The following is a 54,219-nucleotide window of genomic DNA, read 5'->3' on the forward strand; positions in this document are numbered from 1 at the left end:
GGGGGGGGGGGGGGGGGGGCCGGCGCCGGGGGCGGCCCCCCCGCCCCCTCCCCCCCCGCCCCCCCCCCCCCCCCCCCCCCCCCCCCCCCCCCCCGCCATCCCACGGAATGCCAGCTTTTGCCGTTGCCGTTGCTTAGGCCTGTGCAGGTGCAGGGCGCAGCCCTGCCGAGCCAACCCTATCGCCCCGGCAGCTGCGCGAACGCGCGCTGCATGCAGTCCTCGCGCGGGCACACCCGGCAACCCGGGCCGATCGACACCGAATTGCCGGGGCTCTGCACATCCAGCCCCAGCGAATACACCAGCCGCTCGGCATGCTGCAGGTCGCAGCCCAGCGCTACTGCGAAGGTCTTGCGTGGTTGGCCGTGACCAACCGGGCCGCTGCTGACCTGCCGGGCCAGCCAGAAGTGGCGCCGCCCATCGGGCATGCGCGCGGTCTGGGTCAGGATGCGGCCGGGCTGGTTGAACGCCTCGTAGACGATCCACAGCGGGCATGAGCCACCCACCTGCGAGAAGTGGAAGTCGGTGGCCGAGTGACGCTTGGAGACGTTGCCGGCGCGGTCCACACGGATGAAGAAGAACGGCAGGCCGGGCGCGCTGCGGCGGGCCAGCGTGCTCAGCCGGTGGCAGACCGCTTCGAAGCCGACACCGAACTGGTGCGCCAGCAGCTCGATGTCGTAGCTGCTGGCTTCGGCCGCACGCAGGAAGCGCAGGTAGGGCATTACCAGGGCCCCGGCGAAATAGTTCGACAGGCCGATGCGCGCCTGCGCGATGCGCGCCTCGTCGCTGAATCCGGCGCGGGCAATCACCGCATCGATCTGCGGCAGGTAGCCATGCAGTGCCAGTTCGGCGGCCATCTGGAAGGCCTGCTGGCCCGGCTCCAGGTAGTCCGGCAGCCACAGCCGGCGGGCACCGGCATCGTAGTGGCGCTTCTCGCGCCCGGCCTGCAAGGCAGTCACTTCCACCAGCACGCCGTGGCGATCGGCCAGCAACTGGCGCAGGCGCGGGGCGACGTGCCCCGGCGACAGTCCCCATTCGGCAAACAACCGCTCGGCCAGCTCATCCAGCTCTGGGATGTGGTTGTGCATGCGGTTGAAGAACTCGCGCACCTGGTCGCCCGCCGGCAGGGTGCTGCCGGCACCGGGTTCGCCCAGCTGGAACTCCAGTGCGGCGGCATGTTCCCGCAACGCCAGGTGGCGGCGATGCAGGTCCAGCAGCGCCCGGCTCACCTGCGGCAGGTTGCCGGCCAGTGCCCGCAGCTCGGTGGCACTGACGTCGGCCAGCCCCAGGTCCCGCAGGGTTTCGGCCAATGATTCCTGCAATGCCGCGGGTTCATCCTCGTCGAACAGGGCGGAAACGTCGCCCAACACCTCCCCCAGCTTCTTCTGCACGGCGGGCGTCAACGGGCGCTTGTTGCGCTCGATCTGGTTCAGGTAGCTGGCAGACAGGCCCAGGGCGCGGGCCAGGTCGATCTGGCTGTAGCCGCGCTGCTCGCGCAGGCGCAGCAGGCGCAGGCCCAGCTGGCGCTGTGAAGACGGCAGATTCACAAAATTAACAGGAATCGTGAGGGGTGTTGGCCAGATTAAGCGGATTCAGGCCGGAAATCGAGGTGGCGGCTGTGAATAATGCCAAGCATCTTTCGCACCCCTGGATGTCGTCATGACTGTTGCAGCGCCCCGTATCCGCATGCTGATCGATGGCCAGTTCGTCGAATCGGCGACCTCCCACTGGCAGGACGTGATCAACCCGGCCACCCAGGACGTGCTGGCCCAGGTCCCGTTCGCCACCACCGCTGAAGTGGACGCTGCCGTGGCCGCCGCCAAGGAAGCGTTCAAGACCTGGCGCAAGACCCCGATCGGCACCCGTGCGCGCATCTTCCTGAAGTACCAGCAGCTGATCCGCGAGAACATGAGCGAGCTGGCGCACATCCTCACCGCCGAACAGGGCAAGACCCTGCCGGATGCCGAAGGCGATGTGTTCCGCGGCCTGGAAGTGGTCGAGCACGCCGCCGCCATCGGCAACCTGCAGCTGGGCGAGCTGGCCAACAACGTGGCCAATGGCGTGGATACCTACACGATCATGCAGCCGCTGGGCGTGTGCGCCGGCATCACCCCGTTCAACTTCCCGGCGATGATTCCGCTGTGGATGTTCCCGATGGCCATCGCCACCGGCAACACCTTCATTCTCAAGCCGTCCGAGCAGGACCCGATGGTCACCATGCGCCTGGTTGAACTGGCGCTGGAAGCCGGCATTCCGAAGGGCGTGCTGAATGTGGTCCACGGTGGCGAGGAAGTGGTCAACGCGATCTGCGACCACCCGGACATCAAGGCGGTCTCCTTCGTGGGTTCCACCCGCGTGGGTACCCACGTGTACAACCGTGCGTCGCTGGCCGGCAAGCGCGTGCAGTGCATGATGGGCGCCAAGAACCACGCCGTGGTGCTGCCGGATGCCAACAAGGAGCAGACCCTCAATGCGATGGTCGGTGCCGCCTTCGGTGCCGCCGGCCAGCGCTGCATGGCGGCCTCTACGCTGGTGCTGGTGGGTGAAGCGCGCGGCTGGGTGCAGGATCTGGTGGCCAAGGCCAAGACCCTGAAGGTCAGCGGTGGCACCGTGTCCGGTACCGATGTCGGCCCGGTGATTTCCTGCAGCGCGCGCGAGCGCGTGGAAGGCCTGATCGCCTCGGGCGTGGAGCAGGGCGCGCAGCTGGTGCTCGATGGCCGCAATCCGCAGGTCGATGGCTTCGAGAAGGGCAACTTCGTCGGCCCGACCATCTTTGCCGGTGTCACCACCGACATGCGCATCTACCAGGAAGAAATCTTCGGGCCGGTGCTGGTGATCCTGGAAGCGGAAACGCTGGAAGACGCCATCGCGATGGTCAACAGCAACCCGAACGGCAACGGCACCGCACTCTTCACCCAGTCCGGCGCCGCCGCGCGCAGGTTCCAGGAAGACATCGACGTCGGCCAGGTCGGCATCAACGTGCCGATCCCGGTGCCGGTGCCGCTGTTCTCCTTCACCGGTTCGCGCGCCTCCAAGCTGGGTGACCTGGGCCCGTACGGCAAGCAGGTGGTGCTGTTCTACACCCAGACCAAGACCGTCACCGCGCGCTGGTTCGATGACGAGACGCTGAGCCACGGCGTCAACACCACGATCAGCCTGAAGTAACGGCAGGAGCAGCCATGAGCCACTCGATGACGACGGAACTGGAAGAAGCGCAGCAGGCCTACCGCGAGGCCGCCCGCGACTTCGCACTGGCCGAACTGGCGCCGCACGCCGCGCGATGGGATGCGGAGGGCATCTTTCCGCGCGAGGCGATCGCCAAGGCCGGTGAACTGGGCTTCTGCGGTCTGTACATGGACCCGGAAGTGGGCGGCAGCGGCCTGAGCCGGCTGGACGCCGCCGTCGTCATCGAGGAGCTCGCCAGTGTCGACCCCTCGACGGCGGCCTACATCAGTATCCACAACATGGCCTCGTGGATGGTGTCCAAGTGGGGTCAGCCGGCACTGCGCGACGCGTGGGGCAACGATCTGGCGGCGGGCATCAAGCTGGCCTCGTACTGCCTGACCGAACCGGGCGCCGGTTCCGATGCCGCCTCGCTGAAAACCACCGCCGTGCGCGATGGCGACCACTTCGTGCTGAACGGCGCCAAGGCCTTCATCTCCGGCGCCGGCGCCACCGAACTGCTGGTGGTGATGGCGCGCACCGGCGGTGCCGGTGCCGGCGGCGTCAGCGCCATCGCGGTGCCGTCGGATCTGCCGGGCATCAGCTTCGGCCGCAAGGAAGAGAAGATGGGCTGGAACAGCCAGCCCACCCGGGGCATCACCTTCGAGAACGTCCGCGTGCCGGTCAGCCACCTTCTGGGAGAGGAAGGCGGTGGCTTCAAGCTGGCGATGAAGGGACTCGATGGCGGCCGCATCAACATCGCCGCCTGTTCGCTGGGTGCCGCGCAGGGCGCGCTGGATGCCGCACGCCGCTACATGGGCGAGCGTCGCCAGTTCGGCAAGGCGCTGGCCGAGTTCCAGGCACTGCAGTTCAAGTTGGCCGACATGGTCACCCAGCTGGTGGCCGCCCGGCAGATGGTGCATACCGCCGCGCGCAAGCTCGATGCCGGCGCCAGCGACGCCAACGTGTGGTGCGCAATGGCCAAGCGCTTCGCCACCGATGCCGGTTTCACTGTCTGCAACGAAGCGCTGCAGATCCACGGCGGCTACGGCTACATCCGCGAATACCCGATCGAACGCCTGCTGCGTGACTGCCGCGTGCACCAGATCTTGGAAGGCACCAACGAGATCATGCGGGTGATCGTTGCCCGTCACCTGCTCAACACCGAAGAGGAACTGCGATGAAGGATTGGCGTACCCAGGAGCACGTGGGCCTGAAGGTCGAGGCCGATGGCCACACCGCCGTGGTCACCCTGCACAACCCGCCGGCGCATACCTGGACCGTGCACAGCCTGTCCGCGCTGCGCGACCTGGTGGCTGCGCTCAATGCGGACCGCGACATCTACGCGCTGGTGATTACCGGTGACGGCGAAAAGTTCTTCTCCGCCGGCGCAGATCTGAACCAGTTCGCCTCCGGCGACAAGGCCGCCGCGCGCGAGGCCGCACGCCGCTTCGGCGAAGCCTTCGAGGCGCTGTCCGGCTTCCGCGGCGTGTCGATCGCCGCAATCAACGGCTATGCGATGGGCGGCGGGCTGGAATGCGCGCTGGCCTGCGACCTGCGCATCATCGAAGACCACGCCCAGGTCGCGCTGCCGGAGGCCACCGTCGGCCTGCTGCCGTGCGCCGGTGGTACCCAGAACCTGCCACGGCTGGTGGGCGAGGGCTGGGCCAAGCGCATGATCCTGCTGGGCGAGCGCATCAATGCCGAGACCGCGCTGCGCATCGGCCTGGCCGAGGAGAAGGTCGGCAAGGGCGAGTCCAAGGCGCTGGCGCTGGAATGGGCGAAGAAGGCCGGCAAGCAGAGCCCGACCAGCATCGCGGCCTGCAAGACGCTGGTGCAGTCCACCCGCACCGGCACCCACGCCTCGGCGCTGGTGGCCGAACGCGAGGCCTTCGTCGATCTGTTCGATACCGCCGACCAGGTCGAGGGCGTGAACGCCTTCCTGGAAAAGCGCGCCGCGCGGTGGAAGAACGCATGACCACGGTCGCCGACGAAGCGCCGGTCCTGTTCGAAGAGCGCGTGGCCGGCAATGGCGCGCGCATCGGCATCGCCACGCTGAACGCGCCGCGCACGCTCAATGGCTTCTCGCTGCCGATGGCGCACCTGCTGCTGAAGCAGCTCAATGCCTGGGCCGACGACGACGGCATCGCGATGGTGGTGCTGCAGGGCGCCGGTGAAAAGGCGTTCTGCGCCGGCGGTGACCTGCACAGCCTGTACCAGAGCATGCGTGCATTCCGCGAGGCCGGCCGCAGCGATATCCGCGACAACGACTACGCGGCCGAGTTCTTCGACGTCGAGTACCGCGTGGATTACCTCATCCACACCTATGCCAAGCCGATCCTGTGCTGGGGCCATGGCATCGTCATGGGAGGGGGCATCGGCCTGATGTCCGGTGCCAGCCACCGCGTGGTCAGCGAGCGCTCCAAGCTCGCGTTCCCGGAGATCACCGTCGGTCTGTTCCCGGACGTGGGTGGCAGCTGGCTGCTGCCGCGCGTGCCGGGCAAGGGTGGCCTGTTCCTGGCCTTGACCGGTGCACTGCTCAACCCGGGCGATGCGATCTATGCCGGCCTGGCCGACGTGCACGTGGCCGAAGCGCGCCGCAGCGATGTGTTCGATGCACTGCTGCAGGTGGCCTGGTCGCGCGACGCCGCGAGCAACCACGAGCGCCTGGGCCACCTGCTGCAATCGTATGCCAGCGATGCCGCGACCGGTCCGCTGCTGGCCAACGCGGCGAAGGTCGACGCACTGTGCGACGGCGATGACCTCGATGCCATCGTCGAAGGCATCGCCCACCTGCAGACCGAGGATGCCTGGCTGCAGGCCGCCCAGAAGACCCTCGCGGCCGGCGCGCCCGGTTCGGCGCGGCTGGCGTTCGAGCTGCAGCGCCGCAGTGCGGGCCAGGATCTGGCTGCGGTCTACCGCCTGGAATACATCGTCGCCCTGCACTGCGCTGCCCACGGCGATTTCGCCGAAGGCATCCGTGCGCTGCTGATCGACAAGGACCGCACGCCGTCGTGGAACCCGGCCACGCTGGCCGAAGCCAGCGCCCTGTGGGCCGATACGTTCTTCGCTTCGCCCTGGGCCGATGCCGCGCATCCGCTGGCCGACCTGGGTACCCCTGCCGCTGAAAGGAGCCTGGCATGAGCCGCATTGCATTCATTGGGTTGGGCAACATGGGTGGCCCGATGGCCGCCAATCTGGTCAAGAACGGCCACACCGTGCGCGTGTTCGATCTGGTGCCGGCCGCCGTGCAGGCCGCCGTCGACGCCGGTGCCGGTGCCGCGTCGTCAGCACGTGACACCCTGGCCGACGCCGAGGTGGTGATCTCGATGCTGCCGGCCAGTCGCCACGTCGAAGGCCTGTACCTGGGCGATGACGGCATTCTCGCCGCGATTCCGGCCGGCGCGCTGGTCATCGATTGCAGCACGATCGCTCCGGCCAGCGCCCGCAAGGTGTCCGAAGCGGCGGCCGCACGCGGCCTGCAGATGATCGATGCGCCGGTTTCCGGCGGCACGGCCGGTGCCCAGGCCGGCACCCTCACCTTCATCGTCGGTGGTGAGGAGGATGCACTGGAGCGTGCGCGCCCGGTGCTGCAGGCGATGGGCAGGAACATCTTCCACGTTGGCGCCAGTGGTGCCGGCCAGGTGGCCAAGCTGTGCAACAACATGGCGCTGGGCGTGATCATGGCCGTCACCGGCGAGGCCATCGCACTGGGCGTGGCGCACGGTCTGGACCCGAAGGTGCTGTCGCAGATGATGGCGGTGAGCACCGGCCGCAGCTGGGCCACCGAAGTGTGCAATCCGTGGCCGGGCGTGCTGGAGAATGCGCCGGCCTCGCGTGGCTACAGCGGCGGCTTCGGCAGTGACCTCATGCTCAAGGACATGGGCCTGGCAGTGGAAGCGGCGATGAGTGTCGGTGCCTCGATCCCGCTGGGTGAAGTGGCCCGCAACCTGTATTCGATGAATCACCAGGCCGGGCGCGGCAAGCTGGATTTCTCCAGCGTCGTACAGCTCATCACCAGCGAGAAGTAAGCGAATGCGTCCCCGGCCGCGTGCCGGGGCCCACCCGGGGTGGGATGGGCGGATGCCTGGTTTCGACCGGCATCCGCCCATTTTTTTGCGCTCAGGCGACGATCAGCGTCACGTCGATGTTGCCGCGGGTGGCATTCGAGTACGGGCACACGATGTGCGCCTTCTGCACAAGCGCTTCAACCTGCTCGCGCGGCACGCCCGGCACGTTGATGGTCAGCTCGGCCTCGATGCCGAAGCCGGTCGGGATCTGGCCGATGCCCACCTTGCCGGTCACGGTGGTGTCGGCCGGCAGCGCGACCTTGGCCTGGCCGGCCACGAACTTCAGCGCGCCCAGGAAGCAGGCCGAGTAGCCGGCGGCGAACAGCTGCTCCGGGTTGGTGCCCGGGCCGCCCGCGCCGCCCAGCTCGCGCGGGGTCGACAGCTGGATGTCGAGCACGTTGTCGGAGGAGACGGAACGGCCTTCGCGGCCGCCGGTGGAGGTGGCCTGGGCGGTGTACAGAACCTTTTCGATGGACATCGGGATGCTCCTGGTCAGTGGGTGGTAGTGCGTTGGAGCCTACTTTGCCCGCTTTCCAAGGACGATGGGTGACAGACCGTCTGAGAAATTTGACCGATCGTCCTGCCTGTCTAGATCGTCCATTCCCGATCGGTGGTGAACATGATCGTCAGCCACCGGTCCGGCGAGGCTTCGCCCAGTGCATCGCCGATCTCGTCACGCAGCTGGTCCCACTCCCGCAGGGGCCGCGGCGGATCATCGGCCTGGACCACGAAGAACAGCTCGATCTGCTCGCCACGTCCCACCTGCGCCACATAGCTGCGGTGTTCGACGAAGCCATGCCTGGCGACGATCGTGCGCGCCACGGCGTCCACGTGGGCCTGCAGCTCCGGTGGGGTCACCAGCAGGATGCCGGCCAATGCCCGCCGCACCGTGCCCAGCGGCGCGATCATCACCAGTACGCAGACGAAGGCGAGGATGGCCGGGTCGATGTACGGCCCGATCCAGTCCCACGCGGTGCCACGCACCAGCGCGCCGCCCAGGAAGGCGACCAGATAACAGGCCGACATGCTGGCCGCGATCATCCAGTTCTTCGCGTCCAGCGCGATGAACTCCGAACCGATGCGGCGGTTGGCGCGCAGCACGAACACGCCCAGCGCTGCCTCGGCCAGCAGGGACAGCGCGGCGAAGATCATCGCCGGCCCCAGCGCGATGTGGCGGCCGCCGGACATCAGCGCGTCCACGGCATTGACCAGTGCATACAGCGCCGCACCGATCATCAGCGTGCCGCTCACGCCCAGCACGATCGGTTCCAGGTGCCAGAAGCCCATGGTAAAGCGCTGGTTGAGGCGCGACTGCAGCGCATCGGTGTTGGTCGACAGCGCGATCAGGCGCGCGACCAGCAGCGACAGCCAGGTCATCACCACATCGATCAGCCCGTAGATGCCATCGAAGATGATGAGCGAGGAATTGGCCAGCAGGCCGAACACCACCGCAGTCAGCGCCAGCAGCAACGCACCGGCAATCGACAGGCGCAGCACCCCCTGTTCGGTGGTGGGGTCGAAGAAGTGGGGGCGATCGGTAGCCATGACCCGATTGTAGAGCGGAGCCATGCGCTGTCCGGTGCGCGGATTCGCCGCGGCGAGGGTCTGGTACGTACCGTCGGGTCCTGACCCGCGGGTGGATAGGGCGGGCGCTGCGGGCGAATCCGCCGATCGGCTGATCTCCGGTGCCATTCAGCCACCCGGTGTAAACTATTGATCTCACTGGCAATGCCAGTCTCCACGATCAACGCCACGATGACGTCCGCCACCGCCCGTTACGCCGATTCCCTGCGCCTGTCCGTCGCCCCGATGATGGACTGGACGGACCGCCATTGCCGCGTGTTCCATCGCGTGCTGGCTCCCGGGGCGCGGCTGTACACGGAGATGGTGCACGCCAACGCGGTCATCCATGGTGACCGCGAGCGCCTGCTCGGCTTCGACCGCAGCGAACAGCCGCTGGCCCTGCAGCTGGGTGGCAGCGATCCGGCCCTGCTGGCGCAGGCCGCGCGCATCGCCGCGGACTGGGGCTACGACGAGGTCAACCTCAACTGCGGCTGCCCGTCCGATCGCGTGCAGGCCGGCCGCTTCGGCGCCTGCCTGATGCGCGAGCCGGTGCTGGTGGCCGAATGCGTGGCCGCGATGGTCCATGCGGTCGACATCCCGGTGACCGTGAAGTGCCGTCTGGGCGTGGATGAGGACAACGAGTACGAGGCGTTCGCCCGCTTCGTCGACCGCCAGGTCGCTGCCGGTGCAGCGATGGTGGTGGTGCACGCGCGCAATGCCTGGCTGAAGGGCCTGTCGCCCAAGGAGAACCGTGAGGTTCCGCCGCTGAAGTACGACTGGGCCTACCGCCTGAAGCAGGAGCGGCCCGCACTGCCGGTGGTGCTCAACGGTGGCCTGGCCAGCATCGAAGCCGTGCAGGCCCAGGCCGGCCATGTCGATGGCGTGATGCTGGGCCGGGCCGCGTACCACGATCCCTATCTGCTGCATCAGCTGGAAGCGCTGCACACCGGTACGCCGCTGCGGTCGCGCGCGGACCTGCTGCGCGCGCTGCGCCCGTATGTCGAGGCCCGTCTGGGCGAGGGCATGGCTCTGAAGCACATCACCCGTCACCTGCTCGGCCTGTTCCATGGGCAGCCCGGTGGGCGCGCGTTCCGCCAGGTATTGAGCGAGGGTGCGCACCGTCCAGGCGCCGACTGGACATTGGTCGAACAGGCCCTTGCCGTCACCGAGCGCGACGCTGACCGTGCCGCTGCGTGACGTCCGTCACATTCCTGACTTGACAACGCCGGCCGATTCGTCCCGAATGTTCACTTATATGAACAAACCTGCGGTTCGCCCGGAAAAGTTCAGATCGGATTCACTGCCCCAAACCAAGAATTTGCAAAGGAATTGTAAAGACCGGGTCCCGCACCCGGTTCCCGGATTTACGACTTTTGAACGAATCGCCGTGCTCGGCTAGGATCGCATCGATGTCTTCCGCTCCCCTCCATTGCCGCATTGCCCTGGCCACCTGCGTGGTGCTGGCGGCTGCGCCGCTGTCGTCGGCAATGGCACAGCAGCCCCCGCGTGCGGAACACGGCCGGGCGGAGATGATGGAGCGGAGCGAGCGGGGTGGCCGTGGCGACGAGCGCTCGCTGTCCGATGCCGTGCGCCGCGTGCAGCGCACCACCGGTGGCCACATCCTGGGTGCCGAACGGGTGCCGTTCGATGGTCGTGACATCAACCGGGTCAAGTACATGGACGACCGGGGCCGGGTCCGCTACATGGACGACCCCGCCCCGTCGCGTTCACAGCCGCGCACGCCGCGGTCGGATATGTCTTCACTACGCGGCGATAACCCCTGAACAGGGATAGTTGTCGCTATCAACCCGTACCCCACTGGCCTCCGGGCCACACCCAGGACACTAGGGAGAGTTCATGCGTATCCTTCTGGTCGAAGACGAAGCCCCGCTGCGTGAGACCCTGGCAGCCCGGCTCAAGCGCGAAGGCTTTGCCGTCGATGCTGCGCAGGACGGCGAGGAAGGCCTCTACATGGGGCGCGAAGTCCCGTTCGACGTCGGCATCATCGACCTCGGCCTGCCCAAGATGTCGGGCATGGAGCTGATCAAGGCGCTGCGTGACGAGGGCAAGAAGTTCCCGGTGCTGATCCTGACCGCGCGGTCGAGCTGGCAGGACAAGGTCGAGGGCCTGAAGCAGGGCGCCGACGATTACCTGGTCAAGCCGTTCCACGTCGAAGAGCTGCTGGCCCGCGTCAACGCGCTCCTGCGCCGCGCCGCCGGCTGGAGCAAGCCGACGCTGGAATGCGGCCCGGTCGCACTGGATCTTGCCGCGCAGACGGTCAGCGTTTCCGGCAGCAATGTCGACCTGACCAGCTACGAGTACAAGGTGCTGGAGTACCTGATGATGCATGCCGGTGAACTGGTCTCCAAGGCCGACCTCACCGAGCACATCTACCAGCAGGACTTCGACCGCGACTCGAACGTGCTGGAAGTGTTCATCGGCCGCCTGCGCAAGAAGCTGGACCCGGACGGCGAGCTGAAGCCGATCGAGACGGTGCGCGGCCGCGGCTACCGTTTCGCGATCCCGCGCAACGAGGGCTGAGCCGGCTCACCCTGGCGATTGCACGATGTCCGGCCGTCTGTGGTTCTTCCGACGCTGGCGGCCGCGCTCCCTGCAGGCGCGCCAGCTGTTCGCCGCGTCCGTGGGCCTGGTCGCGTTCCTGGCCCTGGCCGGTTACGCGCTCGACGCCGCCTTCGCCGATACGGCGAAGGCCAACCTGCGTGAGCGCCTGAAGAACTACGCCACCGCCTATGCGGCCGGCATCGACTTCACCCGCGATCGTTCGCTGTACATCCGCGAGCAGCCACCGGACCCGCGCTTCGACGTGCCCGGCAGCGGTCTCTACCTGCAGGTGGTGATGCCGGACGGCAAGGGCAATTCAATGTCGGCCGAAGGCCCGATGCTGCCCACCGTCGGCGGCGGCCTGCTTGCGCCACGCCAGGAGGTATTCGAAGGCCCGCTGCCGATGATCCAGATCGACGGCAGCCAGGGTTCGGTGTACCGCTACGGCCTGGGCCTGGTGTGGGACGCCGATGCCGATCCCGCCACCGAGTTCCCGTACACCATCTACGTGATGGAAGACTCGCGCGCGCTCGGTGCGCAGCTGCGGGTGTTCCGCAGCCGTGTCTGGTTCTACTTGGGTGGCATCGGCCTGATCCTGCTGCTGCTGCAGACGGTCATCCTGCAGTGGAGCCTGCGTCCGCTGCGTCGCGTGATCACCGAGCTGACCAAGGTGCAGCGCGGCGAGACCGAGCGCATGAGCGAGCGCCACCCGCGCGAGCTGGAACCGCTGACCGACAGCATCAATGCCTTCATCGAGAGTGAGCGCGAGAACCTCGAACGCCAGCGCAACACGCTGGCGGATCTTGCGCACAGCCTGAAAACGCCGATCGCGGTGCTGCGCACGCAGATGGACAGCGGTGCCGGTGATGGCGCGCTGCGCGAAGAGCTGGACGTGCAGCTGCAACGCATGAACAACCTGGTGTCATATCAGCTGGCGCGCGCTGCGTCGTCGGGCCACAAGCTGTTCTCCGCACCGTTGCCGATCGAGTCCAACGCCGAAGAGATCGTGCGGGGCCTGGAAAAGGTCTATGCGGCCAAGGGCGTGCTGTGCGAGTTCGACATCGATCCGGCCGCGCGCTTCCATGGCGAGCCGGGTGACCTGCAGGAACTGCTGGGCAATCTGCTGGAAAACGCCTTCAAGTGGGCCAAGCGCCGTGTCCTGCTGACCGCGCAGCCCCTGCCGGCACCGAATGCACGCCGCGCCGGCCTGCTGCTGGCCGTGGACGACGACGGCCCGGGCATCGCGCCGGACGATATCGGCAAGGTGCTGCAGCGTGGCGTACGTGGCGACGAACGCGTGCAGGGCCACGGCATCGGCCTGTCGATCGTGCAGGACCTGATCAAGGATTACCGCGGCGAACTGGCGGTCGGCCGTTCCAGCGAACTGGAAGGCGCCCGCTTCGAAGTGCGTCTGCCGCCGGGCCCGTAGGGCGGGCCTGCTTCGATCCACCGGTCAACGCGAATGCAGGCAGCGCCGGGCCACGCCCGGCGAACCGATGACATGGCTCAGCCACCCAGCGCCGGCGGTTCACCATAGAAGCGCCGCAGATGCGCGGCGACATCGGGCAGCGCTTCGGCCAGCACGTCCGGGGCGGAGAAGTGGTACTCGCTGGCGACCGCGAAGAACTCCTCCGGTGCTTCGGCGGCATACGGGTCGATCAGCGTCTCCTGGCCGGCATCCACCTGCGCGCAGAACGCATCGTAGGACTGCTGGAAGACAGCAGCCCACTCACGTTGCCACGCACGCGGCAGCGGCGGCGTGCCGTCCATCGCGCCATCGAGCGCATCGAGCTTGTGCACCATCTCGTGCACGGCCACGCAGTAGCCCTCGTGCGGTGCGGCCAGATCGGCCTGCACGTCGGCCCAGGACAGGATCAACGGCCCGCTGTCCCACGATTCGCCGATCAGCTCGTCGTCCCATTCGTGCAGCACGCCCGCCGCATCCATGTGGCTGCGATGCACGCGGAATGCGTCGGGGTACACGATCAGCTGCGACCAGCCCTGCAGCCCCACCTCGCCGAACTCGAGCAGTGGCAGGCAGCACAGGGCCGCCAGCAGCACGCCGTCGGCGGCTTGCAACTGCAGGTTGCCGATCGGGGTGATGGTCTTCTCATGCAGGAAGCGCGCCGCCAGCGTGCGCAGCCGGGCGCGTCGTTCGTCGGAAAGCCCCTGCAGCCATGCCGCACGGCGGCAGGCCTCATCCCAGTATGCGTCTTCGATCGGCCGCGGTGCGGGCCGCAGCCACTGCAGCAACGACTTGATCAGCGGAACATTCCCGGCAGGTAGCTGTGCCACTTCGGCGCACGCAGCCGCTGCAGCATGTCCTCATCGCTGCCGCCACCGCCGGTGCTGGTGGCGCTGCTGGCCGCCGGGCGTGCCGGAGCAGGCTTGGCCGTGGTGGTCGATGCCGTCGGTGCGCGCTGCGAGGCGGCATCGCCGTTGGAGGACACACAGGCGCCGCGGCTGTCATCCAGTGCTGCTGTGGCCGACGCCGCGAAGGGCATCGTCAGCAGGATCAGGCAATGGGCATAACGGCGCATTGACGACATCCACGTTAAGGGAAGGTGAGTTCCCGATTCTAGCCCGAACCCGGCACCGGATTGGAAGCCCGCCGCCGGCCCCGTGGCGGGCGTCGCTGGCGGCTTTCCCGCATAATTCCGTCCTGACTTCGTGGAAGCTGCCGTGGACGATCGCCAATTGCTGGCCAAACTCGCTGCCGGTCGCCTGTCCGGCGACGCCCTGGCCCGTGAGCTGGGCCAGACCCGGGCGGCAATTTGGAAGCGCATTCAAGGGCTTAGGGCCGCAGGTGTCGATATCGAGGGCCGTGCCGGCGAAGGCTATGGCCTGACCCGCCCGGTCGAGCTGCTGGACCCGGCGACCATCCGTGCCGCCCTGCCGGCCGATGCCCTGTCCCTGCTGCATGACTTGCAGGTGGCCTGGACGGTGGATTCCACCAATGCCGAATTGCTGCGGTGCAGCGCGCTCCAGCGCGGGGTCAGCGTCCTGCTGGCCGAACGCCAGACCGGAGGGCGGGGGCGGCGCGGCCGCACCTGGGCCTCGCCGCTGGCGGCCCACGTCTATCTGTCGGTGCTGCGCCTGTTCTCCGGGGGCCTTGGCCGGCTGGCGGGGCTGAGCCTGGTTGCCGGTATCGCCGTGGCCGAAGCGCTGCACGATCTGGGTTTCACCCAGGCGCAGCTGAAGTGGCCGAATGATCTGATCGTCGATGGCCGTCGCAAGCTGGTCGGCCTGCTCGCCGAGGGCGGCGGCGAATACGCCGGTCCGGCCCGCGCGGTGATCGGCATCGGCATCAACACGCACATGCCGCCCTCGTTCGCCGAGCAGATCACCCAGCCCTGGGTGGATCTGGACACACTGGCCGGCGCGCCGGTCGACCGCAACATCGTCGTCGCCGCCGTGCTCGCACGGCTGCTGCCGGCGCTGGAGGAATTCGATCGCGAAGGGCTGGCCCCGTTCCTGCCGCGCTACGCCGCCTTCGACATGCTGGCCGGCCGCGAGGTGCGCGTCGAGCTGGAGGGGCAGTGGCAGCACGGCACCGCACTGGGCCTGGCCGATGACGGCGCGCTGCGCGTGAGCATCGACGGCTGCGAGCGCCGCCTGCATGCCGGCGAAGTCACGGTGAGGGCGGCATGAGCGACTGGTTGTTCGACCTGGGCAATTCGCGCTTCAAGTTCGCGCCGTTGCAGGGGGATCGCGCGGGTGACGTACAGGCCTGGGCGCATGGCGCCGAAGGCATGGCCGGGCAGCCGCCGCACAGCCTGCCCAGCGGCGCGACGGCGTTCGTCGCCAGCGTGGCCGCACCTTCGCTGACCAGCGCCATGCTGGAACAGCTGCAGCGGCGCTTCGACCACGTGCATGTGGTGCGCACCAGCGCCGAATGCGCAGGCGTGCGCATCGCCTACGCGCGCCCGGAGAAGTTCGGCGTGGATCGCTTCCTTGCCCTGCTGGCCGCCGCCAAGGCGCAGCGCCCGGTGCTGGTGGTGGGCGTGGGCACGGCGCTCACCATCGACCTGCTCGATGCCCGTGGCCAGCATCACGGCGGCCGCATCGCCGCATCACCCACCACCATGCGCGAAGCACTGCATGCGCGCGCCGTGCAGCTGCCCGCCAGTGGCGGCGATTACAGCGAGTTTGCCAATGACACCGCCGACGCACTCGCCTCCGGTTGCGATGGTGCTGCGGTGGCGCTGGTCGAGCGCAGTGCGCAGCAGGCGCAGGCACTGCTGGGTGTGATGCCGTCGCTGCTGGTGCACGGCGGCGGCGCGCCCGCGCTGATGCCATTGCTGGACGGCGCCGATTACCACCCCTCGCTGGTGCTGGACGGCCTCGCCCGCTGGGCGGTGCACCAGCCCGCAGGCTAGTATCCGCGCATGCTCACCCGTGCCCTGATCGTCGTTCTGGCCATCCTCAATCTTGGCGTTGCCTGCTGGTGGCTGCTGCGCGATGCGCCGCAGAAGCCTGCGCCGCCACCGCGGCCCGCCGGCGTGGCCGAACTGCGCTGGGTGCCCGGCGGCACCGATGCGGCGGTGGCCGCGCAGGCATCGTCGGAGGCACCGGCGCCAGCACTGGTGGAGCGCGACCCCGCAGCGGCGACCGCCGTGGCGTCCACTCCTGCCCCTGCCGCGCCGGCCACGCCGCAAGCCGAGCCGGCCAAGACGCCGACTGCGGAAGCAACCTCCAGCCCGACGCCAGCGCCGGCGCCGGTCGCACCGCCGGTCGCGCAGGCGCCTGCCGTCAGCGAGCCGCCGCGCTGCATCGCGTTGGGTCCGTTCGCCGATCGTGCCGCCGCCAGCGCGGCGCAGAGCCGGGCCGGCGCGCTGCTCAGCCAGGCACGCCTGCGCGAGCAGCCGGCCGCCAGCGGCAGCGCCCGCTACCGCGTGCTGCTGCCGGCCGCCGCCAGCCGCGAAGAGGCGCAGGCCACGGTCAAGCGCATCGTCGCTGCGGGCCTGGGCGACTACTACATCATCAGCCAGGGTGAGGACGCCAACGCCGTGGCGCTGGGCCAGTACCGCAACCGCGAAGGCGCCGAGCGGCGTATCGCTGCGGTGCAGGCCGCCGGCTTCCAGCCGCGCCTGGTGGCCAGCGGTGATGCCGGCCAGTGGTGGCTGGACGGGCAGCTGGCCGGCACCGCACAGCCTGCGCAGGTGCAGCAGCGCAGCGGCGCCGCCCGGCAACAGTCGCTGGAATGCGCGCGACTGCGCTAGAATCCCCCCACCGCGGCGCTGCCGCCGGTGCGTCACCCATGCCGCTTTAGCTCAGTTGGTAGAGCAACTGTCTTGTAACTCGGACGCGGTTGTTGTGGTGACGATCCAGAAGGCTAAGCGCGGCAAGGCTTTAGACTGGCCCGAGCGTAAACTGTGGGACAAGCCGGACACGGTTTGAGCAAGAGAAGTACGACATCGCCGCTTTAGCTCAGTCGGTAGAGCAACTGATTTGTAATCAGTAGGTCGTCCGTTCGATTCGGACAAGCGGCACCAATTTGGGAGGGGCAGCCCCACAGGCTGTCCCTTTTTTAACGTGTGTTGCTTACTAACTCGTGGCGTCGCGATATGGTTCCACTGTCTCTGAGCTTGAGACGACAGCAACATCTACTCTGCACAATGTATTAAGGCCGGAACAGAATGAATGAGAATTTGACATTGGACCTTCAAGCTGACGAGCGAGAGGCAGCGGCTGTTGCCGACCTTGTAAGTTACGACGACATTCACGTCTCCAAGTCAACTTTCCTAAACGGTCTCGCGAACCAGGTGCATCGCTGGTTCAGGCTAACGCCCAGCTTCGGACCGGAACTCGTTCAGGCGATGATGGAGCGTCTAGGAGTCCGTGACAATGAGACCGTCTTAGATCCTTTCGCTGGTGCCGGTACGACTCTCATTGAGGCCAAGCTTGAGGGTCGAGACGCTGTTGGCTTCGAAATCAATCCGCTGCTCCACTTCGTTAATGAAGCAAGTCTCGAATGGGGGGTGGCTCCTGAGCGTCTGCGCAATGAACTACCACGTCTCAGCGCTGCCGTAGCAGAAGCTGAAGGAGTGTCACTCGACGACCTCGAGGTAAACGGGCTCTCGATTCCGCCAATACATAATGCGACCCGTTGGTGGCGACCCGATGTGCTCGTTCAGCTCCTCTTCTTACGGCGCGCCATCTTCGCGACCGAAGACTCTCATTTAAGGCGCCTCCTCCTGCTTGCTCTTGCAGGAGTTCTCGTACCAGACCTCACCAATGTCACGCTCGGGCGGTTGCAGTTGCACTTTATTGACCGAAGCAACCATGACATTGATGTTTGGGCAATTTTCAGCAGCCATGTTGGCCGGATCGCTGACGATCTTGAGGAACTGCGCGCATCTGGAGCCCATTTGCGCGGAAGCGCCCGCTGTTATCACCAGAACAGCACTGACCTGTCCAACCTACAGTTGGATCGCCGCGTATCAGCGGTTATTACGTCACCGCCATACCCGAATCGGTATAGCTACGTATGGAATACGAGGCCTCACCTTTTTATGCTGGGGTTGATGAAAACCGCGAAGGAAGCGTCGGAGCTTGATAAGAGAACCATCGGCGGCACTTGGGGCACTGCGACCTCAGAGCTGTCCAAGGGGATCTTCACGCCGAGGAATTCTGCGGTTGCAGCCGTTGTGGGCCCCGTGGCTGAGGCAATAAGGGCGCAAGACAATCTAATGGCCAACTACGTGATGCACTACTTCAATCGCCTTTCTGCGCAAATTGAAGAGATGGAGCCAATCCTTACGAAGGACGCTCGCCTCGCGTATGTGGTTGGGAACTCATGGATAAAAGGCATCTACGTCGAAACTGACGTGATGCTAGGTGAAATTGTCGATCGCATGGGCCTTGGCTACCGCACGTTTGACGTACACAGATTCCGCCGACGCCACAGCGGCAAAAATCTCTTCGAGTCGATCGTCTACGCTAAGAAGTAATCTCGACCGCAGGTTGTTCACGAGCAACCTGCGCGAATGCGTGCGAAGTGAAGATGCTAGCCATGAGTTCGCGTACCTCTACGTGCACTCTGTCTCGCACCTCTGGTCGTTCGAGGATGCCCAGGAAATCCGCACCGAAGAGCTGAGTGGTGAAGTCAGAAGCTCCCTCGCCCTGAAGAAAGTGCCACCCAGCTCTAGTTAGCCGTGCGATCGCTTCGTCGCGCGGGCTGATTGCGGAGTAGATGAGGTAGAGAGGAAATAGGCCCTCGGCTTGCACGTACCCAGCCATATCCACATCTTTGCGCAGTCGGGCGCTGTCATTGGGATTGAAGTTGTACCGTATCTCAATCCCTACACCAGTCTCAGATCCGTCGGCGCCATATTTGGCCAGCACGGCGGACAAATGGGCCTTATCTTCGTCGGAAAGAAGCTCATATCGAAGGCCGATGTCAAGTTCAAGTCCGTTGAACTTTTCAGCGACATTTTCAGGCGCGACGTCAAAACGCGCAGACGCCACGAACCGGGGGATCTTGTCGTAAATCTCGCCTAGTCGCCGACCCACACTGATGCTCATGCGACCCATCAAGCGGACGAGTACATATTCAGGGCAGTCGAACGCAAACTTTGAATAGACCGGGTCGCCAGCAAGCTTCGAGAGCTCCTCATCGTAAGCTTCTTTTCCAAAGTCCTTTTCGATCTTGGTCCGCCATCCCGCGAGATGGTGGCGGATTGCGCCGAGGAACTTCTTTTCAGTGGGATCCAATCCGTCGTCATTCTGAGCATGTGCGTTCATGCAATGAGGCTAACCGCCCCTGCGGAATCACACAAGCCGATGAAAGCGATGTGCGTCGGTTGTCAAATCACCACAGGCCTTCGGTACTGAGTTTGTGGACCACGACGATTCCCAGATTGGCCCATGTCGCGTCCGGACGCATCGGCCTTGGCACTGAGCCGCCCGTACCTGACCGGACCTCCTGGACTCACCGGGGCGACCGCACAAACGTTGGCATATTCGCGCGCCGGCTTGTTGCATCATGTGTCTTGTCGGCGCCACCAGCCGCCGACCCAGCCAGGCTTTCGGCGGCCCAAACAGCCGAGGCCCGCCCCGCCGACTGAGGGGAGTAACGGGTCCATCTCTGCGACGCACAGCAGGCAGTCCCGACGCGGCACGTCGCCGCGCCGGGAGCCTGCCCGGAGTCACAAGAGATGGAAACGAACCTGCTCGCGGAGCTGCACTCGCTGCCCGACGACGCCCTGCTCACCGCCGACGAGGCCGCGCAGTTCCTGCGCCTCAAGTACACGACGCTCGCCTGGTACAGGTGCCAGGGCGTCGGCCCGAAGTTCTCCCGCGTCGGCCCGAAGCCAATCCGCTACCGCGTGGGCGACCTGCGCGACTACGCGAGCGGGCAGGCGATGGGGGAAGGAGTGCAGCGCGCCGCCCAGGCCGCGCTCGCCGGCCGCCGCCGTGCCGCCAGCCTTCGCAAGAAGTCGGAGGGCTGACCGATGGCCGCACAAGAAAAAGCCCACGGCGTGCTAGACCGCGGGCGCAAGGTTACGACTGACCAGGAGACGGAGCCTGCCAGAGCTCACGGGATCAATGATGCCGAGCGGTGCCCCGCCGATATGCCATCATTCGACGACGCCGAGTTCCTCGTCCGTGCCGGCTACGAGCTGATCCCCCTGCGGGGCGGCAGTAAGGCGCGCACACGATCTCCCGGAGGCGGCATGCTCAGCACGGAATGCGGGCGATCACCTTGATCTCGAAGTCGAATCCGGCAAGCCAGTTGACGCCTACCGCCGTCCAGTTGGGATAGGGCTTCTCGGGAAACACCTCGCTCTTTACGGTCATGACGGTTCCGAACTGGTTCTGCGGGTCCGTATGGAAGGTGGTCACGTCGACGATGTCGTCAAGCCCGCAACCACCGGCCTTCAGGGTTGCCTCCAGGTTCGCGAAGGCCAGGCGGACCTGCGCCTCGAAGTCGGGCTCGGGTGTCCCGTCGCTGCGGCTGCCCACCTGGCCGGACACGAACAGCAGGTCACCCGACTGGATCGCAGCCGAATAGGTCTGCGAGGTGTACAGGTCCTGCCGGCCGGCCGGGAAAACGGCATTGCGCTTGCTCATGGGATTCTCCAGAAGGGGATCGATGAGCCTCAAGGTAGTCCTCGGCATTGGCTGGATAAACGCCTATAAAGCGCCATCACTATTTGCCGAATCAAAACAATCGGCGGGCGTGGTGGCGCGCGGCTCATGCCGCGTGCAACTGCAGCTCCACATACTCCGCCAGCCCACGGCAGGCCAGCAGCAGGCCTTCGCGCGTGCCGTCGCCGATGTCGTCCTTTTCGGCGCCATCTACACGTACGCGCTCGGCGGCGTGGAATACCTCCAGCAGCGTGATCAGGCCGGCGGCGGCGCGGTCGGTACGCGCACGGGTCACGCCCTGGCCTGGGCTGGGCACGGGGCCCTTCCACGGTTGGCCATCGGCGGCATCGCCGCTGCGGATGCGCTGCAGGCAGCCCACCAGCGTGATCGGCTCAGGCAGATCAACGGCAGCGGAAAGCGCAGCTTCCAACGGCTCTGCCAGTTCGCGGGGCAGGTGCTCGGCGGCATCGCCCAGGGTGGCAAGCAGATAGGGGTAGCGGGGTGCGGTCATGGGACATCCTCATGCGGAACAGAGGCGCCACCCGCAAAGGGTGGCGGACGATGCGTGGTTCCAATACCGGAGTCGATGAACCGGCGGGCACAAGGCCCCCACGCACCGCCCGCCGTAGATCGGCAGACGGATTGCCAGCCGGCGCCACCCCGAGACAGGTGGCGCCGACTCACAAGCGTAAACAACATCGACTTCCGGGATTGGAGCCCGGGCCACCCGTTGTCGGTGGCGATTCATCATGCGCACGCGCAAACACCGCCCGCCAGTCATTCTTTCCAATGACTTCGTGCGATTCGAAAGAAAAAATGAATTATCGCTTTTGACCTGTTTCGCGCGATGTAAAGGCAAAAGCGACATCCTGCGCGAGGCCTTTGCAAGGGCGGAATTCCAGTGATCCCACGCGCGGCAATGGACGCGACATACGCGAAGTAAAGCTGGCTTAACCGGTGCGGCAGACGACGGCAGTCACGATGCTAACGGCAATGGCCGGCAAGTGCAGCGCCGATCCTGATGGTGCTGAAGGATCGGCACTGGCGTAGACGCCTCAGTGCTGCCATCCGCCCAGCCCGGGTGGCCCTGCATCCGCGCATGCGTCGTCATGGCCCATCGCTCACGTGCGGGCTGGCTACATCGCCCACGGGCGCCCGGCCGTGCTGATTCCGACACTGTGTTGCCATGCGGTGTTCCGCCACCGCCGACCGCGTCTGCCCTGCTGCACCGCCGCGAGTCGTGTCACACAGCTCTGGCTAGACTGTGCTTCTTTTTCCGTTGCAGGAGGCACCCATGGCCCATCCCATTTCCGTCTCGTTGATCGGCGTCCCCACCGATGTCGGTGCCGGCCATCGGGGCGCGCGGCTGGGGCCGGAAGCGCTGCGCGTGGCGGGCCTGCCGGAGGCGCTGGCGGCGCGCGGTGTGGACGTGCGCGATCTGGGCAACCTGGACGGCCCGCGCAACCCGTGGACCGAGCCGGTCGAAGGCTACCGCCATCTGGACGAGGTGGTGGCCTGGAACCATGCACTGATGGAGGCCAGCTATGCCGAGCTGCAGGCCGGGCGCATGCCGATCATGCTCGGCGGCGACCATTGCCTGGGCATCGGCTCGATCACCGCAGTGGCCCGCTGGTGCCGCGAGCAGGGCAAGACCCTGCGCGTGCTGTGGCTGGATGCACACTCGGACTTCAACACCAGTGATGTCACGCCCTCGGGCAACATCCACGGCATGCCGGTGGCCTGCCTGTGCGGGCTGGGGCCGGAGGCACTGACCCGTCTGGGCGGCAGTGCGCCGGCAATCACGCCCGCCCAGGTGCACCAGATCGGCATCCGCTCGGTGGACCCGGAAGAGAAGCGCCTGATCAAGACCCACAAGGTCGATGTCTACGACATGCGCTACATCGACGAGAACGGTATGAAGCGCACCGTGGAGGCCGCGCTGGCCGGGATCGATGACAGCACCCATCTGCATGTCAGCTTCGATGTCGACTTCCTCGACCCGAGCATTGCACCCGGCGTCGGCACCACTGTGCCGGGCGGGGTGAACTACCGCGAAGCGCAGCTGGTGATGGAAATGATCGCCGACAGCGGGCGCATGGGGTCGCTGGATATCGTCGAGCTCAATCCGCTGCTGGACAAGCAGAACGCCACCGCCGAACTGGCCGTGGACCTGGTGGAAAGCCTGTTCGGCAAATCCACGCTGATGCGCGATTGAGGGCATCCCTGAACGGATCGCCGATCCGTTCACACCCGCTGCACGCCGCAGCCGCCAGATTGCACCTCACGCGGCGGCGGTGGCTTCGGCCCCTGCCTGCCGAGCGACATAACCCCATCCGCGTTGTAGCGGTGAAGCGGCGAACCCAAGGAGAAGCCCATGAAGCGCGTAGTTGCCCTGATGCTGTTGTCGATGTTCTCGGTGGCCATGCTGGCCGGCTGCAACACCGTTGCCGGTGCCGGCAAGGACGTGCAGAAGGCCGGTGAAAAGGTCGAGGATGCCGCCAAGGGCAACTAAGCCCGACGCGGTGTGGAACAGAAAAAGGCCGGGATCTTCCCGGCCTTTTTTGTGCGTGTGTGCTGCCGTGTTGTTGCCATCGCGTGTGGCGATGGAGTGAACCATTCAAGCACGTGAGCATGTGTTTCATGAGCGGTTGACCGCCTTTCAACAGCGGATGCGGGAAGCTGCAGTCACGGTAAGAACGCCGTTGCAACCAAGGATTTCCAGCAATGAACAAAGACATCATTTCCGGCAAGTGGTCGCAGCTGAAGGGCAAGGCCCAGGCCAAGTGGGGCGATCTGACCAACGACGATTTCGATGTAGCCGAGGGCAATGCCGAATATCTGGCCGGCCGCCTGCAGGAACGGTATGGCTGGGCCAAGGATCGCGCCGAGAAGGAAGTCCGTGACTTCGAAGACAGCGTGCGCAAGGACTACCCGGACTATAAGTAAGCAGCCGGCGGTAAGCGGTTCCCCCACGTCGACGCCCGCACCCTTTGGTGCGGGCGTCGTGCTGTCAGGGACTCAACGTGTCGGCGGATCCGGCACGTAGCGGTTCGGAAACGCCTGCGGCTCGCGCGGCAGGCGCGAAGGCGGGTCGAGCACGATGCCGCGTGCGCGCAGCGCGCGTGCGCTGTCGTAACGCAGCTGCACGACCTGCGCCGGCGTGCGGCTGGCCCGTTCGAATGCGGTATCGCGCACAGAGGAGCGTTCGCGCGCGCCGTGACCGGTGCCCAGCGACGGTGCCTGCGACCGCGCTGAGTAGCCGTCCATGCGGCTGGCGCTGGCGTCCGCAGCGGATTCCGCAGCGGCCGGCGCCGGGGCACCACGGCGCAGCAGCGGCTCCGGTCGGAGCGGCCAGCGACGGGCCTCCTCGAACACTGCCGCGCCGATCACCCCGATGTTGTCCGCACGGCCGGTACGGCTGGCATAGCTGCCACTGGGGCTGCTGAAGACGAACTGCGCCACTTCATCCTGGCTCTTGCGCCAGCCGGTGATGTCGGCGCGCTGGCCGGGGTTGAGCACATAGCCGGTCTGAGACGGGTCGGCATCTTCGCCGGAGATGGCATTGATGCCATCCACCGAGAGCACCACCAGCACCCGCCGCGGGCTGTCGTTGTACAGGCGTACCGCATAGCGATGGCCGCGCTCGCCCGCCACCCAGCGCTGTCCATCGGCTGCATGGCTGCGCAGTTCGGTGCCGCGGTCGCGGTCGATCAGGGTCATCCGCACAGGGCCGTCCTGCGGCATCGGCGGTGGCGGCGGAACCGGGCGGAAGCCGGCCAGGGGCAGGATCAGCAGCAGGGGCAGCAGGCGTTTCATGTGGGAACTCCGGTGGGCTCGGGTGAATGAACGACCCGCAGGCCCTGACGGGGTTGGCCGTGGGCACGGTAAACTGGTTCCGTTCATCGAAGGTTTCCCCACGCAGTCATGACGACCCGAGTCCTTACCGGCATCACCCCCTCCGGCACCCCCCATCTGGGCAACTACGTTGGCGCCATCCGTCCGGCCATCGCGGCCAGCCGCACCCCGGGGATCGAGAGCTTCTTCTTCCTGGCCGACCTGCACAGCCTGATCAAGGCGCAGGATCCGCAGCGCACCCAGCGCGCGACCCTGGAGATCGCAGCCAGCTGGCTGGCCTGCGGCCTGGATCCGGAACACGTCTGGTTCTACCGCCAGAGCGACATCCGCGAAACCACCGAACTGATGTGGTTCCTGACCGCGATCGCCAGCAAGGGCATCCTCAATCGTGCCCATGCCTACAAGGCAGCGGTGGACAAGAACCGCGAGGAAGGCCTGGACGAGGATGCCGGCGTCAGCGCCGGGCTGTTCATGTACCCGGTGCTGATGGCTGCCGACATCCTGATCTTCAAGGCCAACCAGGTGCCGGTCGGTCGTGACCAGATCCAGCACATCGAGATGGCCCGCGACTTCGCCCAGCGCTTCAATCACGTCTACAGCAAGGAATACTTCCCGCTGCCGGAGGTGGTGATCGATGAGCAGGTGGCCACGCTGGCCGGCCTCGACGGCCGCAAGATGAGCAAGAGCTACCACAACACCATTCCGCTGTTCGCGCCGCGCGAGGAGCTGAAGAAGCTGGTGTTCTCGATCCTGACCGACTCGCGCGCACCGGGTGAGCCCAAGGACACCGAGGGCTCGGCGCTGTTCCAGATGTACCAGGCCTTCGCTACCCCGGAGCAGACCGCTGCTTTCGCCCGGGCATTCGCCGAGGGCATCAGCTGGGGCGATGCCAAGCAGCAGTTGTTCGAGCGCATCGACGGTGAGCTGTCACCGTTGCGCGAGCGTTACAACGCGCTGATGGCCGAGCCGGAAAAGATCGAGGCGCTGCTGAAGCGCCGTGGCCAGCAGCTGCGCGAGACGTTCGCGATGCCGCTGCTGGATGAGCTGCGGCACGCCGTGGGGTTGCGCGACCTGTCCACCGCCGGCGACATCGCCAGCGAGGATGCCGGCGCTGCCCGCGTGGCGCCGCCGCAGTTCAAGCAGTACCGCGAGAAGGATGGTCGCTTCTACTTCAAGCTGACCGCCGGCGACGGCACGCTGCTGATGCAGAGCATTGGTTTTGATTCGCCGCGCGATGCCGGCCAGCTGATCGCCGTGATCAAGCAGGCCGAGCAGGGTGATGCGCTGCAGAGCGAGCTGTTCAAGCTGGAGGCGGAGGTTGACGCGGTCCTGGCGGCACTGGCGGTGCTGCGCGAAGATGCCTGAGCGGAGGGTGCTGTAACGCCGGGCCCATGCCCGGCGGCGCTACCTGATGCACCCCGCCGGGCATGGCCCGGCGCTACCGGTGGATCTGGAGCCGGGCATGGCCCGGCGCTACCGATGGATGTGGAGCCGGGCATCGGGCCCGGCGCTATGGAAGGAGTCTGCGATGGCGTGGTTGTCGCTGCTGCTTTTCCTGCCCTGGTTCGTCGTGCTGGGCAGCCTGTACTGGCTGTTCCCGCGCCAGCCGCGCACAACGCGGCGGCGCCTGTTCGATGGCCTGGTGCTGTTGCTGGCCTTTGTTCTGAGCATCGTGGCGATGCTGTGGGGCCACCACCTGGGCCTGGTGCAGACCGACGCGGGGCCGATCTGGCCGCAGGTGCTGGCGGTGCTCTATGCCTACGGCGCTTTCCTGGCGGTGCTGGTGCTGGCACTGCTGCTGCGACCGCGATGGTTGTAGTCCCGGGGCAGAGCGCGTGCCTCCGACCAAAGCCGCATCGAACCGGTCCTGCCTGCACGCCTACCATGGACGCCTGATTCCGATTCCGCCAGGTGCGTGCCGATGATCGCCGACCCCAGCATCCACACCATCGATACCGGCTTCCAACGTCCCGACTTCGATGCGGCCTACCTGATCGTCGAGAACGGGCGGGGCGCCTTCGTGGACTGTGGCACCGGCCTGTCCGTGCCGGCGATGCTGCGGGCGCTGTCCGATGCCGGCCTGCAGCCCGACGCGGTGGACTGGCTTCTGCTCACCCATGTGCATCTGGACCATGCCGGCGGTGCGGGCCTGTTGATGCAGCAGCTGCCCAATGCCCGGGCCGTGCTGCATCCGCGCGGTGCGCCGCACATGATCGATCCGACCCGGCTGATCGCCGGCGCCACCGCGGTCTACGGCGCGGAGGAGATCGCACGCAGCTATGGCCGCATCGAGGCGATTCCCGAGCACCGCGTCGTGGTGGCCGAGGATGGCCATCGCCTCGATCTTGCCGGACGCGAACTGCTCCTGCTGCATACGCCCGGCCACGCACTGCATCACTACTGCGTATGGGATGCGCGCAGCCGCAGCTGGTTCACCGGCGATACCTTCGGTATCTCCTACCGCGAACTGGACAGCGCGCAGGGCGCCTTCATTTTTCCGACCTCTTCGCCCGTGCAGTTCGATCCCGAAGCGATGAAGGCGTCGATCCAGCGCATGCTCGACTACGATCCGCAGTCGATGTACCTCACCCACTATGGCCGCGTGGAGCAGGTGCAGCGGCTGGCCGGCGACCTGTTCGAGCAGATCGATGCGATGGCGGCGATCGGCCGCCAGTGCGACGAGCGGCCCGACCGCCATCGCTGCCTGCTGGCGGCGCTGCAGGCCCTGTACCTGGAGCGCGCGCAGCAGCATGGCTGTGTGCTGGATGACGCAGCGGTGGTGGCCGTGCTGGCCATGGACATCGAGCTCAACGCGCAGGGACTGGCCTGCTGGCTGGATCGCGAGCGCCGCTGACGGAGCGGGACTGCGGCCGGCACTGCTGTCACGTTACACTCTGGTGACTTCCCATCCTGCCGTGGTATTGCCGTGAACCCGATGCGCGTGTTGCTGCTGTCGTCCTGCCTGTTCGTGGGTGGCCTGGCCCAGGCGGCCAATGACCTTCCCGGCGGCGGTATCGACCCGCAGGCGCTGTCGCGCCATGTGCGTGTACTGGCGTCGGACGAATTCGAGGGCCGCGCTCCGGCCAGCGAAGGCGAAGAGCGCACCGTGCAGTACCTGATCGAACAGTTCCGCAGCTATGGCCTGCAACCCGGCGGCGTGGACGGCAGCTGGGTGCAGCCGGTGCCGCTGGTGCGTGCGCAGCTGGAGGGGGCGGCCACGGCCAGCCTGGCGTTGAAGCAGGGCCGCCGCGCCCTGGTCAATGGCGTGGATGTGACCCTGCAGAGCCTGCAGCCGCGCGCCCGGGTGCAGATCAAGGATGCACCGCTGGTGTTCGTGGGCTATGGCATCGACGCACCGGAACGCCATTGGAACGACTACAAGGACATTGATCTGCACGGCAAGATTGCCGTGGTGCTGATCAATGATGCCGATTTCGAGGCCGACGCTCCCGGCGCGTTCGATGGCAAGGCAGTGACCTACTACGGCCGCTGGACCTACAAGTTCGAGGAGGCTGCGCGCCGCGGCGCCGAAGGTGTGCTGATCGTGCACGAGACCGCACCTGCGGCCTATGGCTGGGCGACGGTGAAGAGCTCGGGTACCTCGCCGTTGTTCGATATCGAGCGCAGCCAGGCCGAGGCGATGGCCCAGCACACACCGCTGCGCGGCTGGATGCAGCGCGAGCTGGCCGAGGCGATCTTCGCCGACGCCGGCCTCGATTTCGAGGCGGAGAAGCGCAAGGCGATGCGTGCCGACTTCCGTCCGGTGGTCCTGGACAACGCGCGGCTGAGCGTCGATTTCGCCCTCAAGCGCGAGCAGGTGGTGACCCGCAACGTCGTGGCCAAGCTGCCGGGCGGCGAGCACGGCGATGAAGCGGTGATCTTCTCGGCGCACTGGGACGCTTTCGGCATCGGCCAGCCCGATGCGAAGGGCGACCGCGTGCGCCGTGGCGCCATCGACAACGCCACCGGCGTGGCCACCGTGCTGGAACTGGGCCGGGTGTTCGCGGCCGGCCCGCAGCCGCAGCGCACGCTCTACTTCGTGGCGCTGACGGCTGAAGAAAAGGGACTGCTGGGGGCCAGCTACTACGCCGCGCATCCGCTGGCGCCGCTGGACAAGACCGCTGCCGTACTGAACATCGAGATGTTCAGCCCGGACGGGCCGACCCGTGACATCGCTTCGTGGGGCAAGGGCCGGGTATCGCTGGAAGGCGACCTGGAGCGGGTGGCCAAGGCACGCGGCCGCAGCTACAGCCCGGACCCCAACCTGGAGGCCGGTTTCTTCTACCGCGCCGACCATTTCGCCTTCGCCCGGCTGGGTGTACCGGCGATCACCATCGGCCCGGGCCTGGACAAGCTGGACGGAGGCGTGGAAGCAGGGCGCGCGCTGCGCGAGAAGTACTTCGCCGACTGCTATCACCAGGCCTGCGACGCGTGGACGCCGGGCTGGGATCCCAGCGGTCATGCCGCCGATACGCTGCTGGTCTACGACCTGGGCGCGGAGCTGGCCAACAGCCGGCGCTGGCCGACCTGGGAGAAGGACTCCGAGTTCCGCGCTGCCCGCGACAAGAGCGAGGCGGCACGCCGCTGACGGCTAGCGCCTGCGCAGCAGCGTCCAGGCACCCCATGCACTGGCGGCCAATGCCGCCAGGTAGCAGGTGATCATGGTGCCGAGGCTGACCGTGCGCAGGCCGCTGAAGCGGCCGAGCAGGTTCATCCGCAGCGAGCTGTGACCGCTGCCCAGGTCCACTGCCAGCTGCACTGCCAGCGCGCTGGCGAAGACCAGAAGGGCGATGCCGAAGCCGGTGCGTGGCCAGCGCGCCTTCGCGCCCGGGCGTCGCAGCAGCCAGCCCAGCGTGGTTGCCACCGCCAGCAGCAGGGCGGCCCACATCAGGGGCGTGGCGGGAGATGCGGCAGCCACCGGCATTGCACCGGTGGCTGCCATCAGCACGGCATCCTTACTTGCGGGTGCCGTCGAGCCAGTTCGGGCCCTTGTTGGTGAGGAAGAACACATAGACCACCAACGATACCGCGATGGTGGCAGTGACATAGATGGCGAACCAGTCCACGTGGCCGGTCTTCAGCGCGCCCTGGTACAGCAGCGGGGCCGTACCGCCGAACAGCGAGTTGGCCAGCGCGTAGCCCAGGCCCACGCCCAGTGCCCGAACGTGGGTCGGGAACAGCTCGGCCTTCACCACGGCGTTGATCGAGGTGTAGCCGGTGAGGATGACGAAGCCCAGCGCCAGGGTGAGGAAGGCGAGGGTGGCATCGTGCTGGTGCGGCAGCTGCGTGATCAGGTACCAGCTGTACAGCACGCCGCCCACGCCGAAGAACACCAGCAGGCTCTTGCGCCCGATGATGTCCGACAGCCAGCCGCCGACCGGCTGCAGCACCATCAGGAAGGCCAGCACGCCCAGGTTGATCAGGGTGCCGGTCATCGGGTCGTCGCCTGCGAAGGCGCTCTGGATCATCTTCGGGCCGTTCACCGAGTAGGTGTAGAAGGCAATGGTGCCGCCGGCGGTGATCAGGAAGCACAGCAGCAGCGGGCGCCACTGGTGCACGAACAGTTCGTACATCGAACCGGATTTCTTGGCCTTGCCTTCGCGCGCGGCCTCGATCGAGGATTCTTCCAGCGACTCATCCATGCCACGGCGCAGCCAGAACACCACGACCGCGGCGATGCCACCGATGCCGAAGGCGATGCGCCAGCCGAACTCGGAGATCTCCGGCTTGCCCCAGAAGTTCAGCATCAGGAACAGGGTCAGCTGGGCCAGCACATGGCCGCCGACCAGGGTGACGTAGTGGAAGGAGGACAGGAAGCCACGACGGCCCGGAATGGCGGCCTCGGACATGTAGGTGGCGCTCGCGCCGTACTCGCCACCGGTGGCGAAGCCCTGCAGCAGGCGCGCGAACAGCAGGATGATCGCCGCCCAGATGCCGATGCTGGCGGCAGTGGGGGTGATGGCGATGATGAAGGAGCAGAACGCCATCAGCGTGACCGATACGGTCAGGGCCAGGCGACGGCCATGGCGGTCGGCGAAGCGGCCGAAGAACCAGGCACCGATCGGGCGCATCAGGAAGGTCGCGGCGAAGATCGCCCAGACGTACATCGTGGAGTTCTTGTCTTCCGGCGAGAAGAACTGCGACTCGAAGTACACGGCGAACACCGAGTACACGTAGACGTCATACCACTCCACCAGGTTGCCGGCGGAGCCTTTGAGGGTATTGGAGATCGAGCGGCGCAATGCGGCGCCGTCGTTCGCGGGAACAGCAGGGTGGGGCGTGGTGCTCATCTGGGCGGGGATCCTCGATGCGATAGCGTCCGTGCGCGGAAAATACAGCGTCCGACCATGTGGTGGCGCAGCCGGGCAGCCTTCTTGGTACTGCATGACCCGTCAACGCGGGGTGGCAGGCCAGGACAGGGTGCATGGATGGACGACAGCGTGCCACCTTGCGGGGTGCCGGACCATACTCAAAACGTCCTAGAATCCGCCTTCCCCCGGTCCCTTGGTGCGTCATGTCGGCTCCCCCTGTTCCGTCTGCGGCTGCCCCCCGGGGCGGCCTTGTCGTGTTGGCGCTGCTGCTGGTCTACGTGGTCTGGGGCTCGACCTATCTCGGTATCGCCAAGGCCCTGCACGGCGGTGCGCTGCCGCTGACGATGGTTTCTGGCAGCCGCTTCATCATCGCCGGGGGCCTGATGTACCTGGCGCTGCGCCTGTTCTGGAAAATGCCGAAGCCGACGTTGCGGCAGTGGCGCAGCCTGGTGCTCATGGGGGTGACCATGCTGGTGCTGGGCAACGGCATGGTGGTGCTGGCCGAACGCGATGTGTCGTCCGGCCTGGCGGCCACGGCGGTGGCATCGGTGCCCCTGTGGATGGCGCTGTTCTCGGCGCTGCGCGGCCAGCACGCCAGCCGTGGCGAATGGCTGGGCATCGCCATCGGCTTCCTCGGCGTTGTCTGGCTGAATGCGGGCAGCAGCCTGACGGCGACGCCCACCGGGCTGGTGCTGCTGCTGATCGCACCGATCGGCTGGGCCTTCGGCTCGGTGTGGGCGCGCGGCCTGGACCTGCCTGGCCCGTTCATGACGGCCGCCGGGCAGATGATCTGCGGCGGCGTGCTGCTGGTGCTGATCGGGCTGGCGGTGGGTGAGCGGCCCACCACACTGCCCGATACCGGTGGCCTGCTGGCCATGGCCTATCTGTGCGTGTTCGGTTCGATCGTCGCGTTCACGGCCTACGTGTGGCTGCTGCAGAACGTACGCCCGGCGCTGGCCGGCAGCTACGCCTACGTCAACCCGGTGATCGCGGTGCTGCTGGGCGCAGCCCTCAACAGCGAACGCTTCGGCTGGCGCGACGTGCTGGCGATGGTGGTGATTCTGCTGGGCGTGGTGGTACTGACAATGGCAAGGACGCGCAAGCGATGAGCATCGACGAGACAGAACAACGCCGGGGCCTGCTGGTCACCGCATCCACCTTCGTGCTGTGGGGACTGGTGCCGGTGTACTGGCACCTGCTCAATGAAGTGCCGTCGTTCCAGATCATCGCCCATCGCATCATCTGGAGCACGGTGCTGGTGGTGGCCTGGCTGCTGCTCAGTGCGAAGCTGGGCTGGTGGCGGAAGATCGCCGCGCAGCCGCGCGCGCTGCCGATCCTGGCGGTGTCGAGCCTGACCATCGCGTTCAATTGGGGCCTGTACATCTGGGCCGTCAATGCCGGCCACGTGATCGAGACCAGCCTGGGCTACTTCATCAACCCGCTGGTGAACGTGCTGCTGGGGGTGCTGGTGCTGAAGGAACGCCTGCGCCGGCTGCAGTGGGTGGCGGTGGGCATGGCGGCGGTGGGCGTGGCCTGGCTGACTCTCGACGCTGGCACGCCGCCGTGGATCGCGTTGGGCCTGGCCTGTTCGTTCGGCCTGTACGGCCTGCTGCGCAAGCTGGTCTCGGTCGATCCCGTGGCCGGGCTGGGCGTGGAAAGCCTGTATCTGTTCCTGCCTGCGCTGGCGTTCGCGGTCTGGGCCGAGAATGGCCACGGTGGCGGATTCTTCAGCGGCTGGGGCCTGCGCAACGATCTGCTGCTGATCTTCGGCGGCGTGGTCACCGCCGTGCCGCTGATCGGTTTCGCCTACGGTGTGAAGCGCATCGCGCTGTCGCTGGTGGGCATCCTGCAGTACATCGCACCGAGCCTGCAGCTGCTGCTCGGCGTGTTCTTCTTCCACGAATCGTTCGACATGGCCAAGGCCGTCGGTTTTGCAGCGATCTGGGCCGGACTGCTGCTGTTCATCGGTGACAACCTGCGCACGATGCGGGCGGCAAAGCGCTGAGCCGGAAAGCAACGCGGGACGGAGCACCGGCCCCGTCCCGCGTCCGCGCCGCCTCCGCTGGCGGCGCACGCATCAGGTTTCGCGCAGTGCCGTGGTGATCGGCAGGCGGGCGGCGCGCAGCGCCGGGAACAGGCCACCGACCAGGCCGATGCCCAGCGCCCACTTCAGCCCCGTCCACAGCAGTTCCGGCGATACGTGGAACTTGAACACCACCGCGCTGAAGTTGCTGCCGATGGTGGACACGCTGTAGCCGTTGAACAGCAGCCACGCCACCGTGCAGCCCAGCAGGCCGCCGAGCAGGGCCAGCAGCATCGTTTCCAGCATCACCGCGGTCACCACCGGCAGTCCGCGGAAACCAATCGCGCGCATGGTGGCGATTTCGCGCGCTCGCGTGGCCACGGCGGCATACATGGTGTTGAGCGCGCCGAACACCGCGCCCACCGCCATGATCGTACCGATCACCTTGCCGAGGATGTCGATCAGCTTGGTCAGGCCGCCGCCCTGCTTGCTGTAGTACGCGCGGGTGGTTTCCACGTCCAGCTTCAGGCGCGGATCGGCGGCGACGGCGGCCTTGAACTGATCGAAGCCGGGCTTGCCCTCAGTGCGCACGCTGATCGACTGCCAGGCACTGCGCTGGTACGTGGTGGCCAGGGTATCGGCGTCGGTCCACAGTTCGGAGTCATGCGCATCACCGGTGGCGAACACACCGACCACCGTCCAGGTCTGGTTGCCCAGGGTGAGCGTCCTGCCGACCTCCATGTCGCGGAACTGGCCCTTGGCGCCCTGGCCGACCACGATCTCGCGCAGGCCGGTGGCGAACTTGCGGCCTTCGATGATCTTGACCTTGTCATGCACCGCCCACGCCTGCGGCCCAACGCCCCTGAACTGCGCGTTGACGTCGGTACCGTCCGATTTGGAGACCAGGTTGACCACCTGCGAGAGTTCAGGCGACAGCAGCGGCCGTCCCTGTGCATCGCGGCTGATGCCGGGCAGGGTGGACAGGGTCGGTACCTGCTCGCGGGTGATGACCGAATTGGTTTCCGCCTGCGAACCACCGCGCAGCACGATGGCGGTGGTGTCATCGCCGGTGTTGCTGAGCGTGGCCTGGAAGCCTTCGCCCATCGCCAGCATCGCCACCAACACCCCGACCACGCCGGCGATGCCGACCACGATCACCGAGGATGCCCCCCAGCGCTGCGGCAGGCTGGCGACGCCGATGCGGGTGGCGGCCAGGGCCAGCCGCCCGCTGCGGGTCAGCGCCAGCCACAGCCCGACCAGCACCGCCACGGCAAGCACGCCCACCCACGGCAGGCCGATCCATACCGCCAGGCCGATTGCCAGCGCCAGCACGGTCACCGTGTTGCCGAACCACTTCTTGAGCTTGTTCTTGAACATGTCGGTGTCCTCCTCAGCGGCCGGCCAGTGCGTCGACGATCTTCAGGCGCTTGGCGCGCAGCGCCGGCAGCAGGCCGACGACCGCGCCGATCACCACGATCAGGCCCAAGCCCATCAGCCAGGTCGGGGTGGGGATGTGCGGCGGCAGCAGGCCCATGCTCTTCGGGCCGATGGCGGGCAGGATCAGTGCCGCCAGGCCCATGCCGATCAGGCCACCGAGACCGATCAGCAGCACCGATTCGATCATCACCAGTATCAGCACCGTGCTGTCCTTGAAGCCCAGTGTCTTCAGCGTGGCCAGCTCCGGCACGCGCTCGCGTACGGCCTGCGCCATGGTGTTGCCGGTCAGCAGCAGCAGGGTGAAGAACACCGCGCCCATGATCGAGGTGACGATCATGCCGATGTCGGCAAACTGCTTGACGAAGGCCTGCTGGAACGCCGATTCGGTCTGGGTCTTGGTTTCGTGGTCGGAGTTGGCGGAAATCGCATCGATGGCCTGTGCCACCCGCGAAGAATGGTCGGGGTTGTCGAGCGTCACCGTGTACCAGCTGACCTGGTTCTTGATGTAGTCGTTGGACTCATCGAAGTATTTCCAGTTCATCATCAGCTGGCGCTCTTCGTTGGAGGCCTGCGCCGGATCCCTGGAACGGAAGATGCCCTTCAGTTCCAGCGGCCAGTCGTTGCTGCCGCCGCGCGGGAAGATCGTCGCCTGCAGCGGGATGGTATCGCCGACTTTCCAGCCGAACTGCTTGGCCAAGGTCTCGCCGACGATCGCACCGGTGCGGGTGTTCTTCCAGTCTTCCAGCTGCGCCGGGTCGATCTGCAGTTCGCGGTAGACGTCGAAGTAGTTGGGCGATACCGAGAAGTTCGGGAAGAAGTTCTTCGGATCCTGGTAGATGCCGCCGAACCACATGCCATAGGCCACGTCGCGCACGCCCGCCACCTGGCGGATCTGCGTTTCCAGGCGGATCGGCAGCGACTGGGTGATCGACAGGCGCGAGGCCACCACCAGGCGGTTGGCCCCTTCCACGCTGCCACCGGAGGTGAATGCCACGCGCACCGAGTCGAGCATGCCGAACAGCAGGAACGCTGCCACCACCGACAGCAGGGTCAGCAGGGTCCGGGTGCGGCTGCGGAACAGCTGCGCCCAGACCAGAGAGAAGTATTTCATCGCTGTGGCCTCCGTCAGTGGGCCAGCGGCGCGTCGGCCAGCTCGCCCTTGTCCAGGTGCACCGTGTGCGTGGCGTACTCGGCGGCCTTCGGGTCATGGGTGACCATGATGATGGTCTTGCCGTGTTCGCGGTTGAGCTGCTGCAGCAGGCCCAGGATCTCCTCGGCGGACTGGCGGTCGAGATCGCCGGTGGGTTCGTCGCAGATCAGGAAGGTCGGGTCGGAGACGATCGCACGGGCGATCGCCACGCGCTGCTGCTGGCCGCCGGACAGCTCGTTGGGACGATGGTTGCGGCGGTCGGCCAGGCCGACCAGGGTCAGCGCGATCTCGGCGTTGCGGCGGCGCTGCGCGGCATTGAGATGGGTCAGCAGCAGCGGCAGTTCCACGTTCTTCTGCGCGGTCAGCATCGGCATCAGGTTGTAGAACTGGAACACGAAGCCAACGTGGTGGCTGCGCCAGGTCGACAGCTGGCCACCGCTCATCTGATCGATGCGCTCGCCTTCGATGCTGATCTCGCCGCCGCTGGGATTGTCCAGGCCACCGATCAGATTGAGCAGGGTGGTCTTGCCTGAACCGGACGGCCCCATCAACGCGACGAAGTCGCCGCGGGCGATGTCCAGGTCGATGCCGTGCAGCACCTGCACCTTCTCGGGGCCGCGCTGGTAGGTCTTGGTGATGTTGCGCAGTGAAACCAGGGTCGACATGGGTGGTTCTCCACGTAGGCGGGAAACGGTGACGCACCCCGGCTGCCGGCCGGGCATGCGTGGAACGGTGTCGTTGTCGAACGGTGCCGCTGGCGGCGCCCCGGAAGGCGCCGTGCCGCTACTGCGTTTGCTTCTGCTGGACCCGGGTGCCATCGCGCAGGGTGTCCGGCGGGTTGACCACCACCAGCTCGCCGGCATTCACACCCTTGAGCAGCTGGCGATCCTTGCCCATGGCCTGGCCAGCCTGGACCGTGCGCTGCTGCACGCGGTTCTCGTCGCCGAGCACGAAGGCCACCGATGCACCCTCGCGCTCGACCACCGCGCCTGCCGGCACACGCACGCCCTGCGGCTTGGCTTCAGCCTGCGGCGCTGCCTGTTCCAGGAAGCTGACCCGCACGCCCATCTCCGGCACGATGCGCGGGTCCTTCAGCTTCAGGGCCACACGCACCTTCACCGTCGCCTTGCCCCGGTCGGCGGTGGGGATGATGGCGATCACCTCGGCCGGAATCTTCCATTCCGGATAGGCATTGAGGATGGCTTCCACCGGCATCTTCGGTTGCACGCGGCCGATGAAGGCTTCGCCGACCTCGACCTCGATCTCCAGCGAATCCATGTCGACGATGGTGCCGATGCCTGTGCGGGTGAAGCCGCCACCGGCCGACAGCGGCGAGACGATCTCGCCCGGCTGTGCCGCCTTGGCCGTGACCACGCCGGAGAACGGCGCACGCACGATGTTGTTGTCCACCCCAAGGTCGGCGATCGCCAGCTGGTCGTTGGCGACCTTCACGTTGCGCTGTGCGGTTTCCAGCTGCGCGCGCAGGCTGTCGCGCTGGGCCACGGCCTGGTCGTACTGCGAGCGCGAGACCAGCTGCTGCCCGACCAGCGCCTGCAGCCGGCTGGCCTCTGCCGCCGCCTGCCTCTGCTGTGCCTCCAGTCCGGCCACCTGGCTGCGTGCGGCCTGCAGCTGCGAGGCATACAGACTGCGCTGCGCGTCGGCATCGATCGGGTCGAGGGTGGCCATGATCTGTCCGGCCTCCACGCGCATGCCTTCTTCGATCATCACCTCGCGCACCTTGCCGGTGATCTTGGCCGACACCGTAGCCATGCGCCGGGCGACGACATAACCACTGGCATCGAGGACCGAGCTGCTGGCGCTGCCCTGCTGGATGGCGACCGCCGGTGCGGTTTCCACCTGCACGGCCGGAGTGCGGCCGAACAGCGCGAAGGCGCCTGCGGCCAGGAGCAGCACCACCGCGATCACGGCAATCCACAGCCAGCGGCGCCCGCTGCCACCACCACCAGAGGCAGGCGGCGGTGACTTGCGTTCGATACGGAGTTCCTTCAACAGCTCGGCAGAAGCGTTCATTCGTTCCATCACAGGCGTTCGGGCGGGTGTGACCGGAAGGGCGGACAGCGGCGGTTCCGGCAGTGGAGCGTGCGGCACAGCATGACGGCAGGCACGGGGATGACGGCAGTGACAGCTGTCATCCGATGACCTTGACGGTGGCAACTGCGAAACGTGACCAAGGGGGCGCAGGATGGCAACGTCCCCGCTACCGGTACCGCCCATGGCTCCGATCGCCCCGTCGCTGGCTGGCCTGCAGCAGGTGCAGGTGCGTCGTAACGGCGCCGGCAAGAGTACCGCGATCAGCGGGCTGTTGCGCCTGCGCAGGCCTGGCGGAGGGCAGCGCACGCGGCCGGCAGGGCCGTCCTGGCGCGCCCGCGCCTGCGCAGGAGCGGCTGAACTGGCATGATCGGCAGCGATCGTTCCCGCCTGGACCCTCCCGTGTCATCGAGCTGGCTGGCCTCCCTGCTGCGCCCTGCGCCGGACTCGGCGGTCGCCGACACGCTGCGGCGTGGCAAGTCGCCCTGGAGCGAGGCGATCCATCTGCTGTGGTCGGTGTGGATCTTCCTGACCCCGCTGCTCGGCCATGGGTTCACCCTGCGCTGGCTGCTGCTGACTCTGGCCAGCTACCCGCTGTTCCTGCTGCTGTACGCCAAGGTGCTGGTGTCGCCCCGCCACCACGCAACCCGTTATGCGCTGGGTCTGATTGCAATGGCCCTGGTCCTGCTGCCCTGGTATCCGTCCGGGCTGACCTACTTCGTGTTCGGCTGCGTACTGATGCGGGTCAGCGGGCGTGGTGGCTGGTGGCGGTACCTGCTGCAGTTGACCGGTCTGAACATCGTGTTCTGCGTGGTCGCGCTCGCGTTCGAGTATCCCTGGCAGAGCCTGGTGTGGATTCCGGCGGTGTCGTACATCGTCGGCCTGGTCGTCAATGTCGAGGCGCTCAACCAGGAGAAGGAGGCGGCCCTGCAGCTGTCGCAGGAGGAAGTACGTCGCCTGGCGGCGACCGCCGAGCGTGAGCGGATCGGTCGCGACCTGCACGACCTGCTGGGCCACACGCTGTCGCTGATCACCCTGAAACTGGAGCTGGCACGCAAACTGCACGATCGCGGCGACGCGCGCGCGCGGCAGGAGATTGGCGAGGCCGAGGCCATCGCCCGCGAAGCGCTGGCGCAGGTGCGCAGTGCGGTCACCGGCATCCGGGCCAGCGACCTGGCCGGGGAGCTGGCCTCGGCGCGGCTGCTGCTGGAGTGCCAGCAGGTGCATCTGCAGTACGCGCCGCCGCCGCCGATGCCGGTGGAGGTGGAGCGTGGCCTGGCGCTGGTCCTGCGGGAGGCCGCGACGAATATTGCCCGCCATGCGCAGGCGACACAGGCGCGGGTGGACTTCATGAAGGAAGGAAAAGTACTGGTGATGCAGATCCGCGATGATGGCCGGGGTGGCATGCAGGCCGAGGGCAATGGACTGAGCGGCATGCGTGAGCGCACTGCGGCGCTGGGCGGGTATGTCACCGTGCAGTCTCCGCGCGGCGAGGGCACGGTGCTGAGCGTGCGCGTGCCGCTGTCGGCGGCCACTGTCCCGTTGCCGCCCGCTGCACCCGCGCCGGTGGCGCAGGATGGCGCGGCATGATCCGCATCCTGCTGGCGGAAGACCAGGCCATGGTGCGCGGCGCACTGTCCGCATTGCTCAGTCTGGAGGCGGACATCGAGGTGCTGGGCAGCGCCGCCGATGGCGAGGCCGCCTGGCGCATGCTGCAGCAGCTGAAGCCGGACATCCTGGTGACCGATATCGAGATGCCCGGTCTGTCAGGGCTGGAACTGGCCCAGCGCATCGCACGCCACGAACTGCCCATCAAGGTGGTGATCGTGACCACCTTCGCGCGCGCCGGTTTCCTGCGCCGCGCGCTGGACGCAGGCGTGCTCGGCTATCTGCTCAAGGACGCGCCAGCGGAGAACCTGGCCGATGCACTGCGCAAGGTGAAGCAGGGCGTGCGTGCGATCGACCCACAGCTGGCACTCGATGCCTGGTCACAGGCGGACCCGCTGACCGACCGCGAGCGGCGCGTGCTGCGCCTGGCGGGCGAAGGACGGACTGCCAGCGAGATCGCCGAGCAGCTGGGGTTGTCGCACGGCACGGTGCGCAACTACCTGTCCGAGTGCATCGGCAAGCTGGGCGTGGCCAACCGGATCGAGGCGTACCGGCTGGCACGGCAGAAGGGCTGGCTGTAGCGGAGTCGCTCGACCCTTTTGAGCCGAGCCATGCCCGGCGGCTCCCGAGGGGTTCCCTGGCCCACGAGCGATCGACAGGCCGCAGTCGCGTCAGTCCTTCCCGCGCGCCATCGCCTGGAACACGCCATCGCGGCGGACCCACAGGTGGAAGAGGGCGGCACCGACATGCATCAGCACGGTGGCGAACAGCACGTAGGCCAGCAGGCTGTGCGCGCTGCGCAGCGCTGCATACAGTGCCGGTGTGTGCGGCACGATCGGTGGCAGGTGCAGTCCGCCCCCCAGCACGATGGGGTAGCCTCCCGCGGACAGCATTGCCCAGCCCACCAGCGGCATTGCCAGCATCAGCGCGTACAGCATCCAGTGCGATGCCTTTGCCGCCATCACCTGCCACACCGGAAGATCGGCCGGCAGCGGCGGCGGCCGATGGCGCAGGCGGTTGTACAGGCGCAGCAGCACCAGCACGCCGATCGCGATGCCCAGCGGGCGGTGCAGGTCGAGCAGCATCGGCCGCAGGTGCAGCGAGGCGACCATGGTCACGCCGATGAACAGCATGGCGATGATCATCACCGCCATCGACCAGTGCAGTACCCGCGCCAACAGGTTGAAGTGGCCATTGCCGGTACTCATCGTGCAGCCTCCTTCGGTTGCGCTGCCGCTCCGGCCGCGCGCTCGCGCTCGCGCCGGTTGAACGACTGCGAATAGACCGCCGACCGCGCGGCCAGGATCGGATCATCACTGCCGCGGATGCCGCTGGGCAGGATCAGCGGGTCGAAGTTCAGCTCGCCGCAGGCGCCCTGTTCCTGCGACTGCATGCGGTCCAGGCTCAGCACGCCTGCCACCACCGTTTCCCGCGCGTCCGGCCAGGGCACCGACGGATCGTCGATGGCGTCCCCCGGTTCGGCGATGCTGACCACCAGGTCCCATTGCACCGGGCCGGCCGCCAGCCGGCGCTGCAGGTCCTGGCTGAGGAAATCGACATCGGCGCGCTTGCGGGCGTCGGCATCAAGCTCGGCGACCGGCGTGCGGGGCTGCCATTGCCAGCGAACGGCGCGTCGCTGGCCCTGCGCATTGGTGAACCAGAAGCTGTTGACGCTGTTGAAGCGGGTATTGGCCCAGCTGTCGGTCCACGGCGCGGTCCGTGCCCATTGCTGGAACGCCTGCGCGCTGGGGTACTTGGCCAGCACCGCCGCCATCTTCTGCGGGTCGGGCTTGCCGGTTGCCGGATCCGGGATCTGCGCCTGCGTCTGTTCGAAGAAGGCCTCCGCCGTCGGCACCGCGAAGAACGGGAAACTGTTCATCGCCATCCGCCATTCCTGGCCATCGTCGCTGACCAGCTGCAGGGCGATGCTGCGCACCCGGGCGCTGCCATCGGCCCCATGGGGATCGCCACCACCGATCGACAGGCGGCCCAGCACCGGCACCCGGGCCTGCGAGAACACGCGCGCGCTGGACAGCGTCGGCGCCTGTGCACTGGGTGCGAACCAGCCACTCACGCACACGCCCTTGCTGTGCGCACGGCGGAACCCGGGATGGGCCGGGCCGGTGGCCTCGATGGTGTCGGTGAAGCGTTGCGCGGTGAGGCGGTGGCCGACCCAGCCGGCCAGCCAGGCAAAGCCCAGCGTGATCCCGCCAAGAATCAGGGCGATCAGCGCGATCCAGGGCAGCGGCGAATGCCTGCGCGGTGTGCGCGGCCCCTGGCCGGCGCGGGTGTAGCGGAAGAGCGACATGGTCGGAGTCCTGCCTTCACGGAATGTGTGGGTGGTCGACCGACACATCCTCGCAGAACCCGACCGTGGCCGGAATTCAATTTTTCGTCACAACCCGGTGGAGCGGACCCCTGTCCGGCTCCACCCGCGCATCGGCTGCGCTCAGGCGTAGCGTGCCTTCAGCATCGCCCAGGCCGAGCGTAGGGCCAGTGCTTCGCCGCCGGCCGGGCGGCCCGGCCGTTCGCCATCGTTCCAGGCGTACACATCCAGGTGCGCCCAGCGCTGGCCATCCTCAAGGAAGCGCTCCAGGTACAGCGCGGCGGTAACCGAGCCCGCCATGCGCGAACCGGCATTGGCCAGGTCGGCGATGCCGCTGCTCAGGTAACGCAGGTAGGGACGCCACAGCGGCATGCGCCAGACCGGGTCGCGCGTTTCATCTCCGGCCTGCAGCCACTGCTGGGCGACGGTGTCATCGTTGCTGAAAAGTGCCGGCAGGTCCGGGCCCAGCGCGATGCGCGCAGCGCCGGTCAGGGTCGCGAAGTCCAGAACCAGGTCCGGCTTCTGCTCAGCGGCGAAGGTCAACGCGTCGCACAGGATCACACGGCCTTCGGCGTCGGTGTTGTCGATCTCCACGCTCAGGCCCTTGCGGGTGGCGATGACTTCGCCCGGACGGAACGCATCCGGGCCGATCGCGTTCTCCACCGCCGGCACCAGCAAGGTCAGGCGCACCGGCAGCTGCTGGGCCATCACCAGTCCTGCCAGGGCCAGCGCGTGCGCGGCGCCGCCCATGTCCTTCTTCATGTTGCGCATGCCATCGGCCGGCTTGATGTCCAGCCCACCGGTATCGAAGCACACGCCCTTGCCGACCAGCACCAGCGCCGGATCCGTCGCCTTGCCCCAGCGCAGCACGACCAGGCGCGGCGCGCGATGCGATGCGCGGCCGACGGCATGGATGGCCGGGAAATTCTGCGCCAGCAGCGCATCACCGGTGATCGCTTCGACCTCGGCGCCGTGCGCCGCTGCCAGCGTGCGTGCGGCCTCTTCCAGCTGCTGCGGACCCATGTCTTCGGTGGGCGTGTTGACCCAGTCGCGCACGCGCAGGCTGGCGGCGATCAGATCCGCCACTTCCCCGGTCGGTGCGGCAACCAGCTGCGCCGGGTGCCGGTTGCGCTTGCGGTAGCGGTCGAAGCGATAGCTGCCCAGGCCCCAGCCCAGCTGCAGCAGTGCCTGCTCGCTGGCCGGCAGCTCACTGGCGAGCTGCCACACGCTGCCTTCGGGCAGGGCGTGCGGCGCGTGCGCATAGCTGTAGGCATCGCCGCGATCGCCCACGCCCATCACCGCACCGGCCAGACCCTCGCTGCCGGGCAGCAGGGCGATGCTGTGCGAGCCGGCGGTGAAGCCCTGCGAGGCCAGCCAGGCCTGCGTGGCGGCCGGCTGCCCGGCGTTCCAGCGGGCGAACTGCTCGCGATCCAGCACGTACAGCGGCAGTGCGGCAGAAGTGTCGGCGGTGAAGCCCGTGATCTCGCTCATGCGTCAATTGCTCCGGGGTGCGGTGGCGCCGAGGTTGGCGTCCAACCAGTCGGCCAGGCCGGTGAGGGTGTCGAACTGCAGGTCGGGCTGCAGCTGCGGATGGGTCCAGGTGGCGGCGTCGCGGTTGATCCAGCAGCCGCGCAGGCCGGCGGCGATGGCGCCGGCCACGTCCATCTCGATGTGGTCACCGACATGCAGCACCTGCGCCGGGGCCACGCCCAGCCGGGCACACGCGGCATGGAAAATGCTCGCCTCCGGCTTCGCCGCGCCATGTTCGCGCGCACCCAGCTGGAAGGCGAAATGATGGGCCAGCCCGATCCGCTGCAGGTCCGCATTGCCATTGCTCAGCGCGGCCACCGGTACCCGCGCGGCGATACGCGCCAGGGCATCGAGGGCATCGGGATAGCACTCCACCTGGTTGCGCGCGGCATAGAACGCTTCGTAGGCCGGCTCCAGCAGGTCCAGGCTGGCGCCGCTGTTCTGCAGCGCCTCACGCAGCGTCAGCCGGCGCAGCGCGCTCAGGTCATGATGCAGATGCGGGTTGTCGCGGAACGAGCGCTCGCGCAGTTCGCGCATCGCCGCCAGCGGATACATCGCGGCGGTGGCCGGGCTGTGTTCACGCATCCAGTCGTGCAGCACCTGGTCGATGCGGGCGCCGATCGGTGCGAACGGCCACAGCGTGTCGTCGAGGTCGAGGGTGATGGCAAGGACGGGGAAATTCACCCGGTCATTCTACGCCTGCCCGCGCGCGCTTTCATTCCAGCAGGCGCGCCCAGCCCTGCATGCCGTCCAGCCGGGCCAGCACCAGCTTGATGCAGACCAGCAGCGGCACCGCCAGCAGCAGCCCGATCATGCCCCAGGCCCAGCCGAACACCATCAGTGCCAGGATCAGGACCAGCGGCGAGAGCTTCATGCGCCGGCCCAGCACGATCGGGGTCACCAGCTGGCCCTCCAGGGTATGCAGGCCCAGATACGCCGCGGCGGGCAGCAGTGCCTGCAGCGGGTCGCGGAATTCGACGAAGCCCATCAGCAGCATCAGCGCTGCTCCGATCAACGGGCCCACATAGGGCGCGAAGTTCAGCAGTGCCGCCACCGTCCCCCACAGCAGCGCTTCCTGCAGGCCGATCCCCAGCAGCATCAGCACGCCCGCGAAAACCAGGCCGACCAGCGTGTTGATCACGCTGATGGTCAGCACATAGCGCGACACCTCGCGCTCGATCGAGCGCAGGATGTCGCTGGTGAAGCGCTGTTGCTGGCGGTTCGGGAACAATGCGATCGCCGCGCGCTGCAGGCTTTGCCCATAGATCATGAAGAACAGCGTCAGCAGGACCACGGCCAGTACCGAGGCGGCCAGCCGGGGTGCGCGGGTCAGCATGCGATAGGGATCGTCCAGCTGGGTCCGGATCACCTGCACCTTGCGATTGCTGTCGCCGCCGGCAACGCGGGCGAAGTTCTCGGCCGCCAGATTGGCCTGCTGCACCGGCTTGGTCAGATCCTGTACCTGCCGGGCGACCTTGCGCAGCTGTTGTGGCGCTTCCTGCGCCCATTCCATCGCCGGGCCGATCAGCTGCACGGCCAGCGAGCTGGTCACGCCCAGGCCGGCACCGAGAACCAGCAGCGCTCCCAGCGCCCGCGGAATCCACAGCTTCTGCAGCAGGCGCAGGATCGGGTTGCCGACCAGCGCGAAGAACATCGCCAGCAGTACCGGCAGGATGATGTCCTGTGCGGCCCACAGCGTGTAGGCCACCGCCAGCGTTGCCAGCACCACCAGCGACATCGGCCCGCGCGGGCGGGTGGGCGGCGGAAGGGCGGCAGCAGACGGTGCGGGTTCGGCCGGTGACGGGGACAGGAGGGACTCGCTCATCGACGTACCGACCGGGAAGGGGAGCCTATTATCCGTCCGCCGCGGTCAACGCGGCGGATGCTGTTCGTCAACGTTCGGACAGTTCGGTGGCCGCTTCGGCAGGCCGCGGTTCGCGCGCCTCAGGCTCGGCAGGTGGCGCGGAAGCGGGTGCCGCGGCAGCGGGAGCGACCGGGTCGGCGGCGGCTTCGGCAGTGTCGGCCGCATCGTCTGCGGTGTCGGCGGCGTAGGCTGCCACCGCGGCAGCCAGTGCTGCCTGGCCGCTGGCCACCAGGCTGGAGACCGAGCCGATCATCTGCAGCCAGCGCGCACCGTTCACTTTGCCCGGCACTTCCAGCTTGCCGGCCACGAAGCCACCGGCCAGGCCGACCACCACGATGCGCAGGGGAGACCAGCCCCGGCGCCAGACCTCGCTGAGCACGGTCCAGTTGTCCTGGGTTTCACCCATGCGCACGGCCACCACCTGTTCGCAACGCTTCACCCGCCGCTGCAATGCGCCGAACTTCATGGCTTGCCCTCCGGAATCTGTACGCCGGCATCGGGATCGTCTTCGCTGGGCTCGTCGAACAGGCCAAGGCGCGACAGCTGGCGCCGGGTAGCGTGCATGCCGGTGTGGTGGAAGAAGTAGGACACCCGCCAGATCGCATAGCCGGTTACTGCGAGGCTGATCAGCGAGGTGATCAGAAGCGCCTGCAGCCAACTCAGGCCCCAGCTCTGCAGCAGGGCGATGAGCGTGGCGGCCATCAGCAGCCAGGCCGAGGCCCCGAACACGATCGCCACGCCCGCCCAGGCCAGGGCCCGGCCGAACGCACTGCGGGCGAGCGCGAAATCCGACGAGGCCAGGCGACGCAGCGAGCGCAGCGTGTGCTTGGCCGAATCGGCGGCGGCGCGACCGGCCGCGCCGACCTGGCGGATGCTCTCGTCCAGCGGCGGGGTGGCCGCCGGATCGGGGCGTTGCGTGTTGTCTTCGCTCACGCCGTGGACTTACTTGTCGCTGCTGCCGCGAGCCAGCTTGGCGATGATCCAGCCAGTGGCGAAGGCAACACCGAACGATGCCAAGGGACGTTCACGGATCAGTTCAGCGGCGCTGTCGATCAGATCCTTGCCCTTGTCCATCAGTGCATCGACCTGTTCCTTGGCGGCAGCGCCGCCGAATTCAGCCGCAGCCAGGCCGGACAGCGCCGTGTCGGACAGCTCGGCCTTGACGTTGGCCTTGCCGATGCGCAGTTCGTCGGTTGCAGCGCCGGTCGCGCCCTTGATCGCACCGCCGGCAGCACTGGCGGCCTGCTTGAGGTGGGAACCGGCTTCACCCAGGTGTTCCTTCAGGTTCTCGGTATTGGTGGGGCTCATCGAATCACTCCTGTTGCGATGGGGGAACAGACGATCGGCTTCAGCCGACAGGGACGTACAGCAATAGCACTGGCCGGGTATAGGGGGTGTTACGGCGGAGCGATCAGCGCATCACCAACTGGCCCTGCTGCTGGCCGTTGTTGCGCAGGATGCGCAGCACCAGGGTCGGTGGCCGCTGCTGGAAATTGGCGCGCCAGCTGGCCAGGTCGGCGAATTCACCCACCGTGGCATCGGTGATGATGTCGCCCTGCTGGAGCCCGTTGCTGGCTGCGCGGCTGCCGCGCTTGACCTCGCTGACCAGCACCCCGCGTACGCCGGACTGGCGCAGCGATTCGGGCAGGTCGACGAAGGTCGCGCCGCCCAGGCGCGGGTCCAGGCTGTCGCCGCTGGCGGCGCGCGCCTGCTCCTTCAGCGTCGCCCGGATCTGCAGCGGCTTGCCTTCGCGGCGCACGTCCAGCGCCAGTACGCTGCCTACCGCTGCCAGGCCCTCCACGTTGTGCAGGGCTTCGGCGCTGTCCACGCGCTGACCGTTGGCGGCAACCACGACGTCGCCCGGCTTCAGCCCGGCCGCCGCACCGGCCGAACCGGCCAGTACCCGGGTGATCAGCGCGCCGCGGGTTTCGCCCAGGCCCAGGCCCTGGGCGATCTGCGCGCTCAGGTTCTGGCTTTCCACGCCCAGGGTGCCGCGCACCACCACGCCATGCTTGACCAGCTGGTCGACCACGCTGCGCGCCAGGTTGGTGGGAATGGCCAGGCCCAGGCCGATGTTGCCGGCCATGCTGCCCTGCGGGTTGAAGCTGGCGGTGTTGATGCCGACCAGCTGGCCCTGCAGATCGACCAGCGCACCTCCGGAGTTGCCCGGGTTGATCGAGGCGTCGGTCTGGATGAAGTTCTGGTAGCCCAGCCCACGGATGCCACTGCGGCCGACCGCCGAGACGATGCCCGAGGTCACCGTCTGGCTGAAGCCGAACGGATTGCCGATCGCCACCACGAAGTCGCCGACCCGCAGCTGGTCGCTGTTGCCGAGCTTGATCTCGGTGAGGTTCTGCGCCGGGATGCGGATCAGGGCGATGTCGGTGTCGCGGTCCGAACCGAGGAATTCGGCCTTGACCGTGCGCCCGTCAGCGAGCGTCACCTGCACGTCATCGGCGTTCTCGATGACGTGGTGGTTGGTCAGCACCAGGCCTTCCTTCGCGTCGATGATGACGCCCGAACCCAGCGATTCGTTGATCCGTTCCTGCGGGATGTCCGGGAACAGGCGGCGGAAGAACGGGTCGTTGAAGAAGGGGTTGCGTACCCGTACCACCTGCTTGGTGTTGACGCTGACCACGGCGGGCATGGTCTTTTCCAGCATCGGTGCCAGCGAAGGCACCGGCTGGCCGGCGACCGAAGCCGGCAATGCGGCGGTGGCCGGAAGGGCAGCCGGCAAGGGCGCGGCGTCGGCGCGGTTGTCCAGGTGGGCGTTGATGCCGGTGGCGACGAATCCACCGAAGGCGGCGGCGATTGCGAGCGTGAGAAGAGTAGGTAGCGGTCGCATGGGAGTCGGTTCGCAGGCGTGGGATGGGGGCCGTTGGCCCATACGGTAAAACAAGCTGAATGAATCTGCCGCGGCGTGGATAAATGCGCGATGAAAGAGACCCTCGTCGATGCGGCGCCCGACGACGGCTGACCCGCCTGCGGTGCGGTCGGCCATCGGCGCTACACCGATAGGGTGTGTCCGCCGGCGTGGCCAGGACACCCTCTGATACTTGCGCAGTTCCGCCCATCCAAGGTGCACGATGGCACGTCGCGCGTGCAGGTTCCGGCAAGGGGCGTGCAGGCAGCCCGTCGCCGCGACGTGCACCTCAATCCGATGGCGCAGCGCTGAAAAAAAGGGGTTTGCTGCGGATCGACGGTAGCAGCACCAGCCTCCCCCTACACTACTATCGTCGCAGCAGACGCGATTGCAGGCGTACCACCCGTTCCACGATCGTCATTGTCGGTATAGCATCGCCCCGTTTTGACAATCCACGCCCCCAGGAGGGCAACATGAGCAACGGTAATGGTGTGTCGGTCGTGACCGACGCCGTCGAGAACGCGAAAGAAACCGCCACCAACGTCGGCGAGACCATCGCCCACGCCGCTGAAGACGCAGTGAAGTCGGTGAAGAAGACCGTCAAGCGCGCCCGCAAGGCCGCCACCACCCGCGTCGCCAAGGCCAAGAAGGCCGTGGCCAAGGTCGAGAAGACCGTTGCCAAGAAGGCCGAGAAGGCCGCCAAGTCGGTCGGCAAGACGGTCGCCAAGGCCAAGCAGAAGCTGGAAGCCGCCAAGAAGAATGCCAAGGCCGAAGCCGCTGCCCTGAAGAAGGAAGTGGCCAAGAAGAAGGCCGCTGCCGGCAAGACTGTCGCCAAGAAGGCTGCTGTTGCCAAGAAGTCCACCAAGGCCGCCACCAAGGCTGCCGGCAAGAAGGTCGCCACGGTGAAGAAGGCTGCGACCAAGAAGGCAGCCGCCACCAAGAAGACGGTCGCCAAGAAGGCCGCCGCCGCGAAGAAGGTTGTCGGCAAGAAGGTGGCCACCGCCAAGAAGGCCGTGGCCAAGAAGACGGTCGCCGCCAAGAAGGTGGCTGGCAAGAAGACCGTGGCCGCGAAGAAGGTTGTCGGCAAGAAGGTTGCCGCTACCCGCAAGGTCGCCGCCAAGAAGACGGCTGCCGCCAAGAAGGTTGTCGGCAAGAAGGCCGCTGCCACCCGCAAGACGGTTGCCAAGAAGGCAGCGACCACCAAGAAGGCCGTCGCCCGCAAGGCTGCGCCTCTGAAGAAGGCTGCTGCCAAGAAGGCCCCGGCGAAGAAGGCCGTGCGCAAGGCTGCCAAGCGCAAGTAATCGCGCGAGCGGCGAAGGCCCCTCCGCCCTGCCGGGTGGTGGGGCCTTCTGCGTTCATGGGGGGGACAACGGCCCGGCATGAAGCCTGCGGGGTCGTCCTGGGGCAAGATGAAGTCCCTCCGCTGGAGTTCCCATCATGCGTGGCATCGATTTCAGTTCCTGGCAGGGTGTGCTTTCCACGTTGGCCGGCCTGGTGCTGATCACGCTGCTGGGTGTGGGTATCCGCCTGCTGGTGATGCAGACCCTGCAGCAGCGCCGCGAGCGCGAGAACCGGCAGATCAACGAACGGCTGCGCACGCTGATGGCCGCCTACAAAACCCTGGGCGGTTCGTTCACCGGTGAGCTGGGGGTCGACCCCAGTCATCTGCGCGACCTGCGCCAGCGCGCCCATGAGCAGGGCATCGTCGAACCCGGTTCGGATCGCGCGCGGCGCATCCGCGACGCCGTCGAAGCGGCCTTGTCGGACATCCTGCTGCTGGGTACCGATGAGCAGGTGCGGCTGGCCGCGCGCGCCGCCGATGAGCTGGCGCAGGGACGACCGGTGCACACGCATGAGCTGGTGGTGTCGCTGCGCGATTTTGTCCGCGAAGCCCTGGATCTGGCGCCGATCCCGGCCGATCTGCAGATTCCACGGCAGGGCCCGACCCGGCCCGCGGGCGGCAGCGGGGGCGGCAAGGGCCGCCCTGAAGGCGAAGGCAAGGGCGGTCGTGCGGGCGGAGGCGGAGGAATGGGCATGGGCGCCGGCATGGGCGGGCTCGGCCTGGGGGCCGGCGCCGCCCTGGGCGCCGGCACTGCCGGAGAAGACGACGCAGGTACGCGCTGAGCGCCGCGAAGGCGTCAGCGGGTCAGTTCGTAGATGGGTGTGAAACCGCCATAGATCATCCGCGCACCGTCGAACGGCATCGGGTTCTTCGCGGGGTCCAGGCGCGGGTCTTCCATCATCTTCTGCATGCCGGAATCACGGGTGGCCTTGTCAGGCCACTCGATCCAGGAAAACACCACCGCCTCTTCCGGTGTCGCTTTCACTGCGCCGAAGAAGTCCGTCGTCTTGCCACGCGGCACGTCATCGCCCCAGCACTCGACCACGCGCAGCGCCCCGTACTCGATGAAGACCACGTCGCCGCTTCGCGCATGGGCGAGGAACTTTTCCTTGTTGGCGGTGGGAACCGCCAGAACGAAACCATCGATGTAACTCATTGCCTGCCTCCGTGATGGACCGCACTGCATGTGCGGCCTTCTTCTGTTCGACGAACCAGGGCGCCGCAGATCGACACGGTCGCGATCGAAGCATTCAGGACGTACCCGCGCGCCGCGCGTATGCCAGAGACCGCCTGAATCAAGCCAAAAAATTCAGCAATGCGAAGGTTGCTGTTTTCAGGGTGCGTTGTGGCGAATAACGGAGAATTTACATTCCCGATGCGACGGCGCTTCCGCGCTGCTGCTCACCATAAGAAAGTAAAGGTGTACCCCCATGAAGAATTCGCTGATTGCCCTGGCGCTGGCTGCTGCCCTGCCGTTCTCCGCCTCGGCTGCCGAGAACCTGTCCTACAACTATGCTGAAGCCAACTACGCCAAGACCGACATCGACGCGTTCAAGGCCGACGGCTGGGGCGTGAAGGGTTCCTACGGCTTCCTGCCGAACTTCCACGCCTTCGGTGACTACAGCCGCCAGGAAATCGACCACACCAACCTCAAGCTGGACCAGTGGAAGGTCGGTGTCGGCTACAACCAGGAAATCGCACCGTCGACCGACTTCGTGGCCCGCGTGGCGTACCAGAAGCGTGACCTGGAGCATGGCCTGGATTTCAACGGCTACAGCGCTGAAGCCGGCATCCGCACCGCGTTCGGTGCCCACGCCGAAGTCTACGGCATGGTTGGTTACGAAGACTTCTCGAAGAAGCGCGGCATCAATCCGGAAGGCGAGTGGTACGGCCGCCTGGGTGGTCAGGTGAAGCTGAACCAGAACTGGGGCCTGAACGGCGAGCTCAAGATGAACCGCGACGGTGACAAGGAATACACCGTCGGCCCGCGCTTCAGCTGGTAATCGCTGCAGGCGCTCTGCGCCCTGCGTGCATCGACAGGCCCGGCATCTGCCGGGCCTGTTGCGTTCCACCCAACCGAAATGAAATCTGACTGCGGCTGCGCAGTCGATGCTGCATTGCAACGAATTGGATTCCGCCGTTGCAGGGCGCGACCTACGGTGGGCATCCACTTCCGCCGGATCCGACTGATGCCGCCCGCCCCCGCCACCCCGCATACCGGGAAGCTGCGCCGCCTGGCGCTGCTGGATCCGCATCCGGTGCTGCGGCTGGGCCTGGAAGTGTTGTTATGTGAGCACAGCGGTCTGCAGGTCCGTGGCAGCTTCGCCAATGAAGCCGACCTGCTGTCGCTGCTGCATCAGCAGCCCGGTTGTGTCGATCTGCTGGTGATCGATGCCCTTCCGCTGGGTGACCAAGGGGTTGGCCTGCAACTGCTGCGCACGCTGTCGCAGCAGTGGCCGTCGTTGCCGGTGCTGGTGCTTTCAGCCCATTGCAACGCCAGCACGGTGGTGACGGCCATGCAGGCCGGCGCGCGCGGCTTCCTGTCCAAGGCGACCGCACCGCGCGTGCTGCTGCGGGCTGTGGAGGTGGTGGCCCGGGGTGGGCGGTTCGTGCCGCCGGAACTGCGCCCGCAGTTGAGCCGCTCGCGGGCGCGCCGCATGCCCTCATTGATGCCGCTCAGCCGCCGCGAGCGCGAGGTGCTGCGCCTGGTGCTGGAAGGCTGCAGCACCGGCGAAGTCGCGCAGCGCTTCGGCCGTTCCGCAAGCACGGTCAGCTCGCAGAAAAAAGCCGCCTACCAGAAGCTCGGCATCCGCAGCGACGGCGAGCTGTTCCGCATCCGCCACCTGCTCGAATGCGGCTGAAACCCGGGCTTATTCCCCCTGGTACTGCTTCTCTTCGACCAGTGCCGACCCCGCAACGCGGTTGATCTCGTTCTTGACCTGCACGCGCTCGCCATTGGTACCGTACACGCCGCGCGCCAGCTGGACGAAGGCATCATCGAACACCTGTGCCGCTTCCTTGTCGCGCAGCTGGTCCTGGATGTCCCACATGCGCTCGTTGATGGCCTTGAGCTGCTGCTTCAGCGCGGCAAGTGCCGGCTGTGCCTGCAGCTGCTGCTGCAGCAACGGCAGCAGGCCGTCCAGCTCCGTCCGCACATTGGCCAGCTTGGTGGCATCGCCGATGCGTTCGGCCTTGATCTCGAGAATGGTGATCTTGTCGATCAGCTCGCCGATCGATACCGGCGTCAGGATGGCGTCCATGGGTGGTTTCCTGGAAACAGGCGGCCATCATACCGCGCCACTGCCAAGCGGTTTTACGCTGATTTTGCGCCCCGGCCACGGTAGCGCCATCGAACCGTTACGGCCCGGCCATCGACACTGCCGTCCCGGCGGTTGAGCCGCCATTGGATGAGGAATGATGTGCAGTGGACAGCAAGGGAATGATCGCGGCGGTGGCCGCGGCGGTGGCGGGACTGCTGGGCGTGGGCAGCGCGCAGGCACAGGTGAGCGGCAACGCCACGTTGACCAGCGATTACGTCTGGCGGGGCAGTTCGCAGAGTGACGGCGACCCGGCGGTGCAGGCCGGAGCGAAGTTCGCGCTCGCGTCCGGGTGGTATGCCAGCGGGTGGGGCTCGAACGTATCGTTCAAGCCGGACAACGGCGCACGCAGCGAGTTCGATCTGGTGGCGGGCTGGTCCGGCACACCGGCCGCGGACTGGACGCTGGACGCCAACCTGACCCGCTACGTGTATCCGGGGACAGCCCGCGCGCTGGACTGGACAGAGTTCGCTGCCACGGTGGGCTGGAAGCAGCGGACCTGGCTGCAGGTCGCGCATTCCAGCGATGCCCTGGGCGGTGGCCATCGCGGTACCTACGCACAGTTGGGCGTGCGCCTGCCGCTGCACGAGCGCATCCGGCTTGAAGCGGCCGTGGGCCACTACTGGCTGGCGGCCGCGCAGGGGCCGGATTACGTGCACGGGCAGCTCAGCGCCATCGCCACGTTGGCTCCGGCGTGGGAAGTGCGGGCCACCGTGCATGACACCGATACCGCGGCCAGACGCCTGTTCCCGGGCAACGCGGGCGGGCGCTGGGAACTGGCGCTGCAGGGCAGCTTCTAGCGGGCCGGCGCCGCCACGACGGTATCGGCCACCCATGGGCCGGTACCGCGCGGCTCAACCGCGCAGGCGCTGGCTCAGGCCCTTGAGGAAGTTGCGCAGCATCTGATCCAGGCAACGTCGGTAGGTGGCATGCCCGGGTTGGCGGAACAGCGCCCCGATCTCGGACTTGGATACCTTGAAGCCGGCGCTGGCGAAGATGTCCATCAGATCGACGTCGCGCAGCTGGAACGCCACGCGCAGCTTCTTCAGCACCAGGTTGTTGTCGATGCGGGTTTCCACGGCGCGCTGCGGCTGGCTCTCGTCGCGGCCGCGCAGGTGCACGATCAGGCCATCCAGGAAGTGCGCCAGCGCACTGTCGTCCATCGGCACGAAGCCGGCTTCATCCTCGCGCCGCAGCCAGGCCCTGGCCTGCTCGAGATCCACCGCGAAGGTCGGGTCGGCCAGCTGGCACAGGGCCACCACGTGGTGGTCGCCCAGGTCCAGGGAGTAGCGCACGCTGCGCAGTACATCATTGTTGATCATGGCCCATTGTAGCGGTCCGGCCGTTGTCACCGGATTGTCACCGGATTGAAGCATCGTGAGCGCTGTTCCGTAGAGACCTCGTCCGATGCGCCGGTACCTCGTTCTCCTCCTGCTGGCGGCCAGCAGTGTTGCCGCCCATGCCCAGGACCGTTTTGTTCCGGTCGAACAGCGGCTCACTGCGGCCCAGCTGGCCGAAGTGGGGCTGAGCCCGGCCCAGCTGCAGGCGTTGAACCGCGTGCTGCGCCAGGCAGAGGCCGCGTCGCCTGCCATTTCCGCGGCCACGGCCGCCCCCGCCGGCGCGCCGCTGCCTGCGAATGTTCCGGCGCCGGCAGCCATGCACCTGGGGCTGGAAGAAGGCCCGTTCAGCGCACGCGTGGTGGGGGAGGTGGCCGGTTGGGCCCCCGGCACGGTGTTCACCCTCGACAACGGACAGCAATGGCAGGTGATGAAGGGACAGATGAAGCTGCGCAGGGCCCTCCAGGCGCCGCAGATCGAAGTGATCCCGGGCATCGCCGGCCGCTGGTTCCTGCAGGTCGACGAGGATCTGCCGAAGGCCCGCGTGTTCCGCCTGCGCTGAGTGTGCCCGGCGCGAAGACCGATCAGGCAAGGCAGGGTCCTGCCGACGGTGCCAGAATGGGGGTCCCGTTCCTCCACGGAGTTGCCTGATGTCCCGCACCGTCCTGATTACCGGCGCCACGTCCGGATTTGGCGCCGCCGCCGTCCATCGCTTCGCCCAGGCAGGCTGGAAGGTGATCGCCACCGGCCGTCGCAGCGA

At 67.1% G+C, this 54,219-nt stretch carries 60 protein-coding genes and 1 tRNA gene (1 of these 61 only partly in view); 34 read left to right on the forward strand and 27 right to left on the reverse strand.

The genetic code is table 11. From position 1 onward, the window contains the following. Positions 1-176: 176 nt before the first annotated feature. Entirely contained in the window at positions 177-1,538 is a 1,362-nt protein-coding gene (locus ACVOME_RS10500; protein WP_219631758.1) for a helix-turn-helix domain-containing protein, read from the reverse strand. Positions 1,539-1,656: 118 nt separating this feature from the next. Here ACVOME_RS10500 and ACVOME_RS10505 point away from each other — a divergent pair, with 118 nt between their 5' ends. From ACVOME_RS10505 to mmsB, 5 genes are read left to right on the forward strand one after another with little or no spacing between them, the layout of a single operon-like run. After that, complete coding sequence (locus tag ACVOME_RS10505) at positions 1,657-3,162, forward strand: CoA-acylating methylmalonate-semialdehyde dehydrogenase (protein WP_053520140.1); 1,506 nt, start codon at positions 1,657-1,659, stop codon at positions 3,160-3,162. 26 nt (positions 3,163-3,188) lie between these two features. Beyond that, positions 3,189-4,343, forward strand: a complete 1,155-nt coding sequence (locus ACVOME_RS10510; RefSeq protein ID WP_440210885.1) for an acyl-CoA dehydrogenase family protein — start codon at positions 3,189-3,191, stop codon at positions 4,341-4,343. Next, a complete protein-coding gene (locus ACVOME_RS10515; protein WP_481505068.1) occupies positions 4,340-5,137 on the forward strand; it encodes an enoyl-CoA hydratase in 798 nt (265 codons plus the stop codon). Before ACVOME_RS10510 ends, ACVOME_RS10515 begins: the two co-directional genes overlap by 4 nt. Further along, positions 5,134-6,303, forward strand: coding sequence for an enoyl-CoA hydratase/isomerase family protein (locus ACVOME_RS10520; RefSeq protein WP_065174195.1), 1,170 nt, complete (start codon positions 5,134-5,136; stop codon positions 6,301-6,303). The genes ACVOME_RS10515 and ACVOME_RS10520 overlap by 4 nt, the downstream gene beginning before the upstream one ends. Next, positions 6,300-7,190, forward strand: coding sequence for a 3-hydroxyisobutyrate dehydrogenase (mmsB, locus tag ACVOME_RS10525; RefSeq protein ID WP_065174196.1), 891 nt, complete (start codon positions 6,300-6,302; stop codon positions 7,188-7,190). The genes ACVOME_RS10520 and mmsB overlap by 4 nt, the downstream gene beginning before the upstream one ends. 91 nt (positions 7,191-7,281) lie before the next feature. Here mmsB and ACVOME_RS10530 read toward each other — a convergent pair whose 3' ends face one another. Then, positions 7,282-7,707 (reverse strand): organic hydroperoxide resistance protein, encoded by a 426-nt coding sequence (locus ACVOME_RS10530; RefSeq protein ID WP_049464150.1) that lies wholly within the window; start codon positions 7,705-7,707, stop codon positions 7,282-7,284. A gap of 110 nt (positions 7,708-7,817) precedes the next feature. Beyond that, positions 7,818-8,798, reverse strand: a complete 981-nt coding sequence (locus ACVOME_RS10535; RefSeq protein ID WP_262218888.1) for a cation diffusion facilitator family transporter — start codon at positions 8,796-8,798, stop codon at positions 7,818-7,820. Between the two features lie 159 nt (positions 8,799-8,957). Between ACVOME_RS10535 and dusA the strand changes: the two genes are divergently transcribed. From dusA to ACVOME_RS10555, 4 genes are all read left to right on the forward strand, one after another. After that, positions 8,958-9,989, forward strand: a complete 1,032-nt coding sequence (dusA, locus tag ACVOME_RS10540) for a tRNA dihydrouridine(20/20a) synthase DusA (RefSeq protein ID WP_481505069.1) — start codon at positions 8,958-8,960, stop codon at positions 9,987-9,989. A gap of 212 nt (positions 9,990-10,201) precedes the next feature. Beyond that, positions 10,202-10,576 (forward strand): hypothetical protein, encoded by a 375-nt coding sequence (locus ACVOME_RS10545; protein WP_053520383.1) that lies wholly within the window; start codon positions 10,202-10,204, stop codon positions 10,574-10,576. A gap of 73 nt (positions 10,577-10,649) precedes the next feature. Beyond that, positions 10,650-11,333, forward strand: a complete 684-nt coding sequence (locus ACVOME_RS10550; RefSeq protein WP_053520384.1) for a response regulator transcription factor — start codon at positions 10,650-10,652, stop codon at positions 11,331-11,333. A gap of 25 nt (positions 11,334-11,358) precedes the next feature. Then, on the forward strand, positions 11,359-12,783 hold the full coding sequence (locus tag ACVOME_RS10555) for an ATP-binding protein (RefSeq protein ID WP_065174201.1): 1,425 nt from the start codon (positions 11,359-11,361) through the stop codon (positions 12,781-12,783). Positions 12,784-12,860: 77 nt separating this feature from the next. Here ACVOME_RS10555 and ACVOME_RS10560 read toward each other — a convergent pair whose 3' ends face one another. Continuing rightward, entirely contained in the window at positions 12,861-13,649 is a 789-nt protein-coding gene (locus tag ACVOME_RS10560; RefSeq protein WP_262218890.1) for a M90 family metallopeptidase, read from the reverse strand. Next, positions 13,616-13,894 carry a hypothetical protein gene (locus ACVOME_RS10565; protein ID WP_053520154.1) on the reverse strand — a complete coding sequence of 93 codons (279 nt, stop codon included), beginning with the start codon at positions 13,892-13,894 and terminating at the stop codon, positions 13,616-13,618. Before ACVOME_RS10565 ends, ACVOME_RS10560 begins: the two co-directional genes overlap by 34 nt. 142 nt (positions 13,895-14,036) lie before the next feature. Here ACVOME_RS10565 and birA point away from each other — a divergent pair, with 142 nt between their 5' ends. From birA to ACVOME_RS10590, 5 genes are all read left to right on the forward strand, one after another. Beyond that, positions 14,037-15,005, forward strand: a complete 969-nt coding sequence (gene birA, locus ACVOME_RS10570; protein WP_481505070.1) for a bifunctional biotin--[acetyl-CoA-carboxylase] ligase/biotin operon repressor BirA — start codon at positions 14,037-14,039, stop codon at positions 15,003-15,005. Then, positions 15,002-15,733 (forward strand): type III pantothenate kinase, encoded by a 732-nt coding sequence (locus ACVOME_RS10575; protein ID WP_481505071.1) that lies wholly within the window; start codon positions 15,002-15,004, stop codon positions 15,731-15,733. The genes birA and ACVOME_RS10575 overlap by 4 nt, the downstream gene beginning before the upstream one ends. Positions 15,734-15,742: 9 nt before the next feature. Continuing rightward, positions 15,743-16,576 carry an SPOR domain-containing protein gene (locus tag ACVOME_RS10580; RefSeq protein WP_262218892.1) on the forward strand — a complete coding sequence of 278 codons (834 nt, stop codon included), beginning with the start codon at positions 15,743-15,745 and terminating at the stop codon, positions 16,574-16,576. Between the two features lie 197 nt (positions 16,577-16,773). Next, positions 16,774-16,849: transfer RNA gene (locus ACVOME_RS10585), tRNA-Thr, on the forward strand. Between the two features lie 144 nt (positions 16,850-16,993). Further along, a complete protein-coding gene (locus tag ACVOME_RS10590; protein ID WP_197572250.1) occupies positions 16,994-18,307 on the forward strand; it encodes a DNA methyltransferase in 1,314 nt (437 codons plus the stop codon). Here the strand turns inward: ACVOME_RS10590 and ACVOME_RS10595 are convergent. Beyond that, positions 18,297-19,100 carry a hypothetical protein gene (locus ACVOME_RS10595; RefSeq protein WP_197600114.1) on the reverse strand — a complete coding sequence of 268 codons (804 nt, stop codon included), beginning with the start codon at positions 19,098-19,100 and terminating at the stop codon, positions 18,297-18,299. The two genes, ACVOME_RS10590 and ACVOME_RS10595, sit on opposite strands and share 11 nt — an antisense overlap. Before the next feature lie 413 nt (positions 19,101-19,513). On the opposite strand from ACVOME_RS10595, the gene ACVOME_RS10600 reads away from it, so the two are divergent. Then, a complete protein-coding gene (locus ACVOME_RS10600; RefSeq protein WP_262218893.1) occupies positions 19,514-19,807 on the forward strand; it encodes a helix-turn-helix transcriptional regulator in 294 nt (97 codons plus the stop codon). Positions 19,808-20,036: 229 nt separating this feature from the next. On the opposite strand, the gene ACVOME_RS10605 is transcribed toward ACVOME_RS10600, so the two are convergent. Both ACVOME_RS10605 and ACVOME_RS10610 read right to left on the reverse strand, forming a co-directional pair. After that, positions 20,037-20,429 (reverse strand): RidA family protein, encoded by a 393-nt coding sequence (locus tag ACVOME_RS10605; RefSeq protein WP_197572247.1) that lies wholly within the window; start codon positions 20,427-20,429, stop codon positions 20,037-20,039. A 124-nt stretch (positions 20,430-20,553) separates the two neighbouring features. After that, entirely contained in the window at positions 20,554-20,958 is a 405-nt protein-coding gene (locus ACVOME_RS10610; RefSeq protein WP_253119901.1) for a hypothetical protein, read from the reverse strand. A gap of 783 nt (positions 20,959-21,741) precedes the next feature. Between ACVOME_RS10610 and rocF the strand changes: the two genes are divergently transcribed. From rocF to ACVOME_RS10625, 3 genes are all read left to right on the forward strand, one after another. Continuing rightward, on the forward strand, positions 21,742-22,662 hold the full coding sequence (gene rocF / locus ACVOME_RS10615) for an arginase (protein WP_193395758.1): 921 nt from the start codon (positions 21,742-21,744) through the stop codon (positions 22,660-22,662). Positions 22,663-22,821: 159 nt separating this feature from the next. Then, positions 22,822-22,959 carry an entericidin A/B family lipoprotein gene (locus tag ACVOME_RS10620; protein WP_053520147.1) on the forward strand — a complete coding sequence of 46 codons (138 nt, stop codon included), beginning with the start codon at positions 22,822-22,824 and terminating at the stop codon, positions 22,957-22,959. A gap of 212 nt (positions 22,960-23,171) precedes the next feature. Further along, positions 23,172-23,393, forward strand: a complete 222-nt coding sequence (locus ACVOME_RS10625) for a CsbD family protein (protein WP_019661831.1) — start codon at positions 23,172-23,174, stop codon at positions 23,391-23,393. Between the two features lie 72 nt (positions 23,394-23,465). Here ACVOME_RS10625 and ACVOME_RS10630 read toward each other — a convergent pair whose 3' ends face one another. Beyond that, positions 23,466-24,263, reverse strand: coding sequence for a hypothetical protein (locus ACVOME_RS10630; RefSeq protein WP_065174207.1), 798 nt, complete (start codon positions 24,261-24,263; stop codon positions 23,466-23,468). 108 nt (positions 24,264-24,371) lie between these two features. Between ACVOME_RS10630 and ACVOME_RS10635 the strand changes: the two genes are divergently transcribed. The 4 genes from ACVOME_RS10635 to ACVOME_RS10650 all read left to right on the forward strand — a co-directional run bounded on the left by ACVOME_RS10635 (position 24,372) and on the right by ACVOME_RS10650 (position 28,890). Continuing rightward, positions 24,372-25,667 carry a tryptophan--tRNA ligase gene (locus ACVOME_RS10635; RefSeq protein ID WP_481505072.1) on the forward strand — a complete coding sequence of 432 codons (1,296 nt, stop codon included), beginning with the start codon at positions 24,372-24,374 and terminating at the stop codon, positions 25,665-25,667. Positions 25,668-25,830: 163 nt separating this feature from the next. Continuing rightward, complete coding sequence (locus ACVOME_RS10640; RefSeq protein WP_053520144.1) at positions 25,831-26,121, forward strand: hypothetical protein; 291 nt, start codon at positions 25,831-25,833, stop codon at positions 26,119-26,121. A 102-nt stretch (positions 26,122-26,223) separates the two neighbouring features. Beyond that, positions 26,224-27,156 carry an MBL fold metallo-hydrolase gene (locus ACVOME_RS10645; RefSeq protein WP_053520143.1) on the forward strand — a complete coding sequence of 311 codons (933 nt, stop codon included), beginning with the start codon at positions 26,224-26,226 and terminating at the stop codon, positions 27,154-27,156. 81 nt (positions 27,157-27,237) lie between these two features. After that, on the forward strand, positions 27,238-28,890 hold the full coding sequence (locus ACVOME_RS10650; protein ID WP_262101017.1) for a M28 family metallopeptidase: 1,653 nt from the start codon (positions 27,238-27,240) through the stop codon (positions 28,888-28,890). Between the two features lie 3 nt (positions 28,891-28,893). Here the strand turns inward: ACVOME_RS10650 and ACVOME_RS10655 are convergent, their stop codons facing one another. Together ACVOME_RS10655 and ACVOME_RS10660 are read right to left on the reverse strand one after the other, a co-directional pair. Beyond that, complete coding sequence (locus tag ACVOME_RS10655; RefSeq protein ID WP_227255248.1) at positions 28,894-29,244, reverse strand: hypothetical protein; 351 nt, start codon at positions 29,242-29,244, stop codon at positions 28,894-28,896. 13 nt (positions 29,245-29,257) lie between these two features. Further along, a complete protein-coding gene (locus ACVOME_RS10660; protein ID WP_180876914.1) occupies positions 29,258-30,592 on the reverse strand; it encodes an MFS transporter in 1,335 nt (444 codons plus the stop codon). Between the two features lie 224 nt (positions 30,593-30,816). Here ACVOME_RS10660 and yedA point away from each other — a divergent pair, with 224 nt between their 5' ends. Then, positions 30,817-31,722: a drug/metabolite exporter YedA gene (gene yedA / locus ACVOME_RS10665; protein WP_053516552.1), complete on the forward strand. Its 906-nt coding sequence runs from the start codon at positions 30,817-30,819 to the stop codon at positions 31,720-31,722. Beyond that, the gene (rarD, locus tag ACVOME_RS10670; protein ID WP_053516550.1) at positions 31,719-32,618 is read left to right on the forward strand and encodes an EamA family transporter RarD; all 900 of its coding nucleotides are present in this window, start codon (positions 31,719-31,721) and stop codon (positions 32,616-32,618) included. Before yedA ends, rarD begins: the two co-directional genes overlap by 4 nt. Positions 32,619-32,690: 72 nt before the next feature. Here the strand turns inward: rarD and ACVOME_RS10675 are convergent, their stop codons facing one another. The 4 genes from ACVOME_RS10675 to ACVOME_RS10690 form a co-directional block, all read right to left on the reverse strand. After that, positions 32,691-34,013, reverse strand: a complete 1,323-nt coding sequence (locus ACVOME_RS10675) for an ABC transporter permease (RefSeq protein ID WP_065182019.1) — start codon at positions 34,011-34,013, stop codon at positions 32,691-32,693. A 13-nt stretch (positions 34,014-34,026) separates the two neighbouring features. Then, positions 34,027-35,184 carry an ABC transporter permease gene (locus ACVOME_RS10680; protein ID WP_180876918.1) on the reverse strand — a complete coding sequence of 386 codons (1,158 nt, stop codon included), beginning with the start codon at positions 35,182-35,184 and terminating at the stop codon, positions 34,027-34,029. A 14-nt stretch (positions 35,185-35,198) separates the two neighbouring features. Continuing rightward, the gene (locus tag ACVOME_RS10685) at positions 35,199-35,888 is read right to left on the reverse strand and encodes an ABC transporter ATP-binding protein (RefSeq protein ID WP_053516547.1); all 690 of its coding nucleotides are present in this window, start codon (positions 35,886-35,888) and stop codon (positions 35,199-35,201) included. Between the two features lie 118 nt (positions 35,889-36,006). After that, complete coding sequence (locus ACVOME_RS10690) at positions 36,007-37,254, reverse strand: efflux RND transporter periplasmic adaptor subunit (protein WP_065174211.1); 1,248 nt, start codon at positions 37,252-37,254, stop codon at positions 36,007-36,009. A 202-nt stretch (positions 37,255-37,456) separates the two neighbouring features. Here ACVOME_RS10690 and ACVOME_RS10695 point away from each other — a divergent pair, with 202 nt between their 5' ends. Genes ACVOME_RS10695 through ACVOME_RS10705 form a run of 3 tightly spaced genes read left to right on the forward strand, consistent with a single transcriptional unit; the run spans position 37,457 to position 39,461 of the window. After that, positions 37,457-37,642, forward strand: coding sequence for a hypothetical protein (locus tag ACVOME_RS10695; protein WP_258012864.1), 186 nt, complete (start codon positions 37,457-37,459; stop codon positions 37,640-37,642). After that, complete coding sequence (locus tag ACVOME_RS10700; protein ID WP_263176897.1) at positions 37,639-38,862, forward strand: sensor histidine kinase; 1,224 nt, start codon at positions 37,639-37,641, stop codon at positions 38,860-38,862. The genes ACVOME_RS10695 and ACVOME_RS10700 overlap by 4 nt, the downstream gene beginning before the upstream one ends. Next, positions 38,859-39,461: a response regulator transcription factor gene (locus ACVOME_RS10705; protein WP_053516542.1), complete on the forward strand. Its 603-nt coding sequence runs from the start codon at positions 38,859-38,861 to the stop codon at positions 39,459-39,461. Before ACVOME_RS10700 ends, ACVOME_RS10705 begins: the two co-directional genes overlap by 4 nt. Positions 39,462-39,551: 90 nt before the next feature. Here ACVOME_RS10705 and ACVOME_RS10710 read toward each other — a convergent pair whose 3' ends face one another. The 9 genes from ACVOME_RS10710 to ACVOME_RS10750 form a co-directional block, all read right to left on the reverse strand. Continuing rightward, positions 39,552-40,088: a cytochrome b gene (locus ACVOME_RS10710; RefSeq protein WP_065182014.1), complete on the reverse strand. Its 537-nt coding sequence runs from the start codon at positions 40,086-40,088 to the stop codon at positions 39,552-39,554. After that, on the reverse strand, positions 40,085-41,188 hold the full coding sequence (locus ACVOME_RS10715) for a catalase family peroxidase (protein ID WP_180876922.1): 1,104 nt from the start codon (positions 41,186-41,188) through the stop codon (positions 40,085-40,087). Before ACVOME_RS10715 ends, ACVOME_RS10710 begins: the two co-directional genes overlap by 4 nt. Positions 41,189-41,329: 141 nt before the next feature. Further along, the gene (locus ACVOME_RS10720) at positions 41,330-42,697 is read right to left on the reverse strand and encodes a leucyl aminopeptidase family protein (RefSeq protein WP_053516540.1); all 1,368 of its coding nucleotides are present in this window, start codon (positions 42,695-42,697) and stop codon (positions 41,330-41,332) included. A gap of 3 nt (positions 42,698-42,700) precedes the next feature. Then, positions 42,701-43,420 carry an HAD family hydrolase gene (locus tag ACVOME_RS10725; protein ID WP_065174216.1) on the reverse strand — a complete coding sequence of 240 codons (720 nt, stop codon included), beginning with the start codon at positions 43,418-43,420 and terminating at the stop codon, positions 42,701-42,703. 31 nt (positions 43,421-43,451) lie between these two features. Continuing rightward, the gene (locus ACVOME_RS10730) at positions 43,452-44,561 is read right to left on the reverse strand and encodes an AI-2E family transporter (RefSeq protein ID WP_111186484.1); all 1,110 of its coding nucleotides are present in this window, start codon (positions 44,559-44,561) and stop codon (positions 43,452-43,454) included. A gap of 67 nt (positions 44,562-44,628) precedes the next feature. Beyond that, a complete protein-coding gene (locus ACVOME_RS10735) occupies positions 44,629-45,066 on the reverse strand; it encodes a hypothetical protein (RefSeq protein WP_053516536.1) in 438 nt (145 codons plus the stop codon). Next, positions 45,063-45,533: a phage holin family protein gene (locus ACVOME_RS10740; RefSeq protein WP_053516534.1), complete on the reverse strand. Its 471-nt coding sequence runs from the start codon at positions 45,531-45,533 to the stop codon at positions 45,063-45,065. Before ACVOME_RS10740 ends, ACVOME_RS10735 begins: the two co-directional genes overlap by 4 nt. Before the next feature lie 9 nt (positions 45,534-45,542). Continuing rightward, a complete protein-coding gene (locus ACVOME_RS10745; protein ID WP_053516533.1) occupies positions 45,543-45,908 on the reverse strand; it encodes a hypothetical protein in 366 nt (121 codons plus the stop codon). Positions 45,909-46,011: 103 nt separating this feature from the next. Continuing rightward, the gene (locus ACVOME_RS10750; protein ID WP_053516532.1) at positions 46,012-47,445 is read right to left on the reverse strand and encodes a Do family serine endopeptidase; all 1,434 of its coding nucleotides are present in this window, start codon (positions 47,443-47,445) and stop codon (positions 46,012-46,014) included. Positions 47,446-47,936: 491 nt separating this feature from the next. On the opposite strand from ACVOME_RS10750, the gene ACVOME_RS10755 reads away from it, so the two are divergent. Both ACVOME_RS10755 and ACVOME_RS10760 read left to right on the forward strand, forming a co-directional pair. Next, positions 47,937-48,764 carry a histone gene (locus ACVOME_RS10755; RefSeq protein ID WP_481505073.1) on the forward strand — a complete coding sequence of 276 codons (828 nt, stop codon included), beginning with the start codon at positions 47,937-47,939 and terminating at the stop codon, positions 48,762-48,764. Positions 48,765-48,900: 136 nt separating this feature from the next. Further along, entirely contained in the window at positions 48,901-49,587 is a 687-nt protein-coding gene (locus ACVOME_RS10760; protein WP_065182009.1) for a hypothetical protein, read from the forward strand. A gap of 14 nt (positions 49,588-49,601) precedes the next feature. On the opposite strand, the gene ACVOME_RS10765 is transcribed toward ACVOME_RS10760, so the two are convergent. Beyond that, positions 49,602-49,961, reverse strand: coding sequence for a DUF1428 domain-containing protein (locus tag ACVOME_RS10765; RefSeq protein ID WP_481505074.1), 360 nt, complete (start codon positions 49,959-49,961; stop codon positions 49,602-49,604). 274 nt (positions 49,962-50,235) lie between these two features. Between ACVOME_RS10765 and ACVOME_RS10770 the strand changes: the two genes are divergently transcribed. Then, complete coding sequence (locus tag ACVOME_RS10770; RefSeq protein ID WP_053516527.1) at positions 50,236-50,808, forward strand: OmpO family porin; 573 nt, start codon at positions 50,236-50,238, stop codon at positions 50,806-50,808. Between the two features lie 186 nt (positions 50,809-50,994). Next, the gene (locus tag ACVOME_RS10775; protein ID WP_053516559.1) at positions 50,995-51,666 is read left to right on the forward strand and encodes a response regulator transcription factor; all 672 of its coding nucleotides are present in this window, start codon (positions 50,995-50,997) and stop codon (positions 51,664-51,666) included. 9 nt (positions 51,667-51,675) lie between these two features. On the opposite strand, the gene ACVOME_RS10780 is transcribed toward ACVOME_RS10775, so the two are convergent. Next, positions 51,676-52,065, reverse strand: coding sequence for a DUF6165 family protein (locus tag ACVOME_RS10780; protein ID WP_065174221.1), 390 nt, complete (start codon positions 52,063-52,065; stop codon positions 51,676-51,678). A 164-nt stretch (positions 52,066-52,229) separates the two neighbouring features. Here ACVOME_RS10780 and ACVOME_RS10785 point away from each other — a divergent pair, with 164 nt between their 5' ends. Then, positions 52,230-52,922, forward strand: a complete 693-nt coding sequence (locus ACVOME_RS10785; RefSeq protein ID WP_481505075.1) for a TorF family putative porin — start codon at positions 52,230-52,232, stop codon at positions 52,920-52,922. Between the two features lie 54 nt (positions 52,923-52,976). Here ACVOME_RS10785 and ACVOME_RS10790 read toward each other — a convergent pair whose 3' ends face one another. After that, on the reverse strand, positions 52,977-53,444 hold the full coding sequence (locus tag ACVOME_RS10790) for a YehS family protein (RefSeq protein WP_481505076.1): 468 nt from the start codon (positions 53,442-53,444) through the stop codon (positions 52,977-52,979). An 85-nt stretch (positions 53,445-53,529) separates the two neighbouring features. Between ACVOME_RS10790 and ACVOME_RS10795 the strand changes: the two genes are divergently transcribed. Next, positions 53,530-54,021, forward strand: a complete 492-nt coding sequence (locus tag ACVOME_RS10795; RefSeq protein ID WP_481505077.1) for a hypothetical protein — start codon at positions 53,530-53,532, stop codon at positions 54,019-54,021. 88 nt (positions 54,022-54,109) lie between these two features. Beyond that, positions 54,110-54,219, forward strand: the beginning of a protein-coding gene (locus ACVOME_RS10800) for an SDR family NAD(P)-dependent oxidoreductase (RefSeq protein WP_065174225.1). It continues 643 nt past the right edge of the window; only the first 110 of its 753 coding nucleotides appear in the window; the start codon lies at positions 54,110-54,112; its stop codon lies beyond the right edge, outside the window.

This window comes from Stenotrophomonas sp. STEN008 (assembly GCF_056760435.1).

Bases quoted from the DNA above. Each gene is read 5' to 3' on its own strand.
- mmsB (WP_065174196.1), top strand. From the start codon at position 6,300: ATGAGCCGCATTGCATTCATTGGGTTGGGCAACATGGGTGGCCCGATG.
- ACVOME_RS10565 (WP_053520154.1), bottom strand. From the start codon at position 13,894: ATGCGCCGTTATGCCCATTGCCTGATCCTGCTGACGATGCCCTTCGCG.
- ACVOME_RS10625 (WP_019661831.1), top strand. From the start codon at position 23,172: ATGAACAAAGACATCATTTCCGGCAAGTGGTCGCAGCTGAAGGGCAAG.
- ACVOME_RS10755 (WP_481505073.1), top strand. From the start codon at position 47,937: ATGAGCAACGGTAATGGTGTGTCGGTCGTGACCGACGCCGTCGAGAAC.
- ACVOME_RS10530 (WP_049464150.1), bottom strand. From the start codon at position 7,707: ATGTCCATCGAAAAGGTTCTGTACACCGCCCAGGCCACCTCCACCGGC.
- ACVOME_RS10690 (WP_065174211.1), bottom strand. From the start codon at position 37,254: ATGAACGCTTCTGCCGAGCTGTTGAAGGAACTCCGTATCGAACGCAAG.
- ACVOME_RS10795 (WP_481505077.1), top strand. From the start codon at position 53,530: ATGCGCCGGTACCTCGTTCTCCTCCTGCTGGCGGCCAGCAGTGTTGCC.
- ACVOME_RS10575 (WP_481505071.1), top strand. From the start codon at position 15,002: ATGAGCGACTGGTTGTTCGACCTGGGCAATTCGCGCTTCAAGTTCGCG.
- ACVOME_RS10760 (WP_065182009.1), top strand. From the start codon at position 48,901: ATGCGTGGCATCGATTTCAGTTCCTGGCAGGGTGTGCTTTCCACGTTG.
- ACVOME_RS10630 (WP_065174207.1), bottom strand. From the start codon at position 24,263: ATGAAACGCCTGCTGCCCCTGCTGCTGATCCTGCCCCTGGCCGGCTTC.
- ACVOME_RS10510 (WP_440210885.1), top strand. From the start codon at position 3,189: ATGACGACGGAACTGGAAGAAGCGCAGCAGGCCTACCGCGAGGCCGCC.
- yedA (WP_053516552.1), top strand. From the start codon at position 30,817: ATGTCGGCTCCCCCTGTTCCGTCTGCGGCTGCCCCCCGGGGCGGCCTT.
- ACVOME_RS10635 (WP_481505072.1), top strand. From the start codon at position 24,372: ATGACGACCCGAGTCCTTACCGGCATCACCCCCTCCGGCACCCCCCAT.
- ACVOME_RS10715 (WP_180876922.1), bottom strand. From the start codon at position 41,188: ATGTCGCTCTTCCGCTACACCCGCGCCGGCCAGGGGCCGCGCACACCG.
- ACVOME_RS10700 (WP_263176897.1), top strand. From the start codon at position 37,639: ATGATCGGCAGCGATCGTTCCCGCCTGGACCCTCCCGTGTCATCGAGC.
- ACVOME_RS10550 (WP_053520384.1), top strand. From the start codon at position 10,650: ATGCGTATCCTTCTGGTCGAAGACGAAGCCCCGCTGCGTGAGACCCTG.
- ACVOME_RS10645 (WP_053520143.1), top strand. From the start codon at position 26,224: ATGATCGCCGACCCCAGCATCCACACCATCGATACCGGCTTCCAACGT.
- ACVOME_RS10735 (WP_053516536.1), bottom strand. From the start codon at position 45,066: ATGAAGTTCGGCGCATTGCAGCGGCGGGTGAAGCGTTGCGAACAGGTG.
- rocF (WP_193395758.1), top strand. From the start codon at position 21,742: ATGGCCCATCCCATTTCCGTCTCGTTGATCGGCGTCCCCACCGATGTC.
- dusA (WP_481505069.1), top strand. From the start codon at position 8,958: ATGCCAGTCTCCACGATCAACGCCACGATGACGTCCGCCACCGCCCGT.
- ACVOME_RS10605 (WP_197572247.1), bottom strand. From the start codon at position 20,429: ATGAGCAAGCGCAATGCCGTTTTCCCGGCCGGCCGGCAGGACCTGTAC.
- rarD (WP_053516550.1), top strand. From the start codon at position 31,719: ATGAGCATCGACGAGACAGAACAACGCCGGGGCCTGCTGGTCACCGCA.
- ACVOME_RS10600 (WP_262218893.1), top strand. From the start codon at position 19,514: ATGGAAACGAACCTGCTCGCGGAGCTGCACTCGCTGCCCGACGACGCC.
- ACVOME_RS10620 (WP_053520147.1), top strand. From the start codon at position 22,822: ATGAAGCGCGTAGTTGCCCTGATGCTGTTGTCGATGTTCTCGGTGGCC.
- ACVOME_RS10685 (WP_053516547.1), bottom strand. From the start codon at position 35,888: ATGTCGACCCTGGTTTCACTGCGCAACATCACCAAGACCTACCAGCGC.
- ACVOME_RS10520 (WP_065174195.1), top strand. From the start codon at position 5,134: ATGACCACGGTCGCCGACGAAGCGCCGGTCCTGTTCGAAGAGCGCGTG.
- ACVOME_RS10765 (WP_481505074.1), bottom strand. From the start codon at position 49,961: ATGAGTTACATCGATGGTTTCGTTCTGGCGGTTCCCACCGCCAACAAG.
- ACVOME_RS10745 (WP_053516533.1), bottom strand. From the start codon at position 45,908: ATGAGCCCCACCAATACCGAGAACCTGAAGGAACACCTGGGTGAAGCC.
- ACVOME_RS10730 (WP_111186484.1), bottom strand. From the start codon at position 44,561: ATGAGCGAGTCCCTCCTGTCCCCGTCACCGGCCGAACCCGCACCGTCT.
- ACVOME_RS10545 (WP_053520383.1), top strand. From the start codon at position 10,202: ATGTCTTCCGCTCCCCTCCATTGCCGCATTGCCCTGGCCACCTGCGTG.
- ACVOME_RS10750 (WP_053516532.1), bottom strand. From the start codon at position 47,445: ATGCGACCGCTACCTACTCTTCTCACGCTCGCAATCGCCGCCGCCTTC.
- ACVOME_RS10590 (WP_197572250.1), top strand. From the start codon at position 16,994: ATGAATGAGAATTTGACATTGGACCTTCAAGCTGACGAGCGAGAGGCA.
- ACVOME_RS10595 (WP_197600114.1), bottom strand. From the start codon at position 19,100: ATGAACGCACATGCTCAGAATGACGACGGATTGGATCCCACTGAAAAG.
- ACVOME_RS10790 (WP_481505076.1), bottom strand. From the start codon at position 53,444: ATGATCAACAATGATGTACTGCGCAGCGTGCGCTACTCCCTGGACCTG.
- ACVOME_RS10640 (WP_053520144.1), top strand. From the start codon at position 25,831: ATGGCGTGGTTGTCGCTGCTGCTTTTCCTGCCCTGGTTCGTCGTGCTG.
- ACVOME_RS10770 (WP_053516527.1), top strand. From the start codon at position 50,236: ATGAAGAATTCGCTGATTGCCCTGGCGCTGGCTGCTGCCCTGCCGTTC.
- ACVOME_RS10675 (WP_065182019.1), bottom strand. From the start codon at position 34,013: ATGTTCAAGAACAAGCTCAAGAAGTGGTTCGGCAACACGGTGACCGTG.
- ACVOME_RS10775 (WP_053516559.1), top strand. From the start codon at position 50,995: ATGCCGCCCGCCCCCGCCACCCCGCATACCGGGAAGCTGCGCCGCCTG.
- ACVOME_RS10695 (WP_258012864.1), top strand. From the start codon at position 37,457: ATGGCTCCGATCGCCCCGTCGCTGGCTGGCCTGCAGCAGGTGCAGGTG.
- ACVOME_RS10555 (WP_065174201.1), top strand. From the start codon at position 11,359: ATGTCCGGCCGTCTGTGGTTCTTCCGACGCTGGCGGCCGCGCTCCCTG.
- ACVOME_RS10680 (WP_180876918.1), bottom strand. From the start codon at position 35,184: ATGAAATACTTCTCTCTGGTCTGGGCGCAGCTGTTCCGCAGCCGCACC.
- ACVOME_RS10515 (WP_481505068.1), top strand. From the start codon at position 4,340: ATGAAGGATTGGCGTACCCAGGAGCACGTGGGCCTGAAGGTCGAGGCC.
- ACVOME_RS10505 (WP_053520140.1), top strand. From the start codon at position 1,657: ATGACTGTTGCAGCGCCCCGTATCCGCATGCTGATCGATGGCCAGTTC.
- ACVOME_RS10720 (WP_053516540.1), bottom strand. From the start codon at position 42,697: ATGAGCGAGATCACGGGCTTCACCGCCGACACTTCTGCCGCACTGCCG.
- ACVOME_RS10650 (WP_262101017.1), top strand. From the start codon at position 27,238: ATGCGCGTGTTGCTGCTGTCGTCCTGCCTGTTCGTGGGTGGCCTGGCC.
- ACVOME_RS10780 (WP_065174221.1), bottom strand. From the start codon at position 52,065: ATGGACGCCATCCTGACGCCGGTATCGATCGGCGAGCTGATCGACAAG.
- ACVOME_RS10705 (WP_053516542.1), top strand. From the start codon at position 38,859: ATGATCCGCATCCTGCTGGCGGAAGACCAGGCCATGGTGCGCGGCGCA.
- ACVOME_RS10610 (WP_253119901.1), bottom strand. From the start codon at position 20,958: ATGACCGCACCCCGCTACCCCTATCTGCTTGCCACCCTGGGCGATGCC.
- ACVOME_RS10655 (WP_227255248.1), bottom strand. From the start codon at position 29,244: ATGGCAGCCACCGGTGCAATGCCGGTGGCTGCCGCATCTCCCGCCACG.
- ACVOME_RS10660 (WP_180876914.1), bottom strand. From the start codon at position 30,592: ATGAGCACCACGCCCCACCCTGCTGTTCCCGCGAACGACGGCGCCGCA.
- ACVOME_RS10535 (WP_262218888.1), bottom strand. From the start codon at position 8,798: ATGGCTCCGCTCTACAATCGGGTCATGGCTACCGATCGCCCCCACTTC.
- ACVOME_RS10580 (WP_262218892.1), top strand. From the start codon at position 15,743: ATGCTCACCCGTGCCCTGATCGTCGTTCTGGCCATCCTCAATCTTGGC.
- ACVOME_RS10710 (WP_065182014.1), bottom strand. From the start codon at position 40,088: ATGAGTACCGGCAATGGCCACTTCAACCTGTTGGCGCGGGTACTGCAC.